We start from the raw sequence: 57,671 nt of genomic DNA on the forward strand, positions 1-57,671 counted from the left end.
GCGCCGATGGTAGTTGGGACCTTGTCCCTGTGAGAGTAGGACGTCGCCAAGCAAAAACCTAAGTCGTTTCGACTTAGGTTTTTTTGTGTTTATTTTTATTTACCGCATGTTATAATCCATAAATTTAATAACGCTAAAGACGAAAAAAGAATGAAATAGAGACTGTTTAAAATAATAGCAATGATTTTTTGTGTTCCTGAAATACTTAAAATAGGACACATTATTTCTATCATAAGTATATATTTTAAATAATGAGATGCTATAAATAAGTATTCAATAATTATAACAATTACTGCGATAGAAAAAAATAAATAGGATAATAGCATAGTTCTTTCTTTCACGTTTATCCTCCTTAGAAATTAAATCGTTATAATAAAAGTTCTATTGATGTGTAGAATACAAGAGTGTATATATTTTGATTTAAAACATACTGAAGTACTATATAAACGATTATAAGTAAATAGATCTCTAGAAATATATATTCTAATTCCTTTTTCTTCTTGCATATAGTTGCAATTCTTCTTTTGAATATAACTAAAACACGAACGTTATTGACTACTAATAAAAAAACATTCGATTATTTATTGACATCGTTTATGAAATATTGTTAATATAGCCATAGAAACAATAATATAAGACCTCATATAATCGCGGGGATATGGCCTGCAAGTCTCTACCTAACGACCGTTATTCGTTAGACTATGAGGGAAAGTCACTCGGTATTTTTCTATTCACAAGGGATACGTATGCCTGAGTAGAGCGCTTTCTCTCATAGTAAAAGAGAAACTGTTCTATTTCAGGCTTTTTTTATTTGAATCGGGGGGATTCTAATATGAAATCACTAGTTGGAGTCATAATGGGAAGTACGTCAGACTGGGAAACAATGAAATATGCTTGTGACATTTTAGATGAATTAAATATACCGTATGAGAAAAAAGTTGTATCCGCTCATCGGACTCCGGATTATATGTTTGAATATGCAGAGACGGCTCGTGAACGTGGATTGAAAGTTATTATTGCTGGAGCTGGTGGAGCAGCACATTTACCAGGAATGGTTGCAGCGAAGACAAATCTTCCTGTAATTGGAGTTCCAGTTCAATCAAAAGCATTAAACGGCTTAGATTCATTATTATCCATCGTCCAAATGCCAGGAGGTGTTCCAGTTGCAACTGTTGCAATTGGTAAAGCCGGTTCAACGAATGCTGGATTACTTGCTGCACAAATACTTGGATCATTCTATGATGATATACATGATGCATTAGAATTGAGACGAGAAGCGATTGAAAAAGATGTGCGTGAAGGTAGTGAGCTAGTATGACGAGAATCATTTTACCTGGAAAAACAATCGGCATTATTGGAGGCGGCCAGCTAGGAAGAATGATGGCATTGGCAGCCAAGGAGATGGGATATAAAATTGCTGTTTTAGATCCTACAAAGCATTCACCATGTGCACAAGTTGCTGATATTGAAATTGTTGCACCGTATGACGATTTAAAGGCAATTCAGCATTTAGCAGAGATAAGTGATGTTGTCACATATGAATTTGAGAATATTGATTATAGATGTTTACAATGGCTTGAAAAACATGCTTACTTGCCACAAGGTAGTCAGTTGTTAAATAAAACGCAAAATCGTTTTACAGAAAAGAATGCAATTGAGAAGGCTGGGTTACCAGTAGCAACGTATAGATTAGTTCAAAATCAAGATCAGCTTACAGAAGCAATTGCTGAGTTATCATTCCCTTCCGTCTTAAAAACGACGACAGGTGGATATGATGGGAAAGGGCAAGTTGTTTTAAGAAGTGAGACTGATGTTGAGACAGCAAGAAATCTTGTGGATAAAGCAGAGTGTATTTTAGAGAAATGGGTGCCTTTTGAAAAAGAAGTATCCGTTATTGTGATTCGTAGTGTAAGTGGTGAAACGAAAGTATTTCCAGTAGCAGAAAATATTCATGTAAATAACATTTTACATGAATCTATCGTTCCAGCTCGCATTACAGAAGAGCTTTCTCAAAAAACAATTGCTTACGCAAAGGTACTTGCGGATGAATTAAAACTTGTGGGAACACTAGCTGTAGAGATGTTTGCTACAGCTAATGGTGAGATTTACATTAATGAATTAGCACCAAGACCTCACAATTCAGGACACTATACACAGGATGCATGTGAAACGAGCCAATTTGGTCAACATATTCGAGCAATCTGTAATTTACCTCTAGGAGAAACAAATTTGTTAAAACCAGTTGTCATGGTAAACATTTTAGGCGAACATATAGAAGGGGTCCTAAGACAAGTGAATAGATTAACCGGGTGCTATTTACACTTGTATGGAAAAGAAGAAGCAAAAGCACAGCGAAAAATGGGGCATGTTAATATTTTAAATGATAATATTGAAGTCGCTCTAGAAAAAGCGAAGAGTTTGCATATTTGGGACCATCAAGAACAACTGTTGGAGGGAAAAAGATGATTAGTCGTTATACACGCCCTGAAATGGGTGCGATTTGGACGGAAGAGAACAAATTTAAAGCGTGGTTAGAAGTTGAGATTTTAGCTTGTGAAGCATGGGCTGAGCTTGGCGACATTCCAAAAGAAGATGTTAAAAAAATTCGTGAACATGCATCATTTGATATTGATCGTATTTATGAAATTGAAAAAGAAACACGTCATGACGTAGTTGCATTCACTCGTGCTGTATCAGAAACGCCAGCACTAGGCGAAGAACGTAAATGGGTTCATTACGGTTTAACATCTACAGATGTAGTAGATACAGCATTATCTTACATCTTAAAACAAGCGAATGAAATTATATTAAAAGACTTAGAGAACTTTGTAAGCATTTTAGCTAACAAAGCGAAAGAGCATAAATACACAATCATGATGGGAAGAACACACGGTGTTCATGCAGAACCAACAACATTCGGTTTAAAACTGGGTCTTTGGTATGAAGAGATGAAACGTAACGTAGAGCGTTTCAAACAAGCTGCTGATACAGTTCGTGTTGGTAAACTATCTGGTGCGGTTGGTACATATGCAAATATCGATCCATTCGTAGAAAAATATGTTTGTGAAAATCTAGGATTAGAAGCAGCACCAATTTCAACACAAACATTGCAACGTGATCGTCACGCACACTACATGTCAACACTTGCATTAATCGCAACATCTATCGAAAAGATGGCAGTTGAGATTCGTGGCTTACAAAAGAGTGAAACACGTGAAGTTGAAGAAGCTTTCGCAAAAGGCCAAAAAGGTTCTTCTGCAATGCCACATAAGCGTAATCCAATTGGATCTGAAAATATGACTGGTTTAGCTCGTGTTATCCGCGGTTATATGATGACAGCTTATGAGAATGTTCCATTGTGGCATGAGCGTGACATTTCTCACTCTTCAGCAGAACGCGTAATTTTACCAGATGCTACAATCGCATTAAATTACATGTTAAATCGCTTTGGTAATATCGTTAAAAACTTAACTGTATACCCAGAGAATATGAAACGCAATATGACAAGAACATACGGCTTAATTTATTCTCAGCGCGTAATGCTTACACTAATCGACAAAGGTATGGTACGTGAAGAAGCTTATGATATCGTACAGCCTAAAGCGATGGAAGCTTGGGAAACACAAGTACAATTTAAAGAGCTTGTAGAAGCTGATGAGCGTATTACAAGCAAGTTAACACAAGAAGAAATTAATGAATGCTTCAACTATGAGCATCATATGCAACACGTTGATACAATCTTTGAACGCCTTGGATTAAACGAAGCGTAAAATTTCATATGGCACAGAATAGAGTCATTCTGTGCCATTCTTTATAAAAACATTATTCACATTTTTCAAACTACAGGGGGCTTGCGAAATGCAAAAGCTAGAATTGCTGTATGAAGGTAAGGCAAAAAGAATTTATCGTACAGAATCAGCAGATATGGTTTGGGTAGAGTACAAAGATAGTGCGACTGCTTTCAATGGGGAGAAAAAAGAGACGATTACAGGAAAAGGTCGTTTGAACAATGAAATTACAACTTTATTGTTCAGAAAGTTACAAGAAGTAGGAATTAAAACACATTTTATTGAGAAGTTATCTGAAACAGAACAACTTGTTAAAAAAGTGAGTATTATTCCTTTAGAAGTTGTCACAAGAAATGTAATTGCAGGAAGTCTTTCAAAACGATTAGGAATGGAAGAGGGAACTGTACTTGCAGAACCAATCGTAGAATTTTACTTCAAAGATGATGATTTAGGAGATCCGCTTGTAACGGAAGATCATATTCGTGTATTAAACGTTGCATCGCCAGAGCAAGTAAGCGTATTACGAGATATGGCTCTACAAATCAATCAAGTGTTGATTGATCATTTCGCAAGCTGTCGTGTAAGATTAGTAGATTTCAAATTAGAGTTTGGTGTAACGGAAGAAGGAGAAATCATTTTAGCGGATGAAATTTCACCAGATACTTGCCGTTTATGGGATGAAACGAGCAATGAAAAGTTTGATAAAGACGTATTCCGTCGTGATCTTGGAAATTTAACAGATGCTTATGAAGAGATTTTAAAACGTTTAGGGGGAATTTCACATGTATAAAGTTAAGGTATATGTAACATTAAGAGAAAGCGTATTAGATCCACAAGGAACAGCAGTAAAAGGAGCACTTCATAGTCTTTCATTCACAGAAGTACAAGACGTTCGAATCGGAAAGTACATGGAACTAACAATTGATAAATCTGTATCTGATTTAGATAGCAAGGTAAAAGAAATGTGTGAAAAACTATTAGCGAACGTTGTAATGGAAGACTTCCGTTATGAAGTTGAGGAGGTTGTCGCACAGTGAAATTTGCCGTAATAGTATTTCCGGGTTCGAACTGTGATGTCGATATGTTCCATGCAATTAAAGATGAGCTTGGCGAAGAAGTAGATTACGTTTGGCACGATACAGAGAATTTAGATGAATATGATGCAATTCTACTACCAGGTGGATTTTCTTACGGTGACTACTTACGCTGCGGTGCTATTTCTCGCTTTGCTAATGCAATGAAAGCAGTGCAAAAAGCTGCTGAGCAAGGAAAGCCGATTTTAGGTGTATGTAATGGATTCCAGATTCTTGTTGAATCAGGATTACTACCAGGAGCATTAATGAGAAACGAAAATTTAAAATTTATGTGTCGCACTGTTCAGTTGCGTGTTGAAAATAATGAAACGATGTTTACATCACAATATGGAAAAGATGAAGTAATTAATATTCCAATCGCGCATGGTGAGGGGAATTACTATTGTGATGAAGCGACTCTTAAACAATTAGAAGAGAATAATCAAATCGCATTCCGTTACGTAGAAAACCCTAACGGTAGCGTTTCAGATATTGCTGGTATTGTAAACGAAAAAGGAAATGTACTTGGTATGATGCCACACCCAGAGCGTGCTGTAGATGAATTACTTGGCGGTGCTGAAGGGTTAAAAGTCTTTCAATCTATCTTAAAACAGTGGAGGGAAACATATGTCGTTAATGCTTGAACCAAATCCAACACAAATTAAAGAAGAGCGTATATATGCGGAAATGGGGCTAACAGACGAAGAGTTTGCCATGGTTGAAAAGATTTTAGGTCGTCTGCCAAATTATACAGAAACAGGGTTATTCTCTGTAATGTGGTCTGAACATTGTAGTTATAAAAATTCAAAACCAGTTCTTCGCAAGTTTCCAACGACAGGTGAGCGCGTTCTGCAAGGACCTGGAGAAGGTGCTGGAATTGTAGATATCGGTGATAATCAAGCAGTTGTATTTAAAATGGAAAGTCATAACCATCCTTCAGCTATTGAACCATATCAAGGAGCAGCAACAGGTGTTGGTGGTATTATTCGTGACGTATTCTCTATGGGAGCACGTCCGGTAGCTCTATTAAACTCACTTCGTTTCGGTGAATTACAGTCACCACGTGTGAAATATTTATTCGAAGAAGTAGTAGCAGGAATTGCAGGATACGGCAACTGCATCGGTATTCCGACTGTTGGCGGCGAAGTACAATTTGATCCATGTTATGAAGGAAATCCACTTGTAAATGCAATGTGCGTAGGTTTGATTAACCACGAAGACATTAAAAAAGGGCAAGCGCACGGTGCTGGTAACACAGTAATGTACGTAGGAGCATCAACTGGTCGTGATGGTATTCACGGTGCAACATTTGCGTCGGAAGAACTATCTGAAAGCTCAGAAGCGAAACGTCCAGCGGTTCAAGTAGGGGATCCATTTATGGAAAAACTTCTTATTGAAGCGTGTTTAGAATTAATTCAATCTGATGCACTTGTTGGAATTCAAGATATGGGTGCGGCTGGTTTAACATCATCATCTGCAGAAATGGCAAGTAAAGCAGGAATGGGTATTGAAATGTACTTAGATGATGTACCACAGCGTGAAACAGGAATGACACCATATGAAATGATGCTGTCTGAATCACAAGAGCGTATGTTAATTGTTGTGAAAAAAGGTAGAGAACAAGAAATAGTAGATTTATTTGAGAAGTATGGTCTTGCAGCGGTTACGATGGGGAAAGTAACGGAAGATAAAATGCTTCGTTTATTCCATAAAGGTGAAAAGGTAGCTGAAGTTCCAGCAGATGCTTTAGCAGAAGAAGCACCAATTTATCATAAACCATCAAAAGAAGCAGCATACTTTGCTGAATTCCAAGCAATGAAAATGGAAACGCCAAAAGTAGAAAATTATAAAGAAGCGTTATTCGCTCTATTACAGCAACCAACAATTGCAAGTAAAGAGTGGGTATACGATCAATACGATTACCAAGTTCGTACAAGCACAGTTGTTACACCAGGTTCAGATGCAGCAGTTGTACGTGTACGCGGTACAGAAAAAGGATTAGCAATGACGACAGATTGTAATTCTCGCTACATTTATCTAGATCCAGAAATGGGCGGTAAAATTGCAGTAGCAGAGGCAGCGCGTAATATCGTATGCTCTGGCGGTGAGCCACTTGCAATTACAGATTGCTTAAACTTCGGTAACCCAGAAAAACCAGAAATCTTCTGGCAAATTGAGAAATCAGTAGACGGTATGAGTGAAGCTTGTCGCACATTACAAACACCAGTTATCGGCGGAAACGTATCGATGTATAACGAACGTAGTGGCGAAGCTGTATATCCAACACCAACTGTTGGGATGGTCGGACTTGTACATGACTTAAAACATGTAACAACACAAGAGTTTAAGCAAGCTGGTGATTTAGTTTATATAATCGGTGAGACGAAAGCTGAGTTTGGCGGAAGTGAATTACAGAAAATGATTCACGGAAAAATTTTCGGTCAATCACCAAGTATCGATCTAGATGTAGAATTAAAACGCCAAAAACAAGTATTAGAAGCAATTCAAGCTGGTCTTGTTCAATCTGCACATGATGTTGCTGAGGGTGGTTTAGCAGTTGCAATTTCAGAAAGTGCAATTGGTGCTAACGGCTTAGGTGCTACTGTGAAATTAGATGGAGAAGCAACAGCAGCATTATTCGCTGAATCACAGTCTCGCTTCGTGATAACTGTAAAACGTGAAAATAAAGAGGCGTTTGAGAAAACGGTAGAAGCAATCCAAGTTGGAGAAGTAACAAGTACAAATGAAGTAACAATTCATAATGAAGAAAATGAAGTATTACTTACAGCAAATGTAGATGAAATGAGAAAGGCTTGGAAAGGGGCAATCCCATGCTTGCTGAAATAAAGGGGTTAAACGAAGAATGTGGCGTTTTCGGAATTTGGGGGCATGAAAATGCAGCACAAGTTTCATACTACGGATTGCACAGTTTACAGCACCGTGGGCAAGAAGGCGCAGGCATTGTCGTAAATAATGGGGAAAAAATCGTCGGTCACAAGGGGTTAGGTTTAATATCAGAAGTGTTTTCAAGAGGTGAGTTAGAAGGATTAAATGGAAAATCAGCAATCGGACATGTACGATATGCAACAGCTGGTGGAAGTGAAGTTGCTAACGTTCAACCATTATTGTTCCGTTTTTCTGATCATAGTATGGCGCTAGCTCATAACGGGAATTTAATTAATGCAAAAATGCTTCGCCGTGAATTAGAGGCAGAGGGAAGTATTTTTCAAACAAGTTCAGACACAGAAGTACTTTTACATCTTATTAAACGTAGTACGAAAGACTCTTTAATTGAAAGTGTAAAAGAGGCTCTGAATAAAGTGAAAGGTGCGTTTGCGTATCTTTTACTAACTGGAAATGAAATGATCGTTGCGTTAGATCCGAATGGGTTCCGTCCGCTTTCAATTGGAAAGATGGGGGATGCTTACGTTGTAGCATCTGAAACATGTGCTTTTGATGTAGTAGGTGCAACATACATTCGCGATGTAGAACCTGGTGAATTACTTATCATTAATGATGAAGGAATTCACGTAGATCGTTTCACAAACGATGTAGAACATGCGATTTGTAGTATGGAATACATTTACTTTGCACGACCAGATTCTAATATTGCTGGTGTTAACGTTCATGCAGCACGTAAAAACATGGGGAAACGTTTAGCGGCAGAAGCTCCTATTGATGCAGATGTTGTTACTGGTGTACCAGACTCTAGTATTTCAGCTGCGATTGGCTATGCGGAGGCAACAGGCATTCCGTATGAATTAGGATTAATTAAAAATCGTTACGTTGGACGTACGTTTATCCAACCTTCTCAAGAACTGCGTGAGCAAGGGGTTAAGATGAAGCTTTCCGCAGTAAGAGGTGTGGTTGAGGGGAAACGAGTTGTTATGATTGATGACTCTATCGTAAGAGGAACGACAAGTAAACGAATTGTTCGTATGCTTCGTGAGGCTGGAGCGACAGAAGTTCATGTAAGAATTGCTTCACCACCTCTTAAGTATCCATGTTTCTATGGCATTGATATTCAAACTAGAAAAGAATTAATTGCAGCAAATAATACAGTAGAAGAAATCCGCGAAATGATCGGAGCAGATTCTTTAACATTTTTAAGCGAAGATGGATTAGTAGATGCAATTGGGCGTCCATATGAAGGGAAATATGGCGGCCTATGCATGGCTTACTTTAATGGGGACTATCCAACAGCTCTTTATGATTATGAGCAAGAGCTTTTAGAAAGTATGAAATAAGAAAAGTGAAAAAAGCTTCTACTTCTTTTGCTGTAGAAGCTAGCTTTTTTCTTAAAACGGCCCGCCCTGGATGGGGAGAAATTAAAAGACGAGGTGTAAATAACGATGGCGAATGCATATAAGCAAGCAGGAGTAGATATTGAAGCTGGATATGAAGCGGTATCTCGCATGAAAAAACACGTACAAACAACTATGAGAAAAGAAGTACTAGGCGGTTTAGGCGGTTTTGGAGGTATGTTTGATCTATCAAAATTTGCATTAGAAGAACCTGTATTAGTATCTGGAACAGATGGCGTGGGAACAAAATTGATGCTCGCTTTTATGGCAGATAAACATGACACAATTGGTATTGATGCAGTAGCAATGTGTGTAAATGATATTGTTGTCCAAGGAGCAGAGCCGCTTTTCTTCCTTGATTATATTGCTTGTGGTAAAGCTGAACCTAGTAAAATTGAAAACATCGTCAAAGGTATATCAGAGGGCTGTCGCCAAGCTGGTTGTGCATTAATCGGTGGAGAAACAGCTGAAATGCCAGGAATGTATTCTACGGAAGAATATGATTTAGCTGGTTTTACAGTTGGGATTGTTGATAAAAAGAAAATTGTAACAGGTGAAAAGATTGAAGCTGGTCACGTGCTAATTGGCTTAGCATCTAGCGGTATTCATAGCAATGGTTACTCTTTAGTACGAAAAGTGTTACTAGAAGATGGAGAACTATCTTTAGAGCGTATTTATGGACGCTTAGAACTACCTCTTGGTGAAGAATTATTAAAACCAACGAAAATTTATGTCAAACCTATTTTAGAACTATTGAAGAAGCATGAAGTATACGGTATGGCGCATATTACAGGGGGCGGATTTATTGAAAATATCCCACGTATGTTGCCAGAAGGAATTGGTGCTGAGATTGAACTAGGATCTTGGAAAATTCAGCCGATCTTCCATTTGCTTCAAGAAGTTGGGAAACTGGAAGAGAAAGAAATGTTCAATATTTTTAACATGGGTATTGGTATGGTAGTAGCAGTGAAGGAAGAAGATGCAAAAGATGTTGTTCGTCTTCTTGAAGAGCAAGGAGAAACGGCTCGTATTATGGGACGTACTGTACAAGGAGCTGGCGTTACTTTTAATGGGGGCAAAGCACTATGAGTAAATTAGCAGTTTTTGCTTCTGGAAGTGGATCTAACTTTCAATCTCTCGTTAATGCGGTAGAAGAAAAAAGATTGGATGCAGAAATTAGTTTATTAGTATGTGATAAACCAGAAGCATGTGCTGTTGGGCGAGCACATTATCATCATATTCCGTGTTTCGCTTTTTCAGCGAAAGCATATGAGTCCAAAGAAGCGTTTGAAAAAGAGATATTAAAGAAGCTAGAAGAATATGAAATTGATTATATTATTTTAGCTGGATATATGCGTTTAATCGGTCCGACGTTACTAGAAGCATACGGCGGAAAGATTATTAATATTCATCCATCATTACTACCGAGCTTTCCGGGTAAAGATGCTGTCGGTCAAGCGTTAGAAGCAGGTGTGAAAGTAACTGGAGTAACAATTCATTATGTAGATGCAGGTATGGATACAGGGCCAATTATTGCGCAAGAAGCAGTGGTTGTTTCTGAAGGGGATACGAGAGAAAGCTTACAAAAGAAAATTCAGCAAGTTGAACATAAATTATACGTAAATACAGTGAATCAAATTGTTCAGTCTGTGAAAGAAGCAACTGTTAACTAACATACAACCAGGGGTGAAGGATAAATGAAAAAGCGTGCATTAGTAAGTGTTTCAGATAAAACAGGAGTAGTAGAATTTGTTAAAGGGTTACTAGAGCAAGGGATTGAAGTTATTTCAACAGGTGGTACGAAAAAGTTACTAGAAGAAAACGGCTTACAAGTAATTGGTATTTCTGAAGTAACTGGTTTCCCTGAAATTATGGATGGTCGTGTGAAAACTTTACATCCAAATATTCATGGTGGTCTATTAGCAGTTCGTGATAATGAAACACATGTAGCGCAAATGAATGAATTAGGTATTCAAGCAATTGATTTTGTTGTTGTTAACTTATACCCATTTAAAGAAACAATCGCTAAGCCTGATGTAACATTTGCTGATGCAATTGAAAATATTGATATCGGTGGCCCGACAATGATTCGCTCTGCTGCGAAAAATCATAAATTCGTATCTGTAATTGTAGATCCAGTAGATTATGATATTGTGTTAGCAGAACTGAAAGAGAACGGTGAAGTAGCAGAGGAAACGAAACGTAAACTAGCAGCGAAAGTATTCCGTCATACAGCAGCGTATGATGCGTTAATTTCTAACTACTTAACAGAGCAAATGGGTGAAGAAAGTCCAGAAACATTAACTGTGACATTTGAGAAAAAGCAAGACTTACGTTATGGCGAGAACCCACATCAAAAAGCAACTTTCTATAAAGCGCCATTCGCAGCAACTTCTTCTGTTGCATACGCAGAACAATTACACGGTAAAGAATTATCGTATAACAATATTAATGATGCAGACGCAGCGCTTAGCATCGTAAAAGAATTTACAGAACCAGCAGTAGTAGCAGTAAAACATATGAATCCATGTGGTGTTGGAGTAGGAACTAATATTCACGAAGCATATACTCGTGCTTATGAAGCAGATCCAGTATCAATCTTCGGCGGTATTATTGCAGCAAATCGTGAAATTGATAAAGCTACAGCAGAAAAGTTACATGAAATTTTCTTAGAAATTGTTATCGCACCTTCGTTCTCGCAAGAAGCTTTAGAAGTGTTGCAAAGTAAGAAGAACTTACGCTTACTAACTGTAAATATTGAAAAAGCGACAAGTGCAAGCAAAAAACTAACTTCTGTACAAGGTGGACTTCTCGTTCAAGAGGAAGATACGTTATCATTAGATGAAAGTACAATTTCAATTCCAACGAAACGTGAACCTTCAGAGCAAGAATGGAAAGATTTAAAACTAGCTTGGAAAGTTGTAAAACATGTGAAATCAAATGCAATTGTTTTAGCGAAAGATGACATGACAATTGGTGTCGGTGCGGGACAGATGAACCGTGTAGGCTCTGCAAAAATCGCGATTACACAAGCTGGTGAAAAAGCACAAGGTAGCGCGCTTGCATCTGATGCTTTCTTCCCAATGCCAGATACATTAGAAGAAGCAGCAAAAGCGGGAATTACAGCAATCATTCAACCAGGCGGATCGATCCGTGATGAAGATTCTATTAAAGTGGCAGATACGTATGGGATTGCTATGGTGTTCACTGGCGTACGTCATTTCAAACACTAATAGAGGATGTTTAAAAAGTCCGGTCAAGATAACCTTCGCATGTCGTCGTTGCATCGCCAGTGCGGTACTCATGTAGGAAAACTACACTCCGTGTCCTCCTGGCAAATGCGCCTAGACCTGCTCAGTGCTCTTGATCCTCCTTTTTAAACCTTTATTGAGATGGATGTTTAAAAAGTCCGGTCAAGATAACCTTTTATTGATATGAAAAAGCAAACTAGGAGCATAGCTTCTAGTTTGTACTTATTTAATTATTGGGGGATGAAATATGAATGTTTTAGTAATTGGCCGCGGTGGGCGTGAGCATGCTTTAGCTTGGAAGTTTGCACAATCTGCAAAAGTGAAAAAGGTATATGTAGCACCAGGTAATGAAGGTATGCGAGATGTTGCAATACCAGTTGATATTGATGAAAATGATTTTGATGCATTAGTTTTATTTGCCAAAGAGAATAATATTGAGTTAACTTTCGTTGGACCAGAAATTCCACTTATGAATGGAATTGTTGATCGTTTTAAAGAAGAGGGACTTCGCGTATTTGGTCCGAATAAAGCGGCTGCTGTTATTGAAGGTAGTAAAGCTTTTACAAAAGAGCTTATGAAAAAGTATGATATTCCAACTGCGGCGTACGAAACTTTTACCGATTATGAAGAAGCAGTACAGTACATTCAAAAAGTTGGTGCACCAATCGTTATTAAAGCTGACGGATTAGCTGCTGGTAAAGGGGTAACGGTAGCAATGACGCTTGAAGAGGCATTACAGGCTGTGAAAGAAATGCTACAAGATGTGAAGTTCGGCGCGGCAAGTAAGAAGGTTGTTATTGAAGAGTTTTTAGATGGACAAGAATTTTCATTAATGGCATTTGTAAATGGAACAACTGTACATCCGATGGTAATCGCTCAGGACCATAAACGAGCTTTTGATGCTGATAAAGGCCCAAATACAGGCGGAATGGGTGCATATTCTCCAGTACCACAAATTCCAGAATCAGCAGTCCAAGAAGCGATTCAAACCGTATTACATCCAACTGCTCAAGCAATGATCCAAGAAAATCGATCGTTTACAGGGATTTTATATGCAGGGCTTATTTTAACAAATGATGGTCCAAAGGTAATTGAATTTAATGCACGCTTTGGTGATCCTGAAACAGAAGTTGTATTACCTCGCTTAGAAAATGATTTAGTTGATGTATGTAACGCTGTATTAGATGAAAGTGAGTTAGTGTTAGAGTGGTCAGAGGAAGCAGTAATTGGTGTTGTACTTGCTTCAAAAGGATATCCAGAAGCGTATAAAAAAGGTGAAATTATTACAGGATTAGATCGTTTAGAAGATGCTATTGTCTTTCATTCAGGTACAGCGATGAAGCATGGGGATTTTGTAACAAATGGTGGCCGTGTACTATTTATTGCTTATAAAGCGAAAGACTTACAAGAAGCGAAAGATAGAGTGTATAAAGAAATCGCAAAGATTGAGAGCGATGGCTTATTTTATCGTAGTGATATAGGATATCGTGCGATTGGGCATGAGATTACGCGAAGCTAACATATGTTAGCTTCTTTTTTTTATAGGAAATAGAGTATAGTACGTTGAATCTTTTCAAGAGATTATAAACTATTTGTATCTATATACACTTTTTCTCTACCTGCTTACATCTTATTTCTCCAATTAATAATAGTAGTATTGAGGTGATTAACGTAAGAGCAGCGACAAGGAGTGGGAGGGAAAAACTTTGCATTTGCTCCGCAATAATACCTGTAAAGATTGGACCGATAATTTGGCCAATCCCATAAACACCTGTCGTATAACCAATGATTTTATTACTTTCATTCGGTCTTATTCGTTTTGCTTCTGTAGTTGTTAAAATTGTAATTCCGACGAATGTAGCACCTAGAAGGAATGCACTTAGAAATGCCCCAAAAAGGTTTGGAATAAGGAGTGGAGAAAGTACACTTATAATTTGTAACATATAGGCGGATGTAAGAGCTCGTGTTGGTCCGTACTTCCGAGCAACAGTGGACCAAATGTAACTAGATGGGATGACAGCAATACCGACAATAATCCAGCTACAAGATGCATAGAAGGGTGATAGTGTAATTCTTTCTACAATGGTGACAAGGAAGGTCCCTGTAATGATATAGCCAAACCCTTCGAATCCGTAAGCTAAAATAAGCCAAAATAAATAGTTTTTTCTATGAGATGTAGCTTGTATAGTACTTTTTGGTTGCTGTATAGTGCGTCTACTGTCCTCTCTTAACCATTTCCATACAAGGATAGCTAAACTAAAACTAATAAGTCCTAACCCAATCCATGCACCTTGCCAATTCCAAATTGAGTTGAATAAAGGTGCGAAACTTCCAGAGAAAATAATGCCAATTCCAACACCGCTATAAATCATGCCACCTAGCATGACTTTATTACTTTGAAATAAATAATCTAAAACAATACTAGAGGCAAGAACAAATACAATTGCACTTGTGAAACCACCGATAAAGCGAAGGGGAAACCATAAAAAGATATAAGAGGTTAAGCCCATACAAAGAGTTGAAAGAACATTGAAGAATAAACAGTGGTGTAATATTTTTTCACGATTTTTTATCGTAATGAATCCAATAAAGAATGCCCCAAGTAAATAACCAAGATAATTACTGGACGCTAAATATCCAGCGAGGTCATCTTCTATATGGGCTTGCTTTTCCATAAAATAAATAATCGGTGTGTAGGCGAACCGACTAATACCCATGACAGCTATTAAAGAACATATCCCAGCTATAATCATTTTCCATGTTTTTGTCTCTTTCATATAATCTCCCTTCTTGAAATATCTTCTAAAATATATGATAGAGGAATATATATGGGGCGTAAAATACTGATTTTTTATATGTAATATCAAAATTAATGATATGAACGAAGGGATATGAACGAATGAACTTACAAGATTTTGTAGCTTTTTATATGGTCGCGCAGGAGAAAAGTATTTCAAGAGCAGCTATTCGGTTGAATTTTGTTCAATCAAACATAACAGCAAAAATAAAACGGCTAGAAGCTGAATATGAAACACAATTATTTTATAGGCATCGAGATGGAGTTACATTAACACCAGCCGGAGAAAAGTTGTTAACATACGCTGAAAAAATGATTCAATTATTAAATGAATCAAAAAGGCAAGTGAAACATACAGCGGAGCCTGGAGGAGTATTGAAAATTGGAGCGATGGAAACAGCAGCAGCTGTTAGATTGCCCACGATTTTAGCTAATTATCATATGCGCTATCCAGAAGTGGAAATTATGTTGCAAACGCACAATACGGAAGAATTAACGAAGAAGGTACTCTTATATGAAATAGAGGGGGCATTTGTAGCTGATTGTATAGCTGATCCAGCTTTAGAAAAGATAGAAGTATTCCAAGAGGAAATGATGTTACTTTCAAAGCGGAATGTTTTGTGGGATAACGGATATTCGGAATCGCAGTCTTTTATCGTTTTTCAATCAGGTTGTTTTTATAGAAAAGTTTTAGAAGAATGGTTACTATCTGAAGGGATTGTTCCAAAAAAATAATGGAATTAAATTCTTTAGACGGTATTATTGGATGCGTAAAAGCTGGACTTGGGGTGTCTATGTTACCACGTGAAGTAGCAGAGCAATTTGATAGCCATAAAGAACTTATTCATACACCGTTAGTACATGAAAACAGGTTTATTCCGACTTATTTTATTTATCGGAAAGATAGTGTGAGAACAGCAGCGTTAAGCAAGTTTATTGATAACTTGCTTTGTATAAAAACAGCCCGCTGAAAATTCAGTGGGCTGTTTGTTCATGCATCTTTATCTTTCTGCAATTTTCCTTTTTGCTTTGCCATTTCTCGAAGTAAATACTCGATGTGTGCATTGACACTACGAAACTCATCATTTGCCCATTTTTCGATGACTGCGTGTAATTCAGGATCAATACGTAATGGAAAGCTTTTCTTTTTAGCCATAATTACTTATAGCCCTTAGTATAGGCTTCCTGTATTAATAACTGGTTGCGCACCTTTATCTGAAACGATGGCAACTAATAGGTTGTTTACCATATTCGCTTTACGCTCGTCATCTAATTCAAGTACGCCTTCCTCATCTAACATATGGATTGAATCCTTCGCCATCTTCACAGCACCTTCAACAATCTCTTTTCTAGCAGCTAATACCGCTTTTGCTTGTTGACGTTGTAGCATCGCATGGGCAATTTCTGTTGCATAAGCTAAATGTGTTAAACGAGTTTCTAATACTTCTACGCCTGCGATTTCAAGGCGCGCTTCTAACTCACGCTTTAATTCTTCAGAGATTTCTTCAGTATTCCCGCGTAACGTAATGCAAGTTTCATCTTGGAAATTGTCATAAGGATATTTTGTTGCGACGTGGCGGATTGCTGTTTCACTTTGGATTTCTACAAATCGATCGTAATGTTCAACACCGAACATTGCTTTTGCAGAATCAACTACTTTATATACAATAACAGCTGCAATTTCAATCGGATTTCCCTCAACATCGTTTACTTTTAATTTCTTACTATTAAAGTTTTCAACACGTAACGAGACAGTTTGACGGAATGCGAATGGAATTGTTAAAAATAAACCATTTTGACGAATTGTTCCTAAATAATTACCAAAGAACGTAATAACTTTCGCTTGATTCGGTTGAACAATACCGATACCTGTAGCGAGAATTGCCGCTAATATAATAGTTAGTGCTGCTCCTACGAAAATTTCTTGTGCAAGGAAAAATACACCGATAGCAGCTAAAATCAAAATTCCAATAATACCGAGAAAACCATTTACATAAAATACTTGTTTTTCTTTCATATGATCGCCTCCTGATATAAAAATGATATCACTTTTATATCGTTTTAAGCAAGGGGTATGCACCTAATTTTCTGAAATTTATTGATTGATATCTTTTATGTACATTTTAAAGTTAGAAATAAGAATATACGTTCTGTTTTATGGTAAAATAAAGAAGACTTAACCGCCCACTGCAGCAGCTAAGTCCCTTTGAGAGCATCTTGCATCGTGACAAATGATTCAAAGCGGTTTTGCCAGGATTATTTCTTCAATCGCTGACTCAATCTCTTTGTCAGAAGCGTCATAACTTCCCTTTGACTTTGGCTTGTCATGAGCGGAAGTTGGATTCACTTCTTCTTTAGCATGTCCTTTTTCAGCAAAATTCATGCCAGGCATTTTAAATGCGCCCATATTCATGTATTTTCCAAATTTCCACGCTTCAACAATAGGGCAGAATCGAACAATTCCCTCTGCAACTTTCATTGCACCAATCCATAGAAAAATGTTAGACCAAGTGCACCACGGCTTGCGTACAAGTTTAGTTGCACTACATCCGAAGAGGACCAGCCCAAGTGTAATTCGAATTAGAGCGTTTATTGTCCCGATGTTTTGCTTCATTAGAAAAACACTCCTTTTTATGAAAATTGAAATAGTAAATACTACTTCTCTTATTAGTATCCCGTGTGATTTTTGGGATATGTAATCCAACATTTGACGTTGAAAAAGATGTTGGAATCGGCGTGTGTGTCAGTAGCTTTTTTTGTTATAATGAAAGAATGCATAAAAAGAAGGTGAAATTAAATCCTTCTTTTTGAAAAATATTTAATAGCTATTTTAAAAAATCAAAATAAAAACTAACTGTTATTTTAAACAGAACTATAGATATAACTAGAGAAAAGGAAGGGTGTTTTCATGTACGATATTTCCGGATGGAAACATGTATTTAAGCTTGATCCAAATAAGGAGTTAAGCGATGAATATTTAGAAATGATTTGTGAATCTGGAACGGATGCTGTTATTGTAGGCGGAAGTGATGGAGTTACAATTGATAACGTATTACACATGCTAGTTAGCATTCGTAGATATGCAGTTCCTTGTGTATTAGAGGTTTCTGATGTAGAAGCAATTACACCAGGATTTGATTTTTATTACATCCCAAGTGTTTTAAATAGCCGAAAAGTAGAATGGGTAACAGGTGTTCATCATGAGGCATTGAAAGAATTTGGGGATATTATGGACTGGGACGAAATTTTTATGGAAGGGTATTGTGTTTTAAATCCTGAAGCGAAAGTAGCCCAGCTTACAGATGCGAAATGTGATTTAACAGAAGATGACGTTATTGCATATGCGCGTTTAGCAGACAAGTTATTACATTTACCGATATTTTATTTAGAATATAGCGGTACGTATGGAGATGTTGAACTTGTTAAAAATGTAAAAGCAGAATTGAAACAAGCCAAGTTATATTATGGCGGTGGTATTTCTAATGCAGAACAGGCGAAAGAAATGGCGCAATATGCTGATACAGTAGTTGTTGGAAATATTATTTATGATGATATAAAATCGGCGTTAAAAACAGTTAAAGCAGTAAAAGGAGAGTAGGTGCAGGCGTATATGAGTATGACAGATAAGTTATTAAACGGTTTAAATCCACAGCAACAAAAAGCAGTACAAACAACGAATGGACCACTTCTACTAATGGCAGGTGCAGGTAGTGGTAAGACACGCGTGTTAACACACCGTATTGCGTATTTGCTTGGTGAAAAAGGTGTAGCACCATGGAATGTACTAGCTATTACCTTCACAAATAAAGCAGCTCGTGAAATGCGCGAGCGTATTGATACACTTGTGGGACCAGAAGCAGAAGATATTTGGATTTCGACGTTCCACTCTATGTGTGTACGTATTTTACGACGCGATATCGATCGTATTGGTATTAATCGTAACTTTACAATTTTAGATTCAGGTGATCAGCTAACTGTAGTCAAAAAAATTATGAAAGAGCGCAATATTGATCCGAAGAAATTTGAGCCGCGCTCTATTTTAGCGGGTATTAGTAATGCGAAAAATGAACTGTTATCTGCGGATAAATATGCAAAAAAAATTACAATGGCTGATCCATATGAAAAATTAACGAGCGATGTATACACAGAGTATCAAAAACGTCTTTTGAAAAATAATTCATTAGACTTTGATGATTTAATTATGACGACGATTCAGCTATTTGAACGTGTTCCAGAAGTATTAGAGTTTTATCAGCGTAAGTTCCAATATATTCATGTTGATGAGTATCAAGATACGAACAAAGCGCAATATCTTCTTGTTAAACATTTGGCAGCACGTTTTAAAAATCTTTGCGTTGTAGGTGACTCTGACCAGTCTATTTATCGCTGGCGTGGTGCAGATATTTCTAACATTTTGTCATTTGAAAAAGACTATGAGAATGCACAGGTAATCTTGTTAGAACAAAACTACCGTTCGTCACAAAATATTTTAAATGCAGCGAATGCTGTTATTGAAAAAAATACGAATCGTAAACCGAAGAAATTATGGACAGACAATCAAGTTGGAAGTAAAATCTCGTATTATCGTGCCGCAACTGAAAAGGACGAAGCATATTTTGTTGCGAAAAAAATTCGTGACGATCTTCAAATGGGGAAACGAAAATACACTGATTTTGCAGTGCTATATCGTACGAATGCTCAGTCTCGTATGGTCGAGGAGATTTTCCTTAAATCTAACATTCCGTACAAAATTGTCGGGGGAACTAAGTTCTACGACCGTAAAGAGATTAAAGATATTTTGGCGTACTTACGTTTAATCGGTAATCCAGATGATGAAATTAGTTTTGCACGTATTATTAACATGCCAAAGCGTGGTATTGGTGCGACTTCTATCGATAAAATTATTAATTATGGTGTGCAAAACGGAATTTCATTAACTGCTGTATTTGATGAGATTGAGCATGTTGGAGTAAGTGCAAAAATTACAAAGGCAGTAAAAGAATTCGCAAATTTATTACACAACTGGGTAAATATGCAAGAGTATTTATCTGTTACAGAATTAGTAGAAGAAGTTATTGAAAAAACAGGCTATCGCGATATGTTGAAAAATGAGCGTTCTTTAGAAGCGGAAGGTCGTTTAGAAAACTTAGACGAATTCTTATCTGTTACGCAAACATTTGAATCTCAAAGTGAAGATAAGAGCCTTGTTGCATTCTTAACAGATTTAGCACTTGTTGCTGATATTGATCGTGTAGATGAAGACCCAACTGCTGGTGAAGAAGTTATTTTAATGACGATGCACTCAGCAAAAGGATTAGAGTTCCCGGTTGTCTTTATTGTTGGTTTAGAGGAAGGGATATTCCCTCATACTCGTTCTCTTATGGAAGAGGATGAAATGCAAGAAGAACGTCGTCTTGCTTATGTAGGTATTACTCGTGCAGAAGAAGAGTTATATTTATCTAATGCGCAAATGCGTACTTTATTTGGTAGAACAAGTATGAATGCTGCGTCTCGCTTCATTACAGAAATCCCGGCAGAACTAGTGGAATCATTAAATGAAACAGCGCCGAAGCGTGAAAATTCGTTTGGTGCAAAAGGCAGAACAGCAAGTAGCAGTAAAATGACAACAACAACCACAACACGCTCTCGTTCAGCTTTCGCGCGTCCTGCAGCTAAGACGACAGGCGGTGAGCAAATTGGCTGGGCAGTAGGCGATAAAGCTTCCCACCAAAAATGGGGAATCGGTACAGTTGTAAGTGTAAAAGGTGAAGGTGATGCAAAAGAATTAGATATTGCGTTCCCAAGCCCGATTGGTGTTAAACGTTTGTTAGCAAAATTTGCACCTGTGACGAAACAATAGAAAGGAATGAGGATATGTCAAAAGAGATAGCAAAAAAACGTATAGAAGAACTGCGTGATTTGTTAAATACATTTAATTATCAATATCACGTATTAGACAATCCTTCTGTTTCTGATGCGGAATATGACCGTGATATGCAGGAGCTTATAAAATTAGAAGCAGAGAACCCAGAGTTTATGAGTGAAGATTCTCCCTCCGTTCGCGTTGGGGGAACTATTCTTGATATATTTGAAAAAGTAACACATAAGTCACCAATGTTAAGTTTAGGGAATGCATTTAACGAAGGGGATTTGCGTGATTTCGACAGAAGAGTATGTCAAGGAATTGATGGTGCGAATGTAAGATATATATGTGAATTAAAAATTGACGGGCTTGCCGTTTCGCTTCATTATGAAAAAGGACGCTTCATTCAAGGGGCGACACGTGGTGATGGTGTAACGGGTGAAGATATTACTCAAAATTTAAAAACGATTAAAGCTATCCCACTTCGTTTAAATGAAGAAGTAACGTTAGAAGCCCGAGGCGAAGCTTATATGCCGAAGCGTTCATTCGTTAAACTAAATGAAGAAAAAGAGCAAAATGGAGAAGATGTATTTGCGAATCCGCGTAATGCAGCAGCAGGTTCAATACGTCAACTTGATCCGAAAATTGCAGCGAAGCGTAACTTATCTATGTTTGTGTACGGTCTTGCGAATGTAGAAGAAAAAACAATTCCATCGCACAGTGAATCGCTTGATTTCTTAGGTGAACTCGGGTTTAAGACAAATCCAAATCGCCGTACATGTGAAACAATCGAAGAGGTTATAGCTTATGTAGAAGAATGGCAAGAAAAACGTCCGCATCTTGATTATGAGATTGATGGAATCGTTATAAAAGTAGATGATGTTGCTCTTCAAGAAAGTCTAGGAACTACAGCGAAGAGTCCAAGATGGGCGATTGCTTATAAATTCCCAGCTGAAGAAGTTGTAACGAGATTAACAGGCATTGAATTAAGTGTTGGCCGAACAGGGGTTGTAACACCGACTGCAGAGCTAGAGCCAGTGAGAGTTGCTGGTACGATTGTTCGCCGTGCTTCTTTACATAACGAAGATTTGATTCGTGAAAAAGACATTCGAATTGGTGACTACGTTGTTGTGAAGAAGGCTGGAGATATTATTCCTGAAGTTGTGAACGTTATTTTTGATAAGCGTACTGGTGAAGAAGAAGAATACCGCATGCCAACGCATTGTCCAGCATGTGAGAGTGAACTGGTTCGTTTAGAAGAAGAAGTAGCACTTCGATGTATAAATCCGACTTGTCCGGCTCAAATTCGAGAGGGATTAATCCATTTCGTTTCAAGAAATGCGATGAATATTGATGGACTTGGAGAACGTGTCATTACACAACTCTTTGATGCAGATTATATTCGTACATTTGCTGATTTATATGCATTGACGAAAGAGCAATTATTACAGTTAGAACGTTTTGGTGAAAAATCAGCAACAAACTTAATACAAGCAATTGAAAATTCTAAAGAAAACTCGTTAGAGCGATTATTATTTGGTCTTGGAATTCGCCACGTTGGAGCGAAAGCAGCACGTACATTTGCAGAGCACTTTGAAACGATGGATGAGCTTGTAAAAGCAACAGAAGAAGAACTAAAAGCAATTAATGAAATTGGCGAAAAAATGGCTCAATCTGTTGTGACATATTTTGATAATGAAGATGTATTAGAATTATTACAGCAGTTTAAAGAGTATGGCGTGAATATGACATACAAAGGTATAAAAATTGCAGATTTACAAAATGTTGAATCTTACTTCGCAGGAAAAACGGTTGTTTTAACAGGTAAGCTAGAAGTTATGGGACGAAGTGAAGCGAAGAAGAAGATTGAGGCATTAGGTGGAAAAGTAACAGGAAGTGTTAGTAAGAGTACGGATTTGGTTGTTGCAGGTGAAGCAGCTGGTTCGAAATTAGCACAAGCGGAGAAACATAATGTTGAGGTTTGGAATGAAGAGAGGTTCTTACAAGAGCTAAATAAGTAAGAGGTGCAAACTTACCATGAAAAAAATAGCATTAGCGGTATTAAGCCTTGGCCTACTTGTAAGTGGGTGTAGTGCAGGTGCCGACAAAGATGAAAAAGTGGCTGAGAAATCGGGGAAAGCAAAAGAACAATCAGTTGTTCCAAAATACGCTATTTCGGATGAATATTATAAGACGACGATTCCGTTTGATGGTGGAAATGCACGTGGTTTAGTGGTGCAAGGGTTAAATAGTCGTCTTGATATAGATGAATTTGAAACAGGATTAATGCGAATTGCAAAAGAATCATTTAGTACGAAAGATAGTTTTTTAAAAGGCGGAAGTGCTCTAGATACTCAAACTATACAGATGCTTGTTAAAAGAAAACGTACAGATGCTGAACAAAAGGAACTAGAAGACAAATTAAAAAAAGATGCAGTTAAATTTCCTAATATAGGATTAAACCCTGCATTAGGAACAGGATCCGAATCACTAGAAGTGAAAAATAAAAAAAATCCAATATATATTTCAAATATTTTAGAGCATGATTATTATGTGAAAAAAGGCGATAACGGCGAGGAACATGTTGGTATGGTAGTGGGATTGGCGATGAATTCTGTTCAATATTTTAACGAAGAGCATGGTTACCCACGTGAAGCTACAATCCCGGATGAAAAGATGTTAGCTGAAGGGAAAAAAATGGCGCAAGAAATTTTGAAAGTCATACATCAAAAAAAACCTGAAACAAAAAATATTCCGATAACATTTGCGATTTATCGCCAAGCTCCAAAGTCTTCGCTCGTACCAGGTAACTTTGTTTCTTATGCAAATGTAGAAAAAGGTAGTGAAACGGTTGAAGATTGGAAACAAATTAATGAGAAATACTATTTGTTCCCATCAGAGCAAGCGAAAACAGATAATAAACGTGAAGATCTTGCAAGAGTATCCAACTTTAAGGCAAAACTAAGCGATTATTTCCAAGGCGACTATACAGCTGTTATTGGTACTGGTATGTATAGAGATGATGAATTAAGAGAAATGAAGCTTGATATTCCTGTCCAGTTTAATGGAAAAGCTGAAATAATTGGTTTTACACAATATGTGGCAGGGCTTGTTATGGAATACTTCCCAAATTATATGAAAGTACAAGTAACGATTAAATCTGTAGAACGCCCAGAAGCTATTATTATACGTGAAGCAAAACAAGATGAACCACTTGTGAAAATTTTAGATTAAATATGAAGGCTGTTCCTCTATGGAACAGCTTTTTTTCTTATGTAATTTTGTTATAATTTAAAATGTTGTAAATAATAGGGGTAAGGGGTAAAGTTCATGGAAGAATTAAGTTTTCAAGTCATTATTTTATTAATTGCATTCGGTTTTTTAGCAGCTTTTATTGATTCCGTTGTTGGAGGAGGAGGGTTAATTTCGCTTCCTGCGCTTATGTTTGTTGGCTTATCGCCAGCTTCGGCAATTGCAACGAATAAATTAGCAGCAACAATGGGGACGTTTACGAGTGCGATGTATTTCATTCGATCAGGAAAAGTTGATTTTAAAATTGTAGGAAAGTTAATCCCGTTAACTATTGTTGGAGCTGTTGCAGGTGCTTTAGTAGTAAAATTTATTCCATCGGATATTTTACGCCCATTAGTACTTGTAATGTTGGTATTTATTGCTATTTATATTATTGCAAAAAAGAATTGGGGAAGTGTGTCTACCTATAAGAAGATGACGCAAAGAAAAACATTAATATTTTTCTTTGTTATTTTAATGATAGGATTTTATGATGGATTTTTTGGACCAGGGACAGGGTCATTTTTAATTTTTGCATTTTTATTAATTGGTTTGGATTTTATTCAAGCAGCAGCATCCGGAAAACTTTTGAATTTTGTTAGTAATATTGTATCTTTAATTACTTTTTTATTTTTAGACATAATTCATTTTGAATACGGTATTATCATGGGATTATCAATGATCTTAGGTGCTTATTTGGGATCGAAGTTTGCGGTTCAAAAAGGCGTTGGATATGTAAGGACTTTATTTTTATTAGTTACTATATTATTGATCGGGAAAAATGTTTTGGAATATACTCATATTTTGTAGATTCATACGCATGTATGAATCTCTTTTTTTTATTATATTTTAAAAATTTATTAATTTTTAAAATATAAGTCTAGGAATATTTGAATAAATCTAAATTATCGTGTAGAATAATGTTGTAAAATGTAAACGTTTTTCTAAGGGGAGGCTAAAAAAAATGGTAGTAGCATACAAACATGAGCCATTTACAGATTTTTCAGTGGAGGCTAACAAATTAGCGTTTGAAGAAGGTTTAAAGAAAGTAGAATCTTATCTTGGACAAGACTATCCATTAATTATTGGGGGAGAAAAAATCACTACAGAAGACAAAATTGTTTCTGTAAACCCTGCAAATAAAGAGGAACTTGTTGGTCGTGTTTCAAAAGCAAGCCGTGAGTTAGCTGAAAAAGCAATGCAAGTAGCGGATGAAACATTCCAAACTTGGAGAAAATCAAAGCCAGAAATGCGTGCAGACATTTTATTCCGTGCTGCAGCAATCGTTCGTCGCAGAAAACATGAATTCTCTGCTATTCTTGTAAAAGAAGCAGGTAAGCCATGGAATGAGGCAGATGCTGATACAGCAGAAGCAATCGACTTTATGGAATATTATGGTCGTCAAATGTTAAAATTAAAAGACGGTATTCCAGTAGAAAGCCGTCCAATTGAATATAATCGTTTCTCTTACATTCCATTAGGAGTAGGTGTTATCATTTCTCCTTGGAACTTCCCATTCGCAATTATGGCAGGTATGACAACAGCTGCTTTAGTTTCTGGTAACACAGTATTACTAAAACCAGCTAGTACAACTCCTGTAGTAGCAGCGAAATTTATGGAAGTATTAGAAGAAGCTGGATTACCAGCTGGCGTAGTAAACTTCGTTCCAGGTAACGGTTCTGAAGTTGGTGACTACTTAGTAGATCATCCTCGTACACGTTTCGTAAGCTTCACGGGATCTCGTGATGTAGGTATCCGTATCTATGAGCGTGCAGCGAAAGTAAACCCAGGCCAAATTTGGTTAAAACGCGTTATCGCTGAAATGGGCGGTAAAGATACAATCGTTGTTGATAAAGAAGCAGATCTTGAATTAGCAGCTAAGTCTATCGTTGCATCAGCATTCGGATTCTCAGGACAAAAATGTTCTGCATGTTCTCGTGCAGTAATCCACGAAGATGTATACGATCACGTATTAAATCGTGCTGTTGAATTAACGAAAGAATTAACAGTTGCTAACCCAGCAGTATTAGGTACAAACATGGGTCCTGTTAATGACCAAGCTGCATTCGATAAAGTAATGAGCTATGTTGCAATTGGTAAAGAAGAAGGTAGAATCTTAGCAGGTGGCGAAGGAGACGATTCTAAAGGCTGGTTCATCCAACCAACAATCGTTGCTGACGTTGCAGAAGATGCTCGCTTAATGAAAGAAGAAATCTTCGGACCAGTAGTAGCATTCTGTAAAGCAAAAGACTTCGATCATGCACTTGCAATTGCAAACAATACGGAATACGGTTTAACAGGTGCTGTTATTACTAACAACCGTGACCATATTGAAAAAGCACGTGAAGACTTCCACGTTGGTAACTTATACTTCAACCGTGGATGTACTGGTGCAATCGTAGGTTACCAACCATTCGGTGGCTTTAACATGTCTGGTACAGACTCTAAAGCTGGTGGACCTGATTACTTAGCACTTCACATGCAAGCAAAAACTACTTCTGAAACTTTATAAGAAATAGTAGAGGAGCTCTTCACAAAATGTGAAGAGCTCCTTTTAAAATTGAAACCCCATATATTACCGTCGTTCGAAGAGAATGAGCTAAAACCTATTAATAGCGGGATAAACATGTAAACAGAAATAAAATAATGAGAAAAGTTGACTTATTAGTCATATTTTTTAGTATTCATTTTGAGAATTTCCTGTATAATACAATTTGAAAGAAAATCTATGGTTCGACAAGGAACACTCTTTTCGGTTTTGCTCACTGAAAGGAGTGTTTTTTTATGTAGCTAAAAATTCTTTCGTGCTTATTACATTTGCATATACGCCATTTAAACTAGCTAAAATTGTATTGTGAATATAAACAGCTGGTATAGTAGCGTTCTTAAAAGAAAGGTCTTTTGTAGCACAAGCATCGTGTATAACGGTACATTGAAAACCAAAATCAAATGCAGCCCTTACTGTAGCATCAATACACATATGAGTCATCATCCCGCATACGACGACATGTTCAATGTCTAAACGCTGTAATTGCTCTAGAAGATTAGTTTCTCGGAAGCTATTTGGATAATGTTTGACTATAACTGTTTCTTCTCTAAGTGGACGTACGCTTTCGTGAATATGTACACCTTCTGTATTAGGTAGGAAAAAAGTAGCGTCATCTTTTATAGCTACGTGTTGGATATGAAAAATAGGTTCGCTGTTTGTTCTAAAGTGTTGTAATAACTGATTAGCATATTCGCTTGCTTCTACTGGATTACGCAATTCCATCTTTCCATTTGGAAAATAATCGTTTTGAATATCGACGAGTAAAAGAGCTGTTTTCATATATTTATCTGCCTCCGAGTTTCATATTCAAATAAATTTATTCAATTTGTAGAGAGGATTCTCCTGTTTAAAAATATGAGGAAGAAGAATTTTAAATAACCTTGAAAGTTACTATTTTCTCATGAATTTTCATCTGAAAATTTTAATAAAGGAATAATTAATATTTTTCTAAAAAATGTATTGACTCTTATTATTCTGAGTTCTATAATGAGAATTAATTAAATGACAATTAAATCGATACATTCTTATCCAGAGAGGTGGAGGGACTGGCCCTACGATACCTCAGCAACGGGTTTTTTAATACCGTGCTAACTCCAGCAAGCCATATAAAGGCTTGGAAGATGAGAAGATGTGAACGAGTACATATAAGTGCTCTCCTTCTTATCTTTATGGTTGATAAGAAGGAGAGCACTTTTTATTTTACCTCGAAAGCTCTACTTCAAGTTTTTACAGCATATAGGAGGGGGAAAAATGATTTCTTTTAACAATGTAAGTAAAGTGTATGAATCAGCTGGGCAATCTGTTCATGCGGTGGAGGATGTAACATTATCAGTTGAGAAAGGCGAAATTTTTGGCATTATCGGTTTTAGTGGCGCTGGAAAGAGTACATTATTACGCTTAGTAAATATGTTAGAGAGACCAACGTCAGGAACGATTGCAATAGATGATAAAGATATTACATCATTATCGACAAAAGAATTACGCAAACTAAGACAAAGAATCGGAATGATTTTTCAAAGCTTTAATTTATTTAATTCAAGAACAGTGTTTGGGAATATTGCTTATCCATTAAAGTTAGCGAAATTGCCAAAGAACGAGATAAAGGAACGAGTGAATGAACTGCTGAAGTTTGTAGGGTTAGAAGATAAAGCAAACTATTATCCAGAACAGCTATCAGGGGGACAAAAGCAACGTGTTGGTATTGCTAGAGCACTTGCGACATCGCCAGATATTCTTATATGTGATGAGGCAACATCAGCCTTAGATCCAGAAACGACGACAGAAATTCTAAACTTATTAAAGAAAGTAAATCGAGAATACAATTTAACAATTCTTCTTATTACACATGAAATGCATGTTGTGAAAGAAATTTGTCACCGTGTAGCTGTAATGGAGAAGGGAAAAGTTATTGAAGAAGGAAAACTGTTCGATGTTTTCACGCAACCAAAAACAAAGACGACTCAAAACTTTGTACGTTCTGTTATTAATGATCATTTACCAGAAAGTGTTCTAGCGAAAATTCAAAATGGTGGTCAAATTTATCGTCTAACATTTACTGGTGAGGAGACGGGACAGCCGGTACTATCATATATCGCAAAAAACTATAACGTCGATGTAAATGTACTGTACGGAAATATTATTGAACTTCAAAATGTGCTATTTGGAAATCTGCTTGTAGAATTGCAAGGTGAGCAGAGGGAAATTCAAAAAGCATTACAACATCTAAGACTGCAAGTGCAGCTGAAGGAGGTAGAAGCTCATGCGAGTTGATTGGAGTATATTTTGGCCGCGCATACTAGATGCGACGGGGGATACCCTCTTAATGGTAATTGTAACCCTTATATTCGCTACAATTCTGGGTATACCTCTAGGTTTACTTTTATATGTAACGAGAAAAGGAAACTTTTTAGAAAATAAATGGGTCTTTTCTATTCTTAACATCATAATTAATACAATTCGTCCGGTACCATTCATTATCTTTTTAGTAGCTTTAAGTCCACTAACGAGAAGCGTTATTGGAACGACGATTGGAACAGCAGCAGCAATTTTCCCGATGACGTTAGTCGCATCAATTGGTATTGCTAGAATGGTTGAAACAAATCTTGTTTCCGTTCCGAAAGGAGTAATTGAGGCAGCACAAGCAATGGGCGCCTCGCCAATTAGAATCGTTTTTGAAATCCTTGTACCAGAAGCGTTAGCACCATTAATCTTAGGTATCACATTTATGACAGTTGGTTTAATTGAATTTTCTGCAGTTGCTGGGCTTGTTGGTGGTGGCGGTCTTGGTGACTTGGCAATGACATATGGTTATCAACGTTTTGATACATCAGTTATGTTTGTAACGGTTGTTTTACTTATTATTCTCGTACAGATAGCTCAAAATTTAGGAAACTACTTTGCGAAAGTCTTGTTACGTAGATCATAAAAAGGAAGAGAGGAAAAGAAAATGAAGAAAATTTTAGCATTTGCATTATCAGCGATTGTAGGAGTCTCAGCATTAAGTGGCTGCTCAAGTGGAGACACGGGTGCAGGAGCGAAAGAAAAAGTAGTTCGCGTCGGTGTAACTGGAACGGATGGAGACGCTTGGGAAATTTTGAAGAAAAAAGCTGAAAAAGAAGGGATTAAGATTAAACTGGTGGAGTTCTCTGATTATACAACTCCAAATAAAGCTTTAGCTGATGGAGATATTGAATTAAACTCATTTCAGCATATTGCTTTCTTAGAGCAATTTAAAAAAGAGCATAAGTTAGATATTACAGCTGTTGGTACAACACAAATTGCGCCAATGGGTTTATACTCTGAAAAATATAAGAAGGCAAATGAAATTCCAGATGGTTCAGAAATTGCAATTCCAAACGATCCAACGAACCAAGCACGTGCATTAAAACTTCTTGATGCAGCTGGAGTATTAAAGCTTAAAAAAGATTTTGGCTTATTTGGAGATCCAAGCGGCATTGCTGAAAATCCGAAGAAGTTAAAAATCACGCCGGTTATCGCACAGCAAACACCTCGTGTGTTAAAAGATGTAGCGGCATCAGTTATTAATAACGGTGTTGCTGGTCAAGCTGGATTAGATCCAGCGAAGGATCCTATTTTCTTAGAAGATCCAAAGAATGAAAATGCGAAGCCATATATTAATATTTTTGCAGCTCGTACGAAAGATAAAGATGATCCAACACTGAAAAAAGTAATTGAATTATACCATTCAAAAGAAGTAACAGATGCAATTAAGAAAGAAACAAATGATGGTTCAATTTCAGTAGATCTTTCACTTGAGGAGCTTGAAAAAATCGTAAAATAATCATTGGGTTTAATGGACTAACAGAAGGAACCCCTCCGCTGTTAGTTCGTTCAACATATAAACTTAACAAACAAACCCTAATTCTGTACCTTCCAATTTTGTATAACATAGAATCCAATGTTTGTTAAGTAGAGTGATAGACCAGGAACTTTCCTGGTCTTTTTTTATGAATGAAAGTAGCTAGCGAACAGTAAGGTAATCCAAATTATAATGGGATAAGAAAATAAGCTGAAAAGGATTGTAATTACGAATTGATTTTGATGAATTAAGTGTTTTTTTGATAAAAAAAAGAAAATAGAAAAGAGAGTAATGAAAAATGCTGATATTACGCCGGGGTTATAGGAGCGATAAATGAAAAACAAAATAATATGTTGAACAGAGTTGAAGAAGATGGCCCCTTGTATAAAAATAATCCAGCATATAGAAGACAAGAAGTTAAGTTGATATAGAAAGACGATAAGTAATACAAAGATTGTTAATACGGAAATGGCAATGAAAAATTGTTGGCTAGTTATAAGACAGATTGAAAATTGATTAGCAAGATATTGTGGCATTTGGAAAGCTTCTTCAAGGTTATGAATGAAAAATAATAAGGGAATGATCCAGAGTATAGTAGTGGAATGCTTTTTCATCAACTTACATCACTCCAATAAAGTATAGAAAGCCTAAAAAAGGCCCTCTATACAGAGATAGTTATTCAATTATGATATTTTTTAAATTAACTTCATGATGCTCTCGTTCTTTCGGATAAGCAGCTAGTTCCTCTTGTAAAATATTTAATATTTGCTTAGCTGATTGCTGGATTGGATTAGGTAGTTCTTCTAATATATGCATCCCGACTTTTACTTTTGTACGAATTATCCTTCGTAGTAATTCCTCATGCATGTACTACACCCCCAAAGCGAATATTTAGTACATCTTCTTCAAATTTTGCTCCTTGAATAGAAAGGTGTGTTAATGTTTTTGGTAACGTGATGTTCCGTTTAACAGAACCCGCTCGAATAATAAGTTCATCACCTTTTTGATTTAAGGAAAGTTCACTTTTGTTTGAGAAGGGAATGGACAGAACGAAAATATACTCATCGCCATCCTTTTTTACATATTGTGTGCGCCCGTTAAATTTCACTTCAGTAGGACAATGATCAGTTTTAAATAAAGCATCGCCTACACGTTCTAACATAGACAAACCAACAACTTCTTGTTCAAACATTGGAGCTTCGTAAATAGGAAGTGGATCAAAACTATTTTGAATTAATGTTTTATATTTCTTTTGCGTATCTTTCCATGCTTGAAAATAAGGATCGGTGACGGTGTTAGGGATGACGCGATTAATCATAATGGCATCTACGTTATAATCGTATAAATTTAAATAAGTAAAGCTGCGCTGAGCTTCTTTAATGACCATTTTTTCAGGATTTAAAACGATGCGGATACTTGTTACTTCTCGGTTTGATAAAATATCTCTCATTTCTCCGAGCTGTTCAAGTGTATTTGTTAATTCGTCCATAATATCGTCGGTTGGAAGAGGGACACCAAGGAGTGGTTGAGCTACAGGACGAACGACTTTTAAAACTTTTCTTTTAATAGGAAATAATTTTTCCATCCACCAGCCGAGCATGTCTGGAAAGCTTAGCATTGCTAATGTTTCTCCTGTTGGGGCACAATCAATAATGATAACATCATATGTGTTTTGTTTATAATAATCGAGTACGCGAAGTAGGCTAATTAAATCTTCCATACCAGGAAACATCGTTAATTCTTCTGTTGTAATATCATCGGCTGCTTTGGAAGTGAAGAGTAGTGTAATATATTTCTGTAATTTTCCCCATCCTTTTTCCATCTCATAAATCGTATTAATTTCTTGTGCCCACAAATTTTTACGAACTTCTAATGGCTCAGAAGATAGCTTTATACCAAATGAATCTCCTAAACTATGAGCAGGATCTGTGCTCATTACTAATGTTTTTAATCCTTGCTTCGCACTTTGAATTGCTGTCGCTGCTGAAATGCTAGTTTTTCCTACGCCACCTTTACCTGTATACAAGATAATTCTCATCATTCATATCCCCTTTGTTTCGAATGTCGAATATTACGAGTGTCGAAGTAAATGGTTGAATAAAAACCCAGATAGGGTTTTATTCAATCGGAATGTTTTTCATTTTAGGTGTAGAAACCTTTTCTTCTGTTTTTTGCTGTGAGGTAGCAATGTGATTCATAATCTTTTGGAAGATTTGTAGTAAGAATGCTTTTTCTTCTTCTGACAATGCTTCTGTCACTAAGCTAAAGTAATGGGCTGCATTTTGTTTTACTTCTTGAACGAGCATTACGCCGATTTCTGTTAACCGAATTAATACAATACGTCGGTCGTTTTCATCACGGTAGCGTTCAATATATCCCTTTTTTACAAGGCGATTTACAACGCCCGTCGTTGTACTCATCGGTATATCAAGAAGGTCAGCAATTTTCGTCATTGTAATATCTGTATTTCGTTCCATCCAAAGTAAACAAAATACTTCTGTTTTAGAAAGTGTTAAATCTAGGCTTACCCATTCTTCAGGATAGAAAAGTTTCTTGGCGTTATCTAGCAGTAAGTCTAAAAAATGTTCATATTGCAACAATTAATTCCACTCCCGTATATTTCGAGGTTCGTAATATTTATTTTTATTTTATGTAGAATAGAAATAATTGTCAATGATTTTAATTATTTTTTCAGATTAGGCAGAAAACTTTCTTTGAAATAGTATTCTTTTATGATAGATTTATAAATATAAAACTAGAATTTACATAAAAATCCATCATGGTAAATATACTTATCTATAATGGGTATACAGCTAACGAGGGGGAGAACGATGAGAAGACGTAATACGCAAGCGTTCACGTTTTTAGCATGGACTTCATTTGTTTGTGCGCTTTCAGGTATGCTAATTGGGATTTATACGTTAGATGAAACGCTTAGTGTAAAAGGATACTATTTAATTGGAACATTATTTTTAACGATGTCTTGTTTTGTATTACAAAAAACAATTCGTGATAATGAAGAAGATAACGAGAGATTTCCAAAAAATAAACCGTTAGATAAAGAGTAAATTGTAAAGAAAGGCGTTTGCCTTTCTTTTTTTATGTAAAAATGGCGTAAGTACTCTGTGTTGACTTGCTTGAAGTACTGAAAATTTGGTATCATCAATAGTATTGTAGATTGAACGATATATTATGGAGGTGGCCTAGCCGTGTCAAGAATTTCCGTTGAGAATGTAAAGCACGTAGCACATTTAGCACGTCTTGCAATTACTGATCAAGAAGCAGAAAAATTTCAAAAACAACTAGATGCAATTGTTACATTTGCAGAACAGTTAAATGAATTAGATACAACAGATGTAAAACCAACAACTCATGTATTAACTATGAAAAATGTTATGCGTGAAGATGTACCAGAAAAAGGTTTACCAGTCGAAGAAGTATTAAAAAATGCACCGGATCACAAAGATAATCAAATCCGTGTTCCAGCAGTATTAGAATAGAGGAGGGGAATTTCGATGTCATTATTTGATCATTCAGTATCAGAGTTACATAAGAAGTTAAACAGCAAAGAAATTTCCGTTACGGATTTAGTAGAAGAATCTTACAAACGTATTGCGGATGTTGAAGATAACGTAAAAGCTTTTCTTACATTAGATGAAGAAAATGCACGCGCAAAAGCGAAAGAATTAGATGCAAAAATCGGCGCTGAAGATAATGGTTTATTATTCGGTATGCCAATTGGTGTAAAAGATAACATTGTAACTAACGGCCTTCGTACAACTTGTGCGAGCAAAATGCTAGCAAACTTCGATCCAATTTATGATGCGACAGTTGTGCAAAAGCTAAAAGCTGCTGACACGATTACAATCGGTAAATTAAACATGGACGAGTTTGCAATGGGTTCTTCAAATGAAAACTCAGGATTCTACGCTACGAAAAACCCCTGGAACTTAGATTACGTTCCGGGCGGATCTAGTGGTGGTTCTGCAGCAGCTGTAGCAGCAGGAGAAGTACTATTCTCTCTAGGTTCTGATACGGGTGGTTCTATCCGTCAGCCAGCTGCATATTGCGGTGTTGTAGGTTTAAAACCAACTTACGGACGCGTATCTCGTTACGGATTAGTAGCATTCGCATCTTCACTTGACCAAATCGGACCGATTACACGTACAGTAGAAGACAATGCATACTTATTACAAGCTATTTCAGGTATTGACCGCATGGATGCAACTTCTGCAAACGTTGAGGTTGGAAACTATTTAGCTGGTTTAACAGGCGATGTTAAAGGTTTACGCATTGCTGTACCGAAAGAATACTTAGGCGAAGGTGTTGGCGAAGAAGCTCGTGAGTCAGTACTAGCTGCTTTAAAAGTATTAGAAGGTATGGGCGCAACTTGGGAGGAAGTATCTCTTCCGCACTCTAAATACGCTCTAGCAACGTATTACTTACTATCTTCTTCTGAAGCATCTGCTAATCTTTCACGCTTTGATGGCGTGCGTTACGGTGTTCGTTCTGATAATGTAAATAACTTATTAGATCTTTACAAAAACACACGTAGTGAAGGTTTCGGTGATGAAGTTAAACGTCGTATTATGCTTGGTACATTTGCCCTTAGCTCTGGTTACTATGATGCATATTACAAAAAAGCACAACAAGTACGTACATTAATTAAGAACGACTTTGAAAATGTATTTGCTAACTATGATGTTATTATTGGACCAACAACACCAACTCCGGCATTTAAAGTGGGAGAAAAAGTTGACGATCCAATGACGATGTATGCAAATGACATTTTAACAATCCCAGTAAACTTAGCAGGTGTTCCAGCGATTTCAGTTCCATGTGGATTCGGTGCTAACAACATGCCACTTGGTCTACAAATCATTGGTAAACACTTCGATGAAGCGACAATTTACCGCGTTGCACATGCGTTTGAGCAAGCAACGGACTATCATACAAAAAAAGCAAGTCTGTAAGGAGGCGAGCATAGATGAATTTAGAAACAATTATTGGTTTAGAGGTTCACGTTGAGTTAAAAACAAATTCGAAAATTTTCTCTGCGAGTCCAACAGAATTCGGAGCGGAGCCAAATACACAAACAAGTGTAATTGACTTAGGATACCCAGGGGTACTTCCTACTTTAAATAAAGAAGCAGTTAACTTTGCAATGAAAGCTGCAATGGCATTAAACTGTGAAATCGCAACGGAAACAAAGTTTGACCGTAAAAACTATTTCTATCCAGATAACCCGAAAGCTTACCAAATCTCTCAATTTGATAAGCCAATTGGTGAAAATGGTTGGATTGAAATCGAAGTAGACGGTAAAAAGAAACGTATCGGTATTACACGTCTTCATTTAGAAGAAGATGCTGGTAAATCAACGCATACAGCTGATGGTTCATTAGTAGACTACAACCGTCAAGGTATGCCTTTAATCGAGATCGTATCTGAGCCAGATATGCGTACGCCAGAAGAAGCATATGCATACTTAGAGAAGTTAAAATCAATCATTCAATACACTGGTGTATCTGATTGTAAGATGGAAGAAGGTTCTCTGCGTTGTGATGCGAATATTTCTCTTCGTCCAGTTGGACAAGAGAAGTTCGGTACAAAAGCGGAACTGAAAAACTTAAACTCATTCACTTACGTACAAAAAGGTCTTGAGCATGAGCAAGTGCGCCAAGAAAAAGAACTGTTATCTGGTGGTATCATCCAACAAGAAACACGTCGTTATGATGAAGCAACGAAGAAAACAATCTTAATGCGTGTGAAAGAAGGATCTGACGATTACCGTTATTTCCCGGAGCCAGACTTAGTTGAACTTTACATCGACGATGAGTGGAAAGAAGCAGTTCGTGCCTCTATTCCAGAACTTCCAGATGCGCGTAAAGCTCGCTACGTTGCAGAAATTGGCTTACCAGCTTATGATGCACACGTATTAACATTAACGAAAGAAATGTCTGATTTCTTTGAAGCAACTGTTGCAGACGGTGCTGATGCGAAATTAACATCGAACTGGTTAATGGGTGAAGTACTTGCATACTTAAACAAACAACAAAAAGAATTAAAAGACGTTGCATTAACGCCTGCTGGTTTATCTAAAATGGTTCAATTAATTGAAAAAGGTACAATTTCTTCTAAAATCGCGAAGAAAGTATTTAATGAATTAATTGAAAAAGGTGGAGACCCAGAAGAAATCGTTAAAGCGAAAGGTCTTGTTCAAATTTCTGACGAGGGTACACTTCGTAAAGTTGTAACAGAAATTCTTGATAATAATGAGCAATCTATTGAAGACTTTAAAAACGGTAAAGACCGTGCAATTGGCTTCTTAGTTGGTCAAATTATGAAAGCTACAAAAGGACAAGCAAATCCACCGCTTGTTAACAAAATCTTACTTGAAGAGATTAATAAGCGATAATAGTAGTGACTTTTAAAGATTAAGCAGAAAAACACCCGTACATGGGTGTTTTTCTAGGTTAATCAAACGTTTGTTTAAATGAGACAAAATCGTTTAAACAAACGTTTGATTAACTGTCAAAAGTGGAAAAATGTTTGTATAGCAACTATGGTATGATAGTTGCAAAAAGGTGGGAATAATGATAAATCTAAACATAGAGGTTTTTTTCATCTCATGAAATAATAGATAGTTATTATTTGTTATATGTAAATTTTTATGGAAGAATGGATAGAAATAAAGTGAAACTTTAATCAGTAGGAGGTTCATCCAAAGCTGATTATTAGCCCACACCAATCGGGCATTTACTGCCCGCAAATAGCGGGATAAATTTTTTGGTCAAATAAAAAAAACATTGAAATGAATATTTACTTTTGATGGACTACACGAATCGGGTTCTTACTGCCTGTTTGAGCGGGATAAAAGAAGGATAGGAAGATGAGAGGAGGTAGGCATGGGAATACTGAATAGAAGTTCAGTATGTTCTTTTTCGATACATAAAGAAATTTCCTGTGCTAATAAATGATGAAGCGAGCAAGAATTATTTATAATCCTACTTCTGGGCGTGAGCTATTTAAGAAGAGCTTACCAGAAGTATTACAAAAATTAGAACAAGCTGGCTATGAGACATCTTGTCATGCGACAACGGGTCCTGGAGACGCTACTGTGGCGGCGAGGCAAGCTGCGGATCGTAAGTTTGATGTTGTTATTGCCGCTGGTGGCGACGGTACATTAAATGAAGTAGTAAACGGTTTAGTTGGGCATGAATTCCATCCGAAATTTGGAATTATTCCAGTTGGAACGACAAATGACTTTGCACGTGCGATTGGTGTACCTCGTTCTATTGAAGAGGCAGCAGATATTATTTGCGAAGGAAAAACAGTGCCATTAGACCTTGGTAGAGCGAACGATACATATTTTATTAACATCGCTGGTGGCGGTCGTATTACAGAATTAACATACGAAGTACCGAGTAAGTTAAAGACAGTATTAGGACAGCTTGCTTATTACCTAAAAGGTATCGAGATGTTACCATCATTGCATCCGACATATGTTGAAATTGAGTATGATGGAAAGTTACTACAAGAAGAAATTACGATGTTTTTAATTACGAATACTCGTTCAGTAGGTGGATTTGAAAAGGTAGCACCGTATGCATCTATTAACGATGGGTTATTTGACCTATTAGTACTGAAAAAAGGTTCTATCGCTGATTTAATTAAAGCAGCAACACAAGCACAACGTGGTGAACATATTAATAATCCCAAAGTGTTATATACACAAGCGAACCGAATTAAAGTACATTCACCAGATAAACTAATGATTAATTTAGATGGTGAGTATGGTGGAGATGCACCGATGGAATTCGAAAATATATATCATTGTTTAGAACTATTTGTTCCTGAACATCAAGAGGATGCCCTGTAAAGGCATCCTTTTTTACTTTGTTAAAATGAATTGTAAATTGGGAGTTAGTTTGATTTTTATGGTATTTTTACAATTCTTTTATTTTACATCCATATTTTATTGGTACACTGGAGGAGATAAGAAACGAGAGGTAGGATGCTATGGAGAAGGTAAAAGCAATACTATTTGATAAAGATGGGACATTAATGGATTTTCATTCAATATGGATAAAAGTAGCTGAAGAACTTGTAGCTGAATGTATAAGTTTATATCATTTACCAAGTACAATGCGGCAGACCTTATTAGAAGAGATTGGTGTAGAGGGAGCATTTGTTAATCCAAGGAGTGCAATAGCTGCTGGAACAAGCCTTGATGTAGCGAAGGGGCTTTGTAATTATATTGAGTCTGCTAGAGAAGAAGAGATGCATCAGTGGGTAAGTGAGAAGTTATTTTCCCTTATGTATGAGCATCGTTCGCATATGAAAATGACAGCGGATTTACCGAAAGTGTTACAGGCATTAAAAGATAAAGGATTTATATTAGGGGTAGTCACGGCGGATGATTTCGCACCAACAGAATTATTTTTAAAACAATATAAGTTGGAGAACTTTTTTGATTATATTATAGCCTCGGATACATTCCCTGCGCAAAAACCAGATAAAAAGATTATAGAAGTGTTTTGTGAGAAATTTAATTTAGAATCATGTGAGGTTGCGGTTGTTGGAGATACGCCAACTGATTTACATTTAGCTAAAAATGGCGGTGATTGCTATGCAATTGGAGTCCTTTCTGGTACGGGGGATCGTCCAACATTAGAACCACTTGCTGATTTAGTGTTAGATTCTGTTGGGGAGTTTATTTCTCAATCGGGTGAGTTTTTCTGGGAGAAAGAAAAGTCTAATGTGTAAAGAAAATAAGTCTATAAAGACTCTTAATGAGTCTTTATAGACTTATTTTTTATGCCTGGATACAAAGAATATAGGATAAATGCTAGAAAAGAAAGTTGGCATATATTTTGCAATAAGAAGAGAAAACAATGTAAAGAAAAGGATGGGGTACGCAATGAACACAAAAAAATTTGCTAAAGTAAATGAACAAATTCCAGGACCGAAAGCGGCATCTTTATTAGAACGCCGTCAAAATATAGTACCAAAAGGAGTAAGTAACGGCATCCCAACGTTTGTACAATCTGCAAATGGTGCTCTTGTAACAGATGTTGATGGCAATCAGTACATTGATTTTGCAGGAGCAATCGGGACAATTAACGTAGGGCATTGTCATCCAACGGTTAAAGAAGCGCTCCATAAACAAGTCGATCAATACATTCATACTGGATTTAATGTCATGATGTATGAGCCATATATTGAATTAGCGGAAAAGCTTGCGGCATTGGCACCGGGAAGTTTCGATAAGCAAGTCCTATTTTTAAATAGTGGTGCAGAAGCAGTTGAGAACGCGGTGAAGATCGCTCGTAAATATACGAAGAGACCTGGTATTATCGCATTTTCTAAAGGTTTCCACGGGCGTACATTAATGACAATGACGATGACAAGTAAAGTGAAGCCATATAAATTTGGGTTTGGTCCCTTTGCTCCAGAAGTATATAAAGCGCCATTTCCATACGAATACCGTCGCCCAGAGGGATTAACGGAAGAGCAGTATGATGATTTTATTATTGAAGAGTTTAAGAACTTCTTCATATCGGAAGTAGCACCAGAAACAATCGCAGCTGTTGTAATGGAACCCGTTCAAGGGGAAGGTGGATTTATCGTCCCAAGTAAGAAATTTGTTCAAGAAGTACGCCGCATTTGTTCAGAGAACGGCATCTTATTTGTAGCGGATGAAATACAAACAGGCTTTAGTCGTACAGGAAAATATTTTGCAATTGATCACTATGATGTCGTTCCAGATTTAATTACAGTATCTAAATCGTTAGGTGCTGGTGTACCGATAAGTGGTGTCATTGGACGTAAAGAAATTATGAATGAGTCTGCACCAGGTGAACTTGGTGGAACGTATGCAGGAAGTCCACTAGGATGTGCGGCTGCATTAGCTGTTCTCGATGTAATAGAAAATGAGAAATTAAATGATAGAGCGATAGAATTAGGAAAAGTCGTAATGAACCGATTCGAAGAGATGAAAAATAAATATCATTGCATCGGCGATGTGCGTGGGTTAGGTGCAATGTGTGCATTTGAGGTCGTTCAAGATTGTAAGACGAAAGCACCTGACAAAACGTTAACGGCTAATTTATGTGCAGAAGCAAATAAGCGTGGGTTACTGTTATTATCAGCAGGGACATATGGAAATGTTATCCGTGTGTTAATGCCTTTAATTATTACAGATGAGCAACTTGAAGAAGGTTTAACAATAATTGAAGAATCATTGCAAGCTTGTTATGAGCAAACAAACATCGCTCGAGTTTAAAAACTGAAGTATAAATAGCAAACATTCTAGCTGACTCTATATTAAATGCAGAAAATTCACTTTATAATAAAGGTAGTGAAGTGGATCGATGGATTTGAAGGTAGGGGTGGCTAGGATGGTTGCAGAAAAGGAACGAGTGTTAATGGATTTAAAAGATGTATTTGAATATGCGTTTGACGAAATTTTTGTTACAGATGAGCAAGGGATCGTTGTGCGTGTAAATAGTACATGTGAAAGGCACTACCAACTAGCTGCAGAAGAGTTAGTTGGTAAGCATGTAAAAGAACTACAAAAGGATGGAATCTTTTATCCATCAGCGACATTAGAAGTGATTGAAAAAAAGAGGCCAATTGAACTCGTTCAAACTACAAAATCAGGAGAGTATTTACACGTTCGTACAAGGCCTGTTTTTGATGATGAGGGAAATTTAAGAAGAGTGATTAGTTATTCTCGCGACCTTACTGAACTCTATCAATTACGTCAAAAGGTAGAGGAAATGGATAATCAGCTAAAAACATATAAAAAAGAATTAAGAGAAACATATGAGCATGAAGGACTTATTTTTAAAAGTCTAGCTATGCAAAAAATAGTCGATACAATCAAAAAAGTATCTGTAGTGGATAGTACTGTTCTCGTTTTAGGCGAGACTGGAGTAGGAAAAAGTCGATTAGTACGCCATTTACATGAAGTGAGTCATCGGAAGAATGAAAGTTTCTATGAAATTAATTGTGCGGCATTGCCAACTAATTTAATTGAATCGGAGCTTTTTGGATATTCAGGTGGATCTTTTACAGGTGCGAATCGTGAAGGGAAAAAGGGACTATTAGAATCCGCGCATAAAGGAACTCTTTTTTTAGATGAAATCGGTGAAATGCCGCTTGAAATTCAAGCGAAGCTTTTGCAAGTATTGCAAGAAAAAACATTTCGTCCTATAGGCGGAAGAGAATTAAAAAAAGTGGATGTTCGAATTGTGGCGGCAACAAATAGAGATTTAAGCGAGATGGTGAAACAAGGAACATTTCGGAAAGATTTATACTATCGTTTGAATGTCATTCCAATTGGAATTCCCCCGCTTAGGGAAAGAACAGAAGATATTTTGCCGCTTATTTATCATTACTTGCAGCACTTTAATAAAAAGTACGGACGTGATGTGAAACTAGCGCCGAGTACGTTACAAATGTTTGTTGGATATTCGTGGGAAGGGAACAATAGAGAAATAGAGAATGTAATTGAGAGAATTGTTATTACTGTTGATGATGTTGTAACGGTAGAGGATTTGCCACTCTCTATGCAAGAGGCTGCAGTTGAACAATCGGGGCAAAGCCTTTATAAAATGCTGGAAGAGGTAGAGAGAAATATAATTCTTAAAGCGTATAAAACGTATGGATCAAGTTATAAAGTGGCTGAGTTTTTGCAAATTAGTCAATCTGCTGCTACTAGGAAAATTAAGAAGTTCATAGAGGAGGAAGAAAACATTGGATAAAAAGGCGACTTTCGTAAGTATAGATAAAAAGGCGATGTATATAAATGGTGAGTGGATTACACTACAAGAACAAATTGAAGTAAATAATCCTGCGACGAAGGAAATATTTGCAACTGTACCAAAAGGCGGAGTAACAGAGGCAAAGCAAGCTGTTGATGCTGCACATGAAGCTTTTAAAACGTGGTCTAAGTTAACAGCAGCAGATCGTGCCATGAAGTTAAAAAAATGGTTCACGCTTATTGATAAAAATAAAGAAGAGATCGCAGCGATTATGACGAAGGAACAAGGAAAGCCATTTGCAGAAGCGCTTGGTGAAGTAAATTATGCAAATAGTTTTGTTGAATGGTATGCAGAAGAGGGGAAACGTGTATATGGTGAAATGATTCCTGCTTCTCATCCGAATAAGCGCATTTTAGTTATGAAGCAACCAGTTGGCGTTATGGCAGCTATTACACCTTGGAACTTCCCGGCAGCGATGATTACGAGAAAGGTAGCCCCAGCGCTTGCAGCAGGCTGTACAGCCGTTGTGAAACCGGCAAGTCAAACGCCATTAACTGCATTGAAATTAGCTGAATTAGCTCATGAAGCGGATATTCCAAAGGGTGTAATTAATATCGTAACAGGTAGTGCAAAAGCAATTGCTGATACGTGGATGGAAGATGGTCGCGTTCGAAAAGTGTCCTTTACAGGGTCAACAGAAATCGGGAAAGAGTTAATGGCTAGTGCTGCACAAACGATGAAAAAAGTTTCGCTTGAGTTAGGTGGTCACGCTCCGTTTATCGTAATGAATGATGCAGATTTAGATAAAGCAGTAGAAGCGGTGATTGGTTCGAAATTCCGTAACGCAGGACAAACGTGTATATGTACAAACCGAGTATTCGTTCAAGAAAAAGTATACGAAGTATTTGTAGAGAAGTTCCAAAAGGCAGTAAGGCAGTTGAAAGTAGGAGACGGTTTCGGTGACGGAACGACTGTTGGACCACTTATTGATGAGAATGCAGTTTCAAAAGTACAAGAACATATTGAAGATGCTATTCAAAAAGGTGGAACAGTTTTATATGGTGGTCAAAAGGTCGCAGAGTTAGAGGGACATTTCATTCAACCGACTGTAATTGGGTTGGCAAATGATACGATGCTTTGTATGAATGAAGAAACATTTGGTCCAGTGGCACCCGTTGCGAAATTTAAAACAGTTGATGAAGTAATCGAACGTGCAAATAATACACCATACGGTTTAGCTGCGTATATTTTCACGAAAGACATTAGCCAAGCATTCCAAATTAGTGAAGCGTTAGAGTACGGTATTATCGGTCTAAACGACGGTCTTCCATCAGTTGCACAAGCACCATTTGGTGGATTTAAAGAAAGTGGTATCGGCCGTGAAGGAGGCCATTTCGGCATCGAGGAATATTTAGAAATTAAATATATTTCATTAGGACTATAAGTAGTATACTAGAATCTCTATAAGGTAACAGAGAAGGAGATTCTAGTATGGTATATTGGCTATTATTACTTGTTACAATTATTTTTGAAGTAGCTGGAACAATCGCAATGAAACTATCAAATGGTTTAACAAAGCTCGTTCCAAGTGTACTTATTTTCGTATTTTATGGAATTTGTTTCAGCGTGTTTGCTATCGTTGTGAAAAAGATCCATTTAAGTATTGCTTATGCTATTTGGTCTGGCGTTGGAACATTACTTATTACAATCATTAGTGTGTACTTTTTTAAAGAGCATATTAGTTTATTTCAAGCATTTTGTATTCTCTTTATCGTATTAGGAGTAATTGGGCTTAAAGTATCATCAGCATCATAAAAGGCTATCTTCCTGTGTGGAAGATAGCCTTTTACTTTTATCCCGCTATTTTCCGGGCAGTAAGACCCTCACCTCAAAATTCAGCGAAAGCAAAGAAGTTAGGTGGGGGATCTGGCTGCCCGGAAAAGCCTAATTGGTGAGGGCTAATTAAAATTTCACTTTATTAAAACGCCCAGTTACCTTTACGGAAGATAGGCTCATGTCTGCCATCAGCTGTAATACCGTCAATATCAAGCTCAGCTGATCCAATCATGAAGTCGTTGTGTGTGATACTAGCGTTTGCGCCGTTTTCAGCAAGTTCTTCTTTAGACATTGTTTTTCCGCCAACTAAGTTAAATGCATAAGCATTTCCGATTGCAAGGTGGCAAGATGCATTTTCGTCAAATAGTGTATTGTAGAATAAAACATTTGTGTTTGAAATTGGTGAGTCATGAGGTACTAAAGCTACTTCTCCTAAGAAGTGAGAACCTTCATCTGTTTCTACTAAATGTTTTAAAGCTTCTTCACCAGCTTCAGCTTTGTAGTCTACGATACGTCCGTTTTCAAATGTTAACGTGAAATTATCGATAATATTACCTGCAAATACTAACGGTTTTGTACTAGAAACTTGGCCGTTTACACCTGTTTTAAGTGGCATTGTAAATACTTCTTCAGTTGGAATATTAGCCATAAATGGTACGTTTTTTTCATTTAAGCTACCAGCGCCAGCCCATACATGTTTTTCTGGAAGTTCGATTGTTAAATCTGTTCCAGGACCTGTATAGTGAAGAGCTTTATAATGCTTTTCGTTTAAGTAATCCACTTTTGTATGTAATGTTTCATCATGTTCTTTCCATGCTTCTACAGGATTTTCTAAATCAGCACGAGTAGCTTTGAAAATAGCATCCCATAACTTTGCTTCTTGTTCTTCTGGCGCTACGTCAGGGAATACTTTCGCAGCCCATTCTTTCGTAGGAACAGAAATTACACACCAGCTTACTTTATCGGCTTGTACGTAATCACGGTATACTTTCATCGCTTCACCAGCTACTTTATGAGCTGTTGCGATACGCGATGGTTCTACACCTTTTAATAAATCAGGGTTTTCTGCATAGATAGACATAAATGCAGCGCCTTCTTTTGCTAATTCTTCACGAGCATGTGCTTTCCAAGAAGGAAATTCAGAGAAAGCTTCTTCAGGAGCTAGATCGAACTTTAAGCGTGTTAACGTCTCATCATTCCAATCCACATATACGTGTTTTGCACCAGATTTATATGCTTTCTCTGTAACGAGGCGTACAAATTGTACAGCTTCAAGAGGTGCGCTAATTGATAAAGTTTGTCCTGGTTGAATATTAACACCAACATTAACTGCAAGAGCTGCATATTTCTCTAACGTTTGTTCAAATGACATATGTATAATCTCCTTTAATTTGAAAGATTTCTTACTATATATAATACAAGAAAATTCTAAAAATATATATAAATATAAAGTGAAAAGAGAGCTCAAAATGTATTGAGCTCTTACATTTACTTAATTGAAGAAGCAAACTGCTCTACAGTCGTTGTATGGTGTATACGAACGCGCTTCATCTTTAACAATTCATCAGGTTCACCCTTCGTAATGAATTGTCCAGGTTTTGTTGTCGTCGCAAATTGATAATACTTCTTCGTTTCTGCAACAACCTTATCATCTACATGACCGAATGGATAAGCAATTGCGATAACAGGCTTACCTGTTATTTTTTCTAGCTTTTCTTTTGAACCTTTTAACTCTTCCTCATAGTTTGTAATTTTCGGCAAGTCTGCATGTGTGGCAGTATGAGATTGCACGGAGAAAATGCCGGAATCAACCATTTCTTTTATTTCAGAAGTAGACAATGCACCTTCTACATCAACGTTATCAACAATCATATATTCTGTTGCTGCCGGTTTAAAAGTATCATCTTTTAGCTTTTGTAAAACGCGAAATGCATTCATATTATTTTTCATACCGTCATCAAATGTAACAAAAATAGGCTTATTTACTTTATTTATATCGCCCCAGCGTTCAAACGTTAACAGCGTATAACCATTGTCCTTTAAATGTTTCATTTGTGCTTCAAAGTTAGCTGGTGATACGAATAAGTCTTTAATACCTTGACCATGATAATCATCAATTGCGTGATACATAAGAACAGGAACCTTTTGTTCGAAAGTAATAGTAGATTTCGTAAGCGGGATTGTTTTCCCATCTTCTTTCATTCCTGTTGCTTCAATTTGGAACTCACCGCGTTTTCCTTCAAATTCCTTTATATCAAAAGGAAGTGTGAATTGTTTCTCTTTTTCTTTAGAAGAAAAAGATTTAGCACTTTCCTTGCCATCAGCTGTGCGCCAAATTTTATATTGTACTTCATTTAAAGAATCTTTTATGTCTGTAATATGAATACTTGTGTTTGTAGATTCGTGTGTAACTGCATTATATGAGATTTTACCTTGTTTTTGCACAGTCTCTTCTTGTTTCTTAATCCCTTGAGCCGTTTTCTCTTTTTTAGGTTCTGGACTTACATTGTTAGTATTACAGCCTGCTAGAATGGCAGACGTACATAAAGCAATTGCTGCGTATTTTCTCATGAAAATCACCTTCTATTGTGTAGTATGTTGCATATTGACATTAAAATCCCCACCGCTATAAGAGTGGTGGGGATATACCCTTGTTCATCATATCATTTGAAGAAAATGAGGGGAATATGATTTTTAGGAGGCTATTAAGGTAATAGATTAGTGACTTTGAATAGATGTATTTTTTTGTTTTTTATTAGAATTAATAATAATATAACCGACTACAAAGATAAGAGGAATAATGAAGACATAGATAGGCATTCCCCATACATAATAGCTTTTCAGCGTTAAGACTAGTAAATGTAAGAAATCGAAAATTGCGTGGGCTTTCATAATATCCTCCAATGATTTTTTGAAAATTATAACATTTTAAACTTGTTATTTGTATAATTTGGAAAGTAATTTAAGCTAATTTTAAAGTAAGAAGAAGACTTATTGATATGCAATTTTGCATACAGATATGGATTTTATTAAAATATAAAGATTTTATACTATAATAAAAACCGCTATAAAACTAAGTAAGAATAATGTATGGAGTGGAGAATAGAAATGAAATATAAAAAAATAATATATATCTTTTTCATATCGCTATTTATAGTTGGTTGCCAAAGTGAAGTGAGTAAAGCGAATAGTGTGGAAGAGTATATTCCATTGCATCTTATGAATGCGGAAGTGACGGCGGATATTATGACACTAGAATTTCCTTATGAGATAAAAGAGAAATTAGAGAAAATAGGAAATAAAATGAGCGATAGTATTACAAATAATTTAGATTGGTATTTGAAGTATGCCGAAGAAGAAATTATACCGAAAAAAACGTTTCCTTATCATCAAAACTTAGGTATTACAAAAGAAGAATATGATTTTATGATAGATAAAATGAATAATGCAGAATATGTAAATACAAAAGACGGAAAACTCTTTTTTAAACAGAAAGATCATGAAATTCAAATTCTCTCTGATGAAAATTTGAAGCTAATTAAAAATATTCGAATTGATACAGAGAAGAATACAATTAAAACTCCTTTAGGAGAATGCGAATATGAAGGTGAAATAAAGGCGTCGGATGAACAAAAAGCTACTGGTCCATGGAGTGGGAAGATGTGGACTTTAAAAAGCGATGGATTACTTTATCATTTTTCATTAGGAAAGTTAAAAAACATAAACAAATCTATCATTTACATTTCAATAAAAGGTATATATAAAGATAGGATTATCAATACAGAAGAAGCAGTTGAATTTCACTCGATTTCATAAAGAATCAAAAAAATCACCTTACTCGTTAAAGTAAGGTGATTTTTTATTAAATAAACAGTCCAGCGATTGTCGCAGATAAAATAGAAGCAAGTGTTGATGCAAATAGCATTTTCCAACCAAATTTAGAAACAACGCTTCCTTGTTTTTCAGAAAGGGCACGGATTGTACCAACGATTGCACCAATTTGGCTAATACTTGCGAAGCTAATTAAGAATACTGTAACGATTCCAACTGTACGTGGAGCTAATGTTGTAGCTGTGTCTTTTAAATCAAGGATTGCTACAAACTCATTTAAAACAATCTTCGTACCCATAATACCACCAGCTGGGATAATATCTTGAGTTGGAATACCCATTAAGAATGCGAATGGAGAAAGTACGTAACCGAAGATTTGTTGTAAAGTAACAGCATGTCCCATTGCGCCTGAAGCTGCACTAATTACGTAGTTTACAACTTCCATCACACCGATAAAGGCGATCATTAATGCGGCAACGATACCAGCGACTTTTAAACCATCAAGCGCACCGTTAATCATTGCGCCGATAAAGCTGTCTCCGAATAGAGTTCTATCAAATTTCTGAATCACTTCATCTTCTTTTTTCGTATCAACTGGTGTTAATAACGAACAAACGATTAAGCTTGAGAATAAATTTAGCGGAAGAGCTGCTAGCACGTATTTTGCATCTAACATCATTACGTATGATGCTGTAACAGAAGCAGAAACGGAGCTCATAGCAGAACAACAAATGATAAACATACGGTTTTTATTGAAATGCTGTAAATCGTTTTTAATAACGATTAACGCTTCACTTGAACCGAAGAATACAGAGTTTACTGCGTGGAATGACTCAACGCGTGGCAAACCAGTAATTTTTGAAATTGCACCGCCGACAACACGAACGATGAATGGTAAAACACCTAAATAACTAAAGATTGAAAGTAGTGCTGAGAAAAATACGATAATTAATAATACGTTTAAGAAAAAGACAAAATCTCTGTGAATTCCATTAAAGAGAAAATCGACACCTGTCGTACCAAGTTTAATTAGTTTGTTGAAAACTTTACTAATGAAAATAATGATTTGTTGACCAACCTTTGTAGCAAACATAAACCAACCGATTAAAATTTGGAAACCAATCATAATTGCAATTGCGCGGAAGTTGATTTTACTTTTGTTGTTTGACAAAGCAAAACATAAACCTAACACGGCAAGAATACCGATAATGCTCATTACATATTGCATGTAGTTGCCCCTTTCAGAAGTTCGTATAAAGTTTGTACATAAAACGCTCGTTATATTACTAAAAATAAAAGAACGAGGTTTTATGTCATACGTAAGATGTCTGACCTTTTAGAAAAATAAAAATAAAAAAAGACCCATATGGATTCACTTTCATCTATGAGAGAAAGCTAATCAATATGAGTCCTTTTTTGCGCATAGGCTAATATTCATTAGTTTTCCCCATAGTCCAGCAATTTAAGGTTGCCGGGTAGAAACTCTCGATCCATATTATCAAGTATATATGAGGTAACATCGTCCGTATTAAATTAGTAGTAGCGTAACATTAACAGAGAAGTATCGTCAATAGCTTTTTTTCTTCCAATAGAAAAAGACCATATAAGTATGATAAAATGTAACGCAGTGTTATGAAAAAGAGAGGTCGGAAAATGAGTACTAAAATGACGCCACCAGTTGAGAAAAACGAGTTTATAGATGTAGTATTTGAAGATTTAACACATGATGGTGCCGGTGTTGCGAAAGTAAAGGGCTATCCTATTTTCGTTAAAAACGGATTACCAGGTGAAGAAGCGCAAATTAAAATTATTAAAGTGAAGAAAAACTTTGCATTTGGTCGTTTAATGAAGCTTCATAAAGAAAGTCCATATCGTAAAGATGCTGAATGCCCAGTATATAATCAGTGCGGCGGTTGTCAGCTTCAGCACTTAACTTATGAAGGACAATTACAAGCGAAAGAAAAACAAGTACGTGACGTTATGCAGCGTATCGGAGGACTAGGTGATGTTCCTGTTCATCCTGTACTTGGCATGAAGAATCCGTGGGTATACCGTAATAAAGCACAAGTACCAATCGGAGAACGTGAAGGCGGACTTGTAGCTGGTTTTTATCGCCAAGGAACGCATGACATCATTAATATGGAATCATGCTTAATTCAGGCAGAAGAAAACGATACATTAATTCAAGAAGTAAAACGTATTTGTGAAAAGCACGGTATCACTGCGTACAACGAAGAGCGTAACAAAGGAACACTTCGTCACGTAATGGCTCGTTACGGACAAGTAACAGGGGAAATTATGCTTGTCTTCATTACGCGTACAGCAGAATTGCCGAACAAAAAAGCAATCATTGAAGAAATTGCAGCGAAATTCCCAGAAGTAAAATCAATTGTTCAAAACGTAAATACGAAGCGTACGAATGTAATTTTCGGAGACAAAACGACAGTACTGTACGGGTCAGAATACATTTATGACTTTATCGGTGACATTAAATTTGCGATTTCAGCACGTTCATTCTATCAAGTAAACCCAGAGCAAACGAAAGTGCTATACGATAAAACGTTAGAATACGCAAAATTAAATGGTAACGAAACCGTAATCGATGCCTATTGCGGAATCGGATCAATCTCGTTGTTCCTAGCGCAAAAAGCGAAAAAAGTGTACGGCGTTGAAATCGTCCCAGAAGCAATTGAAGACGCAAACCGAAATGCAGCACTAAACAACATGACAAACGCTGAATTTGGTGTAGGAGAAGCAGAAGTAGTCATTCCAAAATGGTATAAAGAAGGCGTAATTGCTGACACAATGGTCGTAGATCCACCGCGTAAAGGCTGTGATGAAGCATTACTAAACACAATCATCGACATGAAACCAAAACGCGTCGTATACGTATCGTGTAACCCAGCAACATTAGCACGTGATTTAAAAGTACTAGAAGAAGGTGGATATAAAACACAGGAAGTACAACCTGTTGATATGTTCCCGCATACGACTCATGTGGAGTGTGTGGCTTGGCTTAAGTTGGTATAATAGGAAAGCAGTTGATATAGGGAAATCTATACCATCTGCTTTTTGGTTTACAAAAATACCATTCATAAGCAATTTTAGTTAAAATAAATATTGCTGATTTTCACAAATTATAAATTGAGATTTTGAAATTGTATTCATAGTGAGAGGATTTGAATTTAAAATGATAGATAATTTTTGGCGTGAATTACCACGACCATTTTTCGTACTTGCACCAATGGAAGATGTGACAGACGTTGTTTTCCGTCACGTAGTAAGTGAAGCTGGTCGTCCGGACGTATTCTTCACAGAGTTTACAAACTCGGATAGCTATTGTCATCCAGAAGGTATGAAAAGTGTACGTGGCCGTTTAATTTTTACAGAAGACGAACAACCGATGGTAGCACATATTTGGGGAGACAATCCAGAATACTTCCGTCAAATGAGTATTGGTATGGCAGAACTAGGATTTAAAGGCATCGATATTAATATGGGTTGCCCAGTACCGAATGTAGCATCAAGAGGGAAAGGTAGTGGCCTTATTCTACGTCCAGATGTTGCAGCAGAACTTATCCAAGCAGCAAAAGCGGGCGGACTACCTGTCAGTGTAAAAACAAGACTTGGCTTTAAAGAGTTAAGCGAGTGGGAAGATTGGTTAACGCACATTTTCAAACAAGATATTGCAAACCTTTCTATTCATTTACGCACAAGAGAAGAAATGAGCCAAGTAGATGCGCACTGGGAACTAATTCCGGAAATTAAAAAATTACGTGACCGTATCGCACCAAATACGTTAATAACAATCAATGGAGACATCCTTGATCGTAAAATGGGACTGGAACTTGCTGAAAAATACGGCATTGATGGCGTAATGATCGGACGAGGCATCTTCAAAAACCCATTTGCTTTTGAAAAAGAGCCAAGAGAGCATAGCAGTAAAGAGCATCTAGATCTTTTAAGACTACAACTTGATCTTCAAGATCAATATGCAGAAGTACTGCCACGCTCAATCACAGGACTTCATCGCTTCTTCAAAATTTATGTAAAAGGCTTCCCTGGAGCTGCTGAATTGAGAAATCAATTGATGAGTACGAAATCTACTGATGAGGTGCGTGCTTTGTTGGATAGGTTTGAGGATAGTGTTGGTGTGGCTCAGGATAGTGAGACGGTTTAACTTTTAAGCAGTTAAATCATTTCATATGTAGTGTATGACATGAGTGAGTTGAAAATAAGCGTAGAGCTGGAAAAGAACAGTGTATTTGAGAAATCAAAGCACTGTTCTTTTCTTTTAGTTAATGTTAATAGAGAAATCTTTTTAAAGGCATATAAAAAACACGTAAGAGCTCTGTAGATACAATGATAGAGAAAAGTTCGAGTAAGACTATAAAACATATCTTTAAAATGTTAAAGTATTAATTTAGTGGACAATAACTAAAAGGTTAGATTAAACATGATAATTTAAAGCACGTTATAGGATAAACTTTAACTGCTGAATAAATAATCAACATTTCAGGAGGCAAAACAATGGCAATGAGTAACAACGATATATTAAAAAGAGTAAGATACGCTTTAGATATAAAAGACATAGATATGGTAGAAATCTTTAAACTTGGCGGGATGGAAGTAACGAAAGAAGACGTAATTGATATGCTTACAAAAATAAAGAGGGCTCCTCAGCATGAAGCTGAAAATGATGAGGTAGCTGAAGATGAGTACGTATTAACATGCGATATGATGATGTTAGAGGCATTTTTCAATGGATTTATTACTTTAAAAAGAGGGAAGCAAGATCCGAAACCAGGACAACCGGCACCTGTACAAAGTAAAGAGAGTGCTAATAACCTTCTTCTAAAGAAAATGAAAATCGCACTATCTTTAACGAGTGAGGATGTACTTGATATATTAGATAGCGTAGGCGTTACGGTAACAAAAGGAGAGTTAGGCGCTCTATTAAGAAAAAAAGGTCATAAAAATTACAAAGAGTGCGGCGATAGATACGCAAGGAATTTCATTAAGGGATTAGGTGTAAAGTATAGAGGATAATGAGTTCGTTAAAGCAGTAAATGATATAATAGGTAGAGTAGGACGTTCGTATCCTACTCTTTTTTATTTGTAAAAATACTATGCTAGGTGATGAAATGGTACATACATATTTAGGTGAGACAATTAATTTTCATATAACTTATAAGAAGAAAAAGTCCGTGCGTCTTTTTGTGGATTCGTATGGAAATGTGGAAGTGCAGGCTCCGAAAGGGACACCTGTTGAATACTTATTCCAGTTGCTAGAGGAAAAGTGGGATTGGATTCAGACAACACGTAAGGAAATGGCGGAGCGAGCGCGTGGACCACAGGAAAAGGATTACGATCAAGGAGAAGGCTTTTTGTATTTAGGGAATACGTATCCGATACAGATTTCCCAAGATGTAAGCATTGAGCAAGACAATGCGATTTTTGAAGGGGATAAGTTACATATTTATGTGAAAGAGCTTAAGGATGAGAAAATACAGCAAGCTTTAAAACGATTTTATTATAAGCAGTGTAAAACTTTAGTAGAGAAGAGCATTAAAGTGCATCAAAGTAACTTTAAGACAAAACCACGTTCTATTCGTATTACAGATAGTAGTCGTACTTGGGGTACTTGCGATTCGAATTTACAACTAACATTCAATTGGAAGCTAGCAATGGCACCACAGCGAGTAATTGACTATGTAGTCGTTCATGAAATGTGTCATATGGTTCATTTAAATCATGATCGCTCTTTTTGGCGTCTTGTCGGGAAGATAATGCCTGATTATAAGGAAATGGAGAACTGGTTAGCTTTATCTAGTTGGAAGATGACGGTTTAGGAAGGGATTTCGATTTTTGTCGGTAAATCGATATTTCTTGTCGAATCGTGGATATATTGTGAGTTTTGATAGATATATTTTAAAAATCGTTGATATATTGTAAGTTATGATAGATATATTCGAAAAATCGTTGATATAATTTCATTTACTACAGGATTGTTCAACAAATCGAAAAGAGGAGATGTCACAAGGGACATCTCCTCTTTTCGAGTACATAGATTATTGTCCAAACTTCACAAAAAAATCCCCATCCACTTTCTCCATCTCATACCCACGATACCCTTCCGAAAGCAAAGCCTGCTGTCCACTAGCATCACTCATTAGAATACTTTGAATATCCGTCCAATCTCTTTCTTTATCTCCGCGCAATTTCTTCACAAAAACATACCGCAGACTACCACCATACTTCTCCTTCAGCGCAGCAATCTCCATCCCTTGCGCAAACTTATCCTTCAAGCTCGGAATGTTAAAAGGAGCAACGGTGCAGCATACATAATCATATTTGCTATCTTCTTTTTGTAATTCGTCCATGATGACGTTTGCTAATATTTTTTGCATCCCATTTCCTCGACAGTTCGGATGAACGTTTGAGATTTCTTGATAGATGACGCGGTGTAGTTCACTTTCTGATAGACCAATATCAAGCCCTAAATGTTCATCATCGATAGGAGGGACGAGTAGAGCGCGAAATGCGATGAGTTCGTTTTCGATAAAAGCACCGATCATCATGCCGTTTCCTTTTAGAATGTATTGAAATTCTTCTTGTGAGAGTGGTTGTAAACGACTTTTATCTTCTAGTGCTTCAACTACAATGTTTTGTAGTGATAAAATTTGTTCGATATGCTCTAGTGATAGTAATGTAACGTGAAATGATTCGTTATTTTGTTTTAATGTTCCTTCGTATAGAACCGTCATATGATAGTCCTCCTTTAGCGTACAATGTCCTGAAAGACGGTGAGTTCTTGTAATGTATCTTCGTTTATTTCAATGCCGAGTCCAGGCTTTTCGTTTAAGCGAATGAATGGTACGTCGTAATGTAAGTTTCCGATGTCTTTTGTGAATTTTAATGGCCCTGTTAGCTCTACGCTCGTAATGATTTTCTTTGAGAAAGCGACATGGAATCCTGCGGAAGAGGCAACAGATGATTCGACCATTGATCCCACTTGGCATTCAATGCCTGCCATTTCTGCTTGATGAGCGAGCTTTACAGCTGGATATATGCCGCCGCATTTCATTAGTTTTATATTCACTTTATCAGCAGCTTCTAATTTAATAATTTGGCGCATTTCACGAGAACTTTTTAATCCTTCATCAATCATAAGCGGAAGGTCTGTTTTAGAACGAATATGAGCCATGGCATCAATATCGTCCGCGATAACAGGTTGTTCAATCCAGTCAATGTTTAAATGTCCTAATGAACGTAGTGCTGTTAATGTGTTTGCGCTATTTTTCCAGCCTTGGTTTACATCAACGCGAATAGCGATGTCATTTCCTACACGTTCTCGTACAGCTTCAATACGTTTTACATCTTCTTTTACATTTGTACCAACTTTCATTTTGAAAGATCGGTAACCTTTTTGAATCATAGAAGCAGCTTCTTCAGCCATGTTTTCTGGATCGGCAATACTTAAAACGTGAGTGACAGGGAATTCTTCATGGTAGCGCCCGCCAATTAATTGATATACAGGTTGATTTAGTTTTTTGCCCATTATATCAAAACAAGCAATATCAATTGCGGCTTTCGCTGTTGGAACACCGTAAATTGTATTGTCCATCATGTCGTGTATTTTTTCGATATTCATTGGATTTTGCCCGATTAGAGCAGGGGTTAGCGTATGTTTTAAAGTATGGAAAGTACTTTCCCATGATTCACCTGTGACGTGATCATCAGCAACGCCTTCACCGTAACCGATAATACCTTCATCTGTTTCCATTTTGACGATAATAGAGGGCATATCAGAATAAGAACCATAACTAATAACAAACGGATTGCGAAGCGGTAAACGAATTGCGTAAAGATGAATAGCTGTAATTTTCATTGAATAGAAACCCCTTCCTGTTTACAATAGTTTTATACATTTGATATAGTTGACGTTAAATAGTCGTTAATTAATGATAAGGAGTTAGAGAAAATGATGATAAAAATTGCAGTTGTCGGTTCAAAGGAGTTTATGGAGAACCTTTTTCCTATTGCTCAAAAATTAGAGGGAATAGAAATTGATCCATATATTTACCTTCATCCGGCGGAATCTTCTGAACTATTAAAGTGTCTAAAGCCTTGTGATGTCATCTTTTTCTCAGGTGCTTTACCTTATTATATGGCAAAAGAAATAAGAGAACAATTACGAATTCCAAGTACATACTTACAGCAAGACGAGACAACTGTCGCATCTTCAATTCTTTCTATCATGTATCATCAAAGTATTCAACCACATAACATTTCCATCGATTTAGTAGACCGCTCGTTTATTACAAATGTGTTCCATGATATCGGTATAAAAGAAAGTCCGCAAGTGTTAGATTATGAAAATATGCTGTGGAGTAAAGATGAGATAAATAGAGTTATTGATTTTCATGTAGCTAAATATCAATCTGGAGAGGCTCATTTAGCTTTAACTAGTATTCACGCTGTTTACGATGAGCTTCAAAAAATAGGTGTTCCTTCAGAGCGTATGATTGATCCAACACAGTCGATTATACATGGGCTAAAAGATGCGAAAATAAAAGCTGAGTTAGCAAAAAGCTATTCAGCTACTGTTGGTGCTTGTATTATTTCTTCTTTAGAATTAAGAACGAGTTTGCTTGAAAAACTAGATGTCATTTCAAAAGAACTACGTGGTTCATTTAAACAAGTGGATGAAATGACATGCATTTTGTATACAACTCGTGGTGATATCGAATCAATTATTAAAACAAATGCGATAGATAACTTGTTTGCGAGCGTAGAAGGAACGATAGCTATTGGATTTGGTTATGGGAAAACCGTGAAAGAAGCGGAGCAAAATGCAAAAATTGCTCAAAGTTTTGCAAAGAATAATCCAATAGATCGTTGTTTTTATATACTAACAAGTGATAAAGATTTGTTTGGTCCGTTCCCGAAAGAACAGAGAGTACAAAGTTTGAAAAATGATAATCCGGAACTAATGAAAATAGCGAAGGAAACGAAGCTTAGTCCGGCCAACTTGTCAAAAATCATTCAATTTAGTCAATCGCATCCGTCATTGAAGTTTACAGCAGCTGATCTTTCTGAGTACTTACAAGTGACTCGAAGATCGACAGAAAGGTTGTTAAAGAAATTAGTTGATTACGGGTATGCTCATATTTGCGGCGAGGAAATGCCCTATCAACAAGGGCGACCTCGCGCACTATATGAACTGAATTTACCGCTATTTTTAAGCTTCTAGTTGAGCTTTTTGTTTCTTTAGCAGTTCTGCTTTTTCAATGTCTGATAGTTTTACAATTGTGAAGCCTGTTATACCATAAATGATTGAGATAATAGGTACGATGAAATTCAAAATAGCATAAGGGGCATATTCAAATGCACCTACGCCAAGTGTAGCGAGAATAAATACACCGCACGTATTCCAAGGAACGAAGACAGAAGTTAATGTTCCGCCATCTTCTAATGCTCTGGATAAGTTTTTTGAAT

The 57,671-nt window shown here is 36.7% G+C and carries 54 protein-coding genes, 1 pseudogene and 3 riboswitches (1 of these 58 running past the window's edge); of the genes and pseudogenes, 38 read left to right on the forward strand and 17 right to left on the reverse strand.

What is annotated here, in order from left to right; genetic code table 11:
- Positions 1 to 95: 95 nt before the first annotated feature.
- Entirely contained in the window at positions 96 to 341 is a 246-nt protein-coding gene (locus ACTJJY_RS23865) for a hypothetical protein (RefSeq protein ID WP_440606720.1), read from the reverse strand.
- Between the two features lie 279 nt (positions 342 to 620).
- Positions 621 to 722, forward strand: a riboswitch (purine riboswitch).
- Between the two features lie 110 nt (positions 723 to 832).
- On the opposite strand from ACTJJY_RS23865, the gene purE reads away from it, so the two are divergent.
- From purE to purD, 12 genes are all read left to right on the forward strand, one after another.
- Positions 833 to 1,318, forward strand: a complete 486-nt coding sequence (gene purE, locus ACTJJY_RS23870) for a 5-(carboxyamino)imidazole ribonucleotide mutase (protein WP_043937814.1) — start codon at positions 833 to 835, stop codon at positions 1,316 to 1,318.
- Positions 1,315 to 2,466, forward strand: coding sequence for a 5-(carboxyamino)imidazole ribonucleotide synthase (gene purK, locus ACTJJY_RS23875; protein ID WP_440606721.1), 1,152 nt, complete (start codon positions 1,315 to 1,317; stop codon positions 2,464 to 2,466). The genes purE and purK overlap by 4 nt, the downstream gene beginning before the upstream one ends.
- Entirely contained in the window at positions 2,463 to 3,770 is a 1,308-nt protein-coding gene (gene purB, locus ACTJJY_RS23880; protein WP_000625682.1) for an adenylosuccinate lyase, read from the forward strand. Before purK ends, purB begins: the two co-directional genes overlap by 4 nt.
- Before the next feature lie 88 nt (positions 3,771 to 3,858).
- The gene (purC, locus tag ACTJJY_RS23885; RefSeq protein WP_440606722.1) at positions 3,859 to 4,578 is read left to right on the forward strand and encodes a phosphoribosylaminoimidazolesuccinocarboxamide synthase; all 720 of its coding nucleotides are present in this window, start codon (positions 3,859 to 3,861) and stop codon (positions 4,576 to 4,578) included.
- Positions 4,571 to 4,825, forward strand: coding sequence for a phosphoribosylformylglycinamidine synthase subunit PurS (gene purS, locus ACTJJY_RS23890; RefSeq protein WP_000278823.1), 255 nt, complete (start codon positions 4,571 to 4,573; stop codon positions 4,823 to 4,825). The genes purC and purS overlap by 8 nt, the downstream gene beginning before the upstream one ends.
- On the forward strand, positions 4,822 to 5,505 hold the full coding sequence (gene purQ / locus ACTJJY_RS23895) for a phosphoribosylformylglycinamidine synthase subunit PurQ (protein WP_000666787.1): 684 nt from the start codon (positions 4,822 to 4,824) through the stop codon (positions 5,503 to 5,505). The genes purS and purQ overlap by 4 nt, the downstream gene beginning before the upstream one ends.
- Positions 5,489 to 7,708, forward strand: a complete 2,220-nt coding sequence (purL, locus tag ACTJJY_RS23900) for a phosphoribosylformylglycinamidine synthase II (protein ID WP_071731346.1) — start codon at positions 5,489 to 5,491, stop codon at positions 7,706 to 7,708. The genes purQ and purL overlap by 17 nt, the downstream gene beginning before the upstream one ends.
- On the forward strand, positions 7,693 to 9,108 hold the full coding sequence (gene purF, locus ACTJJY_RS23905; protein ID WP_440606723.1) for an amidophosphoribosyltransferase: 1,416 nt from the start codon (positions 7,693 to 7,695) through the stop codon (positions 9,106 to 9,108). The genes purL and purF overlap by 16 nt, the downstream gene beginning before the upstream one ends.
- A 105-nt stretch (positions 9,109 to 9,213) precedes the next feature.
- On the forward strand, positions 9,214 to 10,254 hold the full coding sequence (gene purM / locus ACTJJY_RS23910) for a phosphoribosylformylglycinamidine cyclo-ligase (protein ID WP_440606724.1): 1,041 nt from the start codon (positions 9,214 to 9,216) through the stop codon (positions 10,252 to 10,254).
- Positions 10,251 to 10,838: a phosphoribosylglycinamide formyltransferase gene (gene purN, locus ACTJJY_RS23915; RefSeq protein WP_440606725.1), complete on the forward strand. Its 588-nt coding sequence runs from the start codon at positions 10,251 to 10,253 to the stop codon at positions 10,836 to 10,838. The genes purM and purN overlap by 4 nt, the downstream gene beginning before the upstream one ends.
- A gap of 24 nt (positions 10,839 to 10,862) precedes the next feature.
- A complete protein-coding gene (purH, locus tag ACTJJY_RS23920) occupies positions 10,863 to 12,398 on the forward strand; it encodes a bifunctional phosphoribosylaminoimidazolecarboxamide formyltransferase/IMP cyclohydrolase (RefSeq protein WP_043937817.1) in 1,536 nt (511 codons plus the stop codon).
- A gap of 265 nt (positions 12,399 to 12,663) precedes the next feature.
- Positions 12,664 to 13,935, forward strand: coding sequence for a phosphoribosylamine--glycine ligase (gene purD, locus ACTJJY_RS23925; RefSeq protein WP_065481573.1), 1,272 nt, complete (start codon positions 12,664 to 12,666; stop codon positions 13,933 to 13,935).
- A gap of 79 nt (positions 13,936 to 14,014) precedes the next feature.
- Here purD and ACTJJY_RS23930 read toward each other — a convergent pair whose 3' ends face one another.
- Positions 14,015 to 15,193, reverse strand: a complete 1,179-nt coding sequence (locus ACTJJY_RS23930; protein ID WP_440606726.1) for a YbfB/YjiJ family MFS transporter — start codon at positions 15,191 to 15,193, stop codon at positions 14,015 to 14,017.
- Between the two features lie 122 nt (positions 15,194 to 15,315).
- On the opposite strand from ACTJJY_RS23930, the pseudogene ACTJJY_RS23935 reads away from it, so the two are divergent.
- Positions 15,316 to 16,184: pseudogene (locus tag ACTJJY_RS23935) on the forward strand (LysR family transcriptional regulator).
- Between the two features lie 20 nt (positions 16,185 to 16,204).
- Here the strand turns inward: ACTJJY_RS23935 and ACTJJY_RS23940 are convergent.
- The 3 genes from ACTJJY_RS23940 to ACTJJY_RS23950 form a co-directional block, all read right to left on the reverse strand.
- Positions 16,205 to 16,369: a toxin-antitoxin system HicB family antitoxin gene (locus tag ACTJJY_RS23940; protein ID WP_440606727.1), complete on the reverse strand. Its 165-nt coding sequence runs from the start codon at positions 16,367 to 16,369 to the stop codon at positions 16,205 to 16,207.
- Positions 16,370 to 16,384: 15 nt separating this feature from the next.
- The gene (locus ACTJJY_RS23945) at positions 16,385 to 17,230 is read right to left on the reverse strand and encodes an SPFH domain-containing protein (RefSeq protein WP_000660675.1); all 846 of its coding nucleotides are present in this window, start codon (positions 17,228 to 17,230) and stop codon (positions 16,385 to 16,387) included.
- Between the two features lie 219 nt (positions 17,231 to 17,449).
- Positions 17,450 to 17,827 carry a YgaP family membrane protein gene (locus ACTJJY_RS23950; protein ID WP_440606728.1) on the reverse strand — a complete coding sequence of 126 codons (378 nt, stop codon included), beginning with the start codon at positions 17,825 to 17,827 and terminating at the stop codon, positions 17,450 to 17,452.
- 294 nt (positions 17,828 to 18,121) lie between these two features.
- On the opposite strand from ACTJJY_RS23950, the gene ACTJJY_RS23955 reads away from it, so the two are divergent.
- The 6 genes from ACTJJY_RS23955 to pruA all read left to right on the forward strand — a co-directional run bounded on the left by ACTJJY_RS23955 (position 18,122) and on the right by pruA (position 26,879).
- Positions 18,122 to 18,811 carry a heptaprenylglyceryl phosphate synthase gene (locus tag ACTJJY_RS23955; protein WP_000272109.1) on the forward strand — a complete coding sequence of 230 codons (690 nt, stop codon included), beginning with the start codon at positions 18,122 to 18,124 and terminating at the stop codon, positions 18,809 to 18,811.
- A 12-nt stretch (positions 18,812 to 18,823) separates the two neighbouring features.
- Positions 18,824 to 21,073 carry a DNA helicase PcrA gene (gene pcrA / locus ACTJJY_RS23960; RefSeq protein WP_440606729.1) on the forward strand — a complete coding sequence of 750 codons (2,250 nt, stop codon included), beginning with the start codon at positions 18,824 to 18,826 and terminating at the stop codon, positions 21,071 to 21,073.
- A gap of 14 nt (positions 21,074 to 21,087) precedes the next feature.
- Positions 21,088 to 23,097 carry an NAD-dependent DNA ligase LigA gene (ligA, locus tag ACTJJY_RS23965; protein ID WP_023520911.1) on the forward strand — a complete coding sequence of 670 codons (2,010 nt, stop codon included), beginning with the start codon at positions 21,088 to 21,090 and terminating at the stop codon, positions 23,095 to 23,097.
- 16 nt (positions 23,098 to 23,113) lie between these two features.
- Complete coding sequence (locus ACTJJY_RS23970; RefSeq protein ID WP_440606730.1) at positions 23,114 to 24,310, forward strand: CamS family sex pheromone protein; 1,197 nt, start codon at positions 23,114 to 23,116, stop codon at positions 24,308 to 24,310.
- 96 nt (positions 24,311 to 24,406) lie between these two features.
- Entirely contained in the window at positions 24,407 to 25,177 is a 771-nt protein-coding gene (locus tag ACTJJY_RS23975) for a TSUP family transporter (RefSeq protein ID WP_000391979.1), read from the forward strand.
- A 154-nt stretch (positions 25,178 to 25,331) separates the two neighbouring features.
- Positions 25,332 to 26,879, forward strand: coding sequence for an L-glutamate gamma-semialdehyde dehydrogenase (pruA, locus tag ACTJJY_RS23980; protein ID WP_000259555.1), 1,548 nt, complete (start codon positions 25,332 to 25,334; stop codon positions 26,877 to 26,879).
- Between the two features lie 270 nt (positions 26,880 to 27,149).
- Here the strand turns inward: pruA and ACTJJY_RS23985 are convergent, their stop codons facing one another.
- Positions 27,150 to 27,695, reverse strand: a complete 546-nt coding sequence (locus ACTJJY_RS23985) for a cysteine hydrolase family protein (RefSeq protein ID WP_065229664.1) — start codon at positions 27,693 to 27,695, stop codon at positions 27,150 to 27,152.
- A gap of 242 nt (positions 27,696 to 27,937) precedes the next feature.
- A riboswitch (SAM riboswitch) is annotated at positions 27,938 to 28,043 on the forward strand.
- A gap of 123 nt (positions 28,044 to 28,166) precedes the next feature.
- Here ACTJJY_RS23985 and ACTJJY_RS23990 point away from each other — a divergent pair.
- From ACTJJY_RS23990 to ACTJJY_RS24000, 3 genes are read left to right on the forward strand one after another with little or no spacing between them, the layout of a single operon-like run.
- Positions 28,167 to 29,186 (forward strand): methionine ABC transporter ATP-binding protein, encoded by a 1,020-nt coding sequence (locus tag ACTJJY_RS23990; protein WP_000622973.1) that lies wholly within the window; start codon positions 28,167 to 28,169, stop codon positions 29,184 to 29,186.
- Positions 29,176 to 29,841 (forward strand): methionine ABC transporter permease, encoded by a 666-nt coding sequence (locus tag ACTJJY_RS23995; RefSeq protein WP_001261862.1) that lies wholly within the window; start codon positions 29,176 to 29,178, stop codon positions 29,839 to 29,841. The genes ACTJJY_RS23990 and ACTJJY_RS23995 overlap by 11 nt, the downstream gene beginning before the upstream one ends.
- A gap of 21 nt (positions 29,842 to 29,862) precedes the next feature.
- Positions 29,863 to 30,717: a MetQ/NlpA family ABC transporter substrate-binding protein gene (locus tag ACTJJY_RS24000; RefSeq protein WP_016083725.1), complete on the forward strand. Its 855-nt coding sequence runs from the start codon at positions 29,863 to 29,865 to the stop codon at positions 30,715 to 30,717.
- A gap of 164 nt (positions 30,718 to 30,881) precedes the next feature.
- Here ACTJJY_RS24000 and ACTJJY_RS24005 read toward each other — a convergent pair whose 3' ends face one another.
- From ACTJJY_RS24005 to ACTJJY_RS24020, 4 genes are all read right to left on the reverse strand, one after another.
- Positions 30,882 to 31,349 carry an HXXEE domain-containing protein gene (locus ACTJJY_RS24005; RefSeq protein WP_440606752.1) on the reverse strand — a complete coding sequence of 156 codons (468 nt, stop codon included), beginning with the start codon at positions 31,347 to 31,349 and terminating at the stop codon, positions 30,882 to 30,884.
- A 61-nt stretch (positions 31,350 to 31,410) separates the two neighbouring features.
- Complete coding sequence (locus ACTJJY_RS24010) at positions 31,411 to 31,602, reverse strand: DUF3926 domain-containing protein (protein ID WP_078994504.1); 192 nt, start codon at positions 31,600 to 31,602, stop codon at positions 31,411 to 31,413.
- Positions 31,595 to 32,776 (reverse strand): ArsA family ATPase, encoded by a 1,182-nt coding sequence (locus ACTJJY_RS24015; protein ID WP_440606731.1) that lies wholly within the window; start codon positions 32,774 to 32,776, stop codon positions 31,595 to 31,597. Before ACTJJY_RS24015 ends, ACTJJY_RS24010 begins: the two co-directional genes overlap by 8 nt.
- A 76-nt stretch (positions 32,777 to 32,852) precedes the next feature.
- The gene (locus ACTJJY_RS24020; protein WP_161520406.1) at positions 32,853 to 33,335 is read right to left on the reverse strand and encodes a MarR family winged helix-turn-helix transcriptional regulator; all 483 of its coding nucleotides are present in this window, start codon (positions 33,333 to 33,335) and stop codon (positions 32,853 to 32,855) included.
- Positions 33,336 to 33,566: 231 nt separating this feature from the next.
- Here ACTJJY_RS24020 and ACTJJY_RS24025 point away from each other — a divergent pair, with 231 nt between their 5' ends.
- The 10 genes from ACTJJY_RS24025 to ACTJJY_RS24070 all read left to right on the forward strand — a co-directional run bounded on the left by ACTJJY_RS24025 (position 33,567) and on the right by ACTJJY_RS24070 (position 44,318).
- Positions 33,567 to 33,803, forward strand: a complete 237-nt coding sequence (locus tag ACTJJY_RS24025) for a YiaA/YiaB family inner membrane protein (RefSeq protein ID WP_001254393.1) — start codon at positions 33,567 to 33,569, stop codon at positions 33,801 to 33,803.
- Positions 33,804 to 33,944: 141 nt separating this feature from the next.
- The gene (gene gatC / locus ACTJJY_RS24030) at positions 33,945 to 34,235 is read left to right on the forward strand and encodes an Asp-tRNA(Asn)/Glu-tRNA(Gln) amidotransferase subunit GatC (RefSeq protein WP_000086999.1); all 291 of its coding nucleotides are present in this window, start codon (positions 33,945 to 33,947) and stop codon (positions 34,233 to 34,235) included.
- Positions 34,236 to 34,250: 15 nt separating this feature from the next.
- Entirely contained in the window at positions 34,251 to 35,708 is a 1,458-nt protein-coding gene (gene gatA, locus ACTJJY_RS24035; RefSeq protein ID WP_000051455.1) for an Asp-tRNA(Asn)/Glu-tRNA(Gln) amidotransferase subunit GatA, read from the forward strand.
- Positions 35,709 to 35,722: 14 nt separating this feature from the next.
- Entirely contained in the window at positions 35,723 to 37,150 is a 1,428-nt protein-coding gene (gene gatB / locus ACTJJY_RS24040; protein WP_001047683.1) for an Asp-tRNA(Asn)/Glu-tRNA(Gln) amidotransferase subunit GatB, read from the forward strand.
- Positions 37,151 to 37,708: 558 nt separating this feature from the next.
- Complete coding sequence (locus ACTJJY_RS24045; RefSeq protein WP_016078570.1) at positions 37,709 to 38,614, forward strand: diacylglycerol kinase; 906 nt, start codon at positions 37,709 to 37,711, stop codon at positions 38,612 to 38,614.
- Between the two features lie 140 nt (positions 38,615 to 38,754).
- Complete coding sequence (locus ACTJJY_RS24050; protein ID WP_440606732.1) at positions 38,755 to 39,501, forward strand: HAD family hydrolase; 747 nt, start codon at positions 38,755 to 38,757, stop codon at positions 39,499 to 39,501.
- 154 nt (positions 39,502 to 39,655) lie between these two features.
- The gene (gene gabT / locus ACTJJY_RS24055) at positions 39,656 to 41,020 is read left to right on the forward strand and encodes a 4-aminobutyrate--2-oxoglutarate transaminase (RefSeq protein WP_179958927.1); all 1,365 of its coding nucleotides are present in this window, start codon (positions 39,656 to 39,658) and stop codon (positions 41,018 to 41,020) included.
- A gap of 115 nt (positions 41,021 to 41,135) precedes the next feature.
- A complete protein-coding gene (locus ACTJJY_RS24060; protein WP_440606733.1) occupies positions 41,136 to 42,503 on the forward strand; it encodes a sigma-54 interaction domain-containing protein in 1,368 nt (455 codons plus the stop codon).
- Positions 42,496 to 43,947, forward strand: coding sequence for an NADP-dependent succinate-semialdehyde dehydrogenase (gene gabD / locus ACTJJY_RS24065; RefSeq protein ID WP_440606734.1), 1,452 nt, complete (start codon positions 42,496 to 42,498; stop codon positions 43,945 to 43,947). Before ACTJJY_RS24060 ends, gabD begins: the two co-directional genes overlap by 8 nt.
- Positions 43,948 to 43,994: 47 nt before the next feature.
- Entirely contained in the window at positions 43,995 to 44,318 is a 324-nt protein-coding gene (locus tag ACTJJY_RS24070; protein ID WP_000263262.1) for a DMT family transporter, read from the forward strand.
- A 163-nt stretch (positions 44,319 to 44,481) separates the two neighbouring features.
- Here the strand turns inward: ACTJJY_RS24070 and ACTJJY_RS24075 are convergent, their stop codons facing one another.
- The 3 genes from ACTJJY_RS24075 to ACTJJY_RS24085 all read right to left on the reverse strand — a co-directional run bounded on the left by ACTJJY_RS24075 (position 44,482) and on the right by ACTJJY_RS24085 (position 47,231).
- Positions 44,482 to 45,711, reverse strand: a complete 1,230-nt coding sequence (locus ACTJJY_RS24075; RefSeq protein ID WP_440606735.1) for an aminopeptidase — start codon at positions 45,709 to 45,711, stop codon at positions 44,482 to 44,484.
- 116 nt (positions 45,712 to 45,827) lie between these two features.
- On the reverse strand, positions 45,828 to 46,910 hold the full coding sequence (locus tag ACTJJY_RS24080; RefSeq protein WP_089170317.1) for a polysaccharide deacetylase family protein: 1,083 nt from the start codon (positions 46,908 to 46,910) through the stop codon (positions 45,828 to 45,830).
- Between the two features lie 147 nt (positions 46,911 to 47,057).
- Positions 47,058 to 47,231 (reverse strand): hypothetical protein, encoded by a 174-nt coding sequence (locus ACTJJY_RS24085; RefSeq protein ID WP_000643592.1) that lies wholly within the window; start codon positions 47,229 to 47,231, stop codon positions 47,058 to 47,060.
- A 216-nt stretch (positions 47,232 to 47,447) separates the two neighbouring features.
- On the opposite strand from ACTJJY_RS24085, the gene ACTJJY_RS24090 reads away from it, so the two are divergent.
- Positions 47,448 to 48,155, forward strand: a complete 708-nt coding sequence (locus ACTJJY_RS24090) for a hypothetical protein (protein WP_440606736.1) — start codon at positions 47,448 to 47,450, stop codon at positions 48,153 to 48,155.
- Between the two features lie 46 nt (positions 48,156 to 48,201).
- Here ACTJJY_RS24090 and ACTJJY_RS24095 read toward each other — a convergent pair whose 3' ends face one another.
- Positions 48,202 to 49,398, reverse strand: coding sequence for a NupC/NupG family nucleoside CNT transporter (locus ACTJJY_RS24095; RefSeq protein ID WP_001200494.1), 1,197 nt, complete (start codon positions 49,396 to 49,398; stop codon positions 48,202 to 48,204).
- 202 nt (positions 49,399 to 49,600) lie between these two features.
- Positions 49,601 to 49,702, reverse strand: a riboswitch (purine riboswitch).
- Positions 49,703 to 49,823: 121 nt separating this feature from the next.
- Between ACTJJY_RS24095 and rlmD the strand changes: the two genes are divergently transcribed.
- The 4 genes from rlmD to ACTJJY_RS24115 all read left to right on the forward strand — a co-directional run bounded on the left by rlmD (position 49,824) and on the right by ACTJJY_RS24115 (position 54,022).
- Positions 49,824 to 51,200, forward strand: coding sequence for a 23S rRNA (uracil(1939)-C(5))-methyltransferase RlmD (rlmD, locus tag ACTJJY_RS24100; RefSeq protein WP_440606737.1), 1,377 nt, complete (start codon positions 49,824 to 49,826; stop codon positions 51,198 to 51,200).
- Positions 51,201 to 51,360: 160 nt separating this feature from the next.
- A complete protein-coding gene (locus ACTJJY_RS24105) occupies positions 51,361 to 52,350 on the forward strand; it encodes a tRNA dihydrouridine synthase (protein WP_016083712.1) in 990 nt (329 codons plus the stop codon).
- A gap of 350 nt (positions 52,351 to 52,700) precedes the next feature.
- A complete protein-coding gene (locus ACTJJY_RS24110) occupies positions 52,701 to 53,219 on the forward strand; it encodes a DUF1456 family protein (RefSeq protein ID WP_440606738.1) in 519 nt (172 codons plus the stop codon).
- A gap of 95 nt (positions 53,220 to 53,314) precedes the next feature.
- The gene (locus ACTJJY_RS24115; RefSeq protein ID WP_440606739.1) at positions 53,315 to 54,022 is read left to right on the forward strand and encodes a M48 family metallopeptidase; all 708 of its coding nucleotides are present in this window, start codon (positions 53,315 to 53,317) and stop codon (positions 54,020 to 54,022) included.
- 219 nt (positions 54,023 to 54,241) lie between these two features.
- On the opposite strand, the gene ACTJJY_RS24120 is transcribed toward ACTJJY_RS24115, so the two are convergent.
- Complete coding sequence (locus ACTJJY_RS24120) at positions 54,242 to 54,937, reverse strand: GNAT family N-acetyltransferase (protein ID WP_440606740.1); 696 nt, start codon at positions 54,935 to 54,937, stop codon at positions 54,242 to 54,244.
- A gap of 14 nt (positions 54,938 to 54,951) precedes the next feature.
- Positions 54,952 to 56,061, reverse strand: coding sequence for a mandelate racemase/muconate lactonizing enzyme family protein (locus tag ACTJJY_RS24125; RefSeq protein WP_440606741.1), 1,110 nt, complete (start codon positions 56,059 to 56,061; stop codon positions 54,952 to 54,954).
- 93 nt (positions 56,062 to 56,154) lie between these two features.
- On the opposite strand from ACTJJY_RS24125, the gene ACTJJY_RS24130 reads away from it, so the two are divergent.
- Positions 56,155 to 57,426 carry a hypothetical protein gene (locus tag ACTJJY_RS24130; RefSeq protein WP_000972811.1) on the forward strand — a complete coding sequence of 424 codons (1,272 nt, stop codon included), beginning with the start codon at positions 56,155 to 56,157 and terminating at the stop codon, positions 57,424 to 57,426.
- Here ACTJJY_RS24130 and nhaC read toward each other — a convergent pair.
- On the reverse strand, positions 57,415 to 57,671 hold the 3' portion of the coding sequence (gene nhaC, locus ACTJJY_RS24135; RefSeq protein WP_440606742.1) for a Na+/H+ antiporter NhaC. The gene runs 1,165 nt beyond the window's last position; only the last 257 of its 1,422 coding nucleotides appear in the window; its start codon lies off the right edge, out of view — the gene reads right to left on this strand; it ends in the stop codon at positions 57,415 to 57,417. The genes ACTJJY_RS24130 and nhaC overlap by 12 nt on opposite strands.

Origin of the sequence: Bacillus sp. 22475, assembly GCF_052044835.1 — a bacterium.
Classification (GTDB): domain Bacteria; phylum Bacillota; class Bacilli; order Bacillales; family Bacillaceae_G; genus Bacillus_A; species Bacillus_A cereus.

Bases quoted from the DNA above. Each gene is read 5' to 3' on its own strand.
- purE (WP_043937814.1), top strand. From the start codon at position 833: ATGAAATCACTAGTTGGAGTCATAATGGGAAGTACGTCAGACTGGGAA.
- purK (WP_440606721.1), top strand. From the start codon at position 1,315: ATGACGAGAATCATTTTACCTGGAAAAACAATCGGCATTATTGGAGGC.
- purB (WP_000625682.1), top strand. From the start codon at position 2,463: ATGATTAGTCGTTATACACGCCCTGAAATGGGTGCGATTTGGACGGAA.
- purC (WP_440606722.1), top strand. From the start codon at position 3,859: ATGCAAAAGCTAGAATTGCTGTATGAAGGTAAGGCAAAAAGAATTTAT.
- purS (WP_000278823.1), top strand. From the start codon at position 4,571: ATGTATAAAGTTAAGGTATATGTAACATTAAGAGAAAGCGTATTAGAT.
- purL (WP_071731346.1), top strand. From the start codon at position 5,489: ATGTCGTTAATGCTTGAACCAAATCCAACACAAATTAAAGAAGAGCGT.
- purF (WP_440606723.1), top strand. From the start codon at position 7,693: ATGCTTGCTGAAATAAAGGGGTTAAACGAAGAATGTGGCGTTTTCGGA.
- purM (WP_440606724.1), top strand. From the start codon at position 9,214: ATGGCGAATGCATATAAGCAAGCAGGAGTAGATATTGAAGCTGGATAT.
- purN (WP_440606725.1), top strand. From the start codon at position 10,251: ATGAGTAAATTAGCAGTTTTTGCTTCTGGAAGTGGATCTAACTTTCAA.
- purH (WP_043937817.1), top strand. From the start codon at position 10,863: ATGAAAAAGCGTGCATTAGTAAGTGTTTCAGATAAAACAGGAGTAGTA.
- purD (WP_065481573.1), top strand. From the start codon at position 12,664: ATGAATGTTTTAGTAATTGGCCGCGGTGGGCGTGAGCATGCTTTAGCT.
- ACTJJY_RS23930 (WP_440606726.1), bottom strand. From the start codon at position 15,193: ATGAAAGAGACAAAAACATGGAAAATGATTATAGCTGGGATATGTTCT.
- ACTJJY_RS23940 (WP_440606727.1), bottom strand. From the start codon at position 16,369: ATGGCTAAAAAGAAAAGCTTTCCATTACGTATTGATCCTGAATTACAC.
- ACTJJY_RS23945 (WP_000660675.1), bottom strand. From the start codon at position 17,230: ATGAAAGAAAAACAAGTATTTTATGTAAATGGTTTTCTCGGTATTATT.
- ACTJJY_RS23950 (WP_440606728.1), bottom strand. From the start codon at position 17,827: ATGAAGCAAAACATCGGGACAATAAACGCTCTAATTCGAATTACACTT.
- ACTJJY_RS23955 (WP_000272109.1), top strand. From the start codon at position 18,122: ATGTACGATATTTCCGGATGGAAACATGTATTTAAGCTTGATCCAAAT.
- pcrA (WP_440606729.1), top strand. From the start codon at position 18,824: ATGAGTATGACAGATAAGTTATTAAACGGTTTAAATCCACAGCAACAA.
- ligA (WP_023520911.1), top strand. From the start codon at position 21,088: ATGTCAAAAGAGATAGCAAAAAAACGTATAGAAGAACTGCGTGATTTG.
- ACTJJY_RS23970 (WP_440606730.1), top strand. From the start codon at position 23,114: ATGAAAAAAATAGCATTAGCGGTATTAAGCCTTGGCCTACTTGTAAGT.
- ACTJJY_RS23975 (WP_000391979.1), top strand. From the start codon at position 24,407: ATGGAAGAATTAAGTTTTCAAGTCATTATTTTATTAATTGCATTCGGT.
- pruA (WP_000259555.1), top strand. From the start codon at position 25,332: ATGGTAGTAGCATACAAACATGAGCCATTTACAGATTTTTCAGTGGAG.
- ACTJJY_RS23985 (WP_065229664.1), bottom strand. From the start codon at position 27,695: ATGAAAACAGCTCTTTTACTCGTCGATATTCAAAACGATTATTTTCCA.
- ACTJJY_RS23990 (WP_000622973.1), top strand. From the start codon at position 28,167: ATGATTTCTTTTAACAATGTAAGTAAAGTGTATGAATCAGCTGGGCAA.
- ACTJJY_RS23995 (WP_001261862.1), top strand. From the start codon at position 29,176: ATGCGAGTTGATTGGAGTATATTTTGGCCGCGCATACTAGATGCGACG.
- ACTJJY_RS24000 (WP_016083725.1), top strand. From the start codon at position 29,863: ATGAAGAAAATTTTAGCATTTGCATTATCAGCGATTGTAGGAGTCTCA.
- ACTJJY_RS24005 (WP_440606752.1), bottom strand. From the start codon at position 31,349: ATGAAAAAGCATTCCACTACTATACTCTGGATCATTCCCTTATTATTT.
- ACTJJY_RS24010 (WP_078994504.1), bottom strand. From the start codon at position 31,602: ATGCATGAGGAATTACTACGAAGGATAATTCGTACAAAAGTAAAAGTC.
- ACTJJY_RS24015 (WP_440606731.1), bottom strand. From the start codon at position 32,776: ATGATGAGAATTATCTTGTATACAGGTAAAGGTGGCGTAGGAAAAACT.
- ACTJJY_RS24025 (WP_001254393.1), top strand. From the start codon at position 33,567: ATGAGAAGACGTAATACGCAAGCGTTCACGTTTTTAGCATGGACTTCA.
- gatA (WP_000051455.1), top strand. From the start codon at position 34,251: ATGTCATTATTTGATCATTCAGTATCAGAGTTACATAAGAAGTTAAAC.
- gatB (WP_001047683.1), top strand. From the start codon at position 35,723: ATGAATTTAGAAACAATTATTGGTTTAGAGGTTCACGTTGAGTTAAAA.
- ACTJJY_RS24045 (WP_016078570.1), top strand. From the start codon at position 37,709: ATGATGAAGCGAGCAAGAATTATTTATAATCCTACTTCTGGGCGTGAG.
- ACTJJY_RS24050 (WP_440606732.1), top strand. From the start codon at position 38,755: ATGGAGAAGGTAAAAGCAATACTATTTGATAAAGATGGGACATTAATG.
- gabT (WP_179958927.1), top strand. From the start codon at position 39,656: ATGAACACAAAAAAATTTGCTAAAGTAAATGAACAAATTCCAGGACCG.
- ACTJJY_RS24060 (WP_440606733.1), top strand. From the start codon at position 41,136: ATGGTTGCAGAAAAGGAACGAGTGTTAATGGATTTAAAAGATGTATTT.
- ACTJJY_RS24070 (WP_000263262.1), top strand. From the start codon at position 43,995: ATGGTATATTGGCTATTATTACTTGTTACAATTATTTTTGAAGTAGCT.
- ACTJJY_RS24075 (WP_440606735.1), bottom strand. From the start codon at position 45,711: ATGTCATTTGAACAAACGTTAGAGAAATATGCAGCTCTTGCAGTTAAT.
- ACTJJY_RS24080 (WP_089170317.1), bottom strand. From the start codon at position 46,910: ATGAGAAAATACGCAGCAATTGCTTTATGTACGTCTGCCATTCTAGCA.
- ACTJJY_RS24085 (WP_000643592.1), bottom strand. From the start codon at position 47,231: ATGAAAGCCCACGCAATTTTCGATTTCTTACATTTACTAGTCTTAACG.
- ACTJJY_RS24090 (WP_440606736.1), top strand. From the start codon at position 47,448: ATGAAATATAAAAAAATAATATATATCTTTTTCATATCGCTATTTATA.
- ACTJJY_RS24095 (WP_001200494.1), bottom strand. From the start codon at position 49,398: ATGCAATATGTAATGAGCATTATCGGTATTCTTGCCGTGTTAGGTTTA.
- rlmD (WP_440606737.1), top strand. From the start codon at position 49,824: ATGAGTACTAAAATGACGCCACCAGTTGAGAAAAACGAGTTTATAGAT.
- ACTJJY_RS24105 (WP_016083712.1), top strand. From the start codon at position 51,361: ATGATAGATAATTTTTGGCGTGAATTACCACGACCATTTTTCGTACTT.
- ACTJJY_RS24110 (WP_440606738.1), top strand. From the start codon at position 52,701: ATGGCAATGAGTAACAACGATATATTAAAAAGAGTAAGATACGCTTTA.
- ACTJJY_RS24115 (WP_440606739.1), top strand. From the start codon at position 53,315: ATGGTACATACATATTTAGGTGAGACAATTAATTTTCATATAACTTAT.
- ACTJJY_RS24120 (WP_440606740.1), bottom strand. From the start codon at position 54,937: ATGACGGTTCTATACGAAGGAACATTAAAACAAAATAACGAATCATTT.
- ACTJJY_RS24125 (WP_440606741.1), bottom strand. From the start codon at position 56,061: ATGAAAATTACAGCTATTCATCTTTACGCAATTCGTTTACCGCTTCGC.
- ACTJJY_RS24130 (WP_000972811.1), top strand. From the start codon at position 56,155: ATGATGATAAAAATTGCAGTTGTCGGTTCAAAGGAGTTTATGGAGAAC.